Here is a 55491-nt window from a genome sequence, read left to right on the forward strand (position 1 = left end):
TGCTGCCGTTCTTCTCCTTCATGACGTTCCTCATCGCCGTACCCACCGGCGTGAAGTTCTTCAACTGGATCGGCACCATGTGGAAGGGCTCGCTGAGTTTCGAGACCCCGATGCTCTGGGCCGTCGGCTTCCTGATCACCTTCACGTTCGGTGGTCTGACCGGTGTCATCCTGGCCTCGCCCCCGATGGACTTCCACGTCTCCGACTCGTACTTCGTGGTGGCCCACTTCCACTACGTGGTCTTCGGTACGGTCGTCTTCGCCATGTTCTCCGGCTTCCACTTCTGGTGGCCGAAGATGACGGGCAAGATGCTGGACGAGCGCCTGGGCAAGATCACCTTCTGGACGCTGTTCGTCGGCTTCCACGGCACCTTCCTGATCCAGCACTGGCTGGGCGTCGAGGGCATGCCGCGCCGGTACGCCGACTACCTGGCGGCCGACGGCTTCACCGCCCTGAACACCATCTCGACGATCAGCTCCTTCCTGCTCGGCCTGTCGATCCTGCCGTTCCTCTACAACGTCTGGAAGACGGCCAAGTACGGCAAGCCGGTCGGCGTCGACGACCCGTGGGGCTACGGCCGTTCGCTCGAGTGGGCGACTTCCTGCCCGCCGCCGCGGCACAACTTCCTCACCCTGCCGCGGATCCGCAGCGAATCCCCGGCGTTCGACCTGCACCACCCTGAGATCGCCGCGCTCGAGCAGCTCGAGCACGCCGGTCACGGCAGCGCCATCGCGGGCAGCAAGGAGGCCGGCAAGTGAAGATCCAGGGCCGGTTGTTCATCTGGCTGAGCTTCTTCTTCCTGATCATGGCCGCCGTGTACGGCGTGTGGTCGAAGGAGCCGGCCGGTACCACGGCGCTCTTCCTGGCCTTCGGCCTGGCCATCATGGTCGGCTTCTATCTGGGCTTCACCGCCCGGCGGGTCGACGCGGGTGCCCAGGACGACAAGGAGGCCGACGTCGCGGACGACGCGGGCGAGCTGGGCTTCTTCAGCCCGCACAGCTGGCAGCCGCTCGCCCTCGGCATCGGTGGCGCGCTCGCCTTCCTCGGTGTCGCGGTCGGCTGGTGGCTGCTGTACTTCTCCGCACCGATCATCCTGATCGGCCTGTTCGGCTGGGTGTTCGAGTACTACCACGGTGAGAACCGCACCCAGTAGCACGGACGTGCCGTAACACCACCCGGGAGCCCGGACCCTCCGCCAGGAGAGTCCGGGCTCCTGCCGTTGCCACGGTGTCCATCACTCGTACGAGTTACGTGCCGTGCCGGTAAGCTCTCCACCTCATAGCGTGATCGTATGAATCACACTCCGCGGACCCGCACCGTCGTCAGCTGCACCCTGCTGGTGACCGTCCTCGGCGCGGGCATGGCCGCCTGCGGTGCGGACGGCAACCCCCTGTCGGCCCAGCCGTACGACGCAGCGGACCAGATCTCCTTCAGCGGCCCCACCGACGCGGGGAAGCGGGTCGACCCGGACAAGCCCCTGGAGGTCACCCTCAAGGACGACGGGCGCATCACCGACGTCACCGCCCAGGACGCCACAGGACGCTATGTGACGGGTGAACTGGCCGCCGACGGCAGCCGCTGGCACAGCACCTCCCCACTGGCCGCCAACGCCCACTACACGGTCCGCGTCAGCACCGAGGACGGCGACGGCGCACCCGGCCGCAAGATCCTCACGTTCGACACCAGCAAGCCCACGAGCAAGAAGCGGCTGAAGGTCACGCTCGGGCCCAACACGGGCACCTACGGCGTCGGACAGCCGATCACCGCGCAACTCGACCAGCCGGTCAAGGACCGGGCGCAGCGCGCCGTCGTGGAGCGTGCCCTCAGGGTGGACTCGGTACCTGCCGTGCAGGGCTCCTGGTACTGGGTGAGCGACAAGGAGCTGCACTACCGGCCCCGCGAGTACTGGCCCGCGCACGCCACCGTCCAGGTGCGCAGCGACCTGGACGGCGTCCGGATCGGCGACCGTCTCTGGGGCGCGAAGTCCAAGGCCGTGAAGCTGACCATCGGTGACCGGATCGAGGCCGTCACGGACGCCGCCTCACACCAGCTGACCTTCTACCAGAACGGCCGGCAGATCAACCAGATCCCCGTGACCACGGGCAAGCCCGGCTACGAGACGCGCAACGGCGTCAAGGTCGTCCTGGAGAAGCAGTACTTCGTACGCATGCGCAGCACCACCGTCGGCATCGCCGAGGGCAGCTCCGACTCGTACGACCTGCCGGTCTACTACGCCACCCGCGTCACCTGGTCCGGCGAGTACGTCCACGCCGCACCCTGGTCCGTCGGCTCCCAGGGCTATGCCAACGTCAGCCACGGCTGCACCGGCATGAGCACGTCCAACGCCGAGTGGTTCTTCGACCACGTGCACCCCGGCGACATCGTCAAGGTCATCAACTCCAACGGCGACCCGATGGAACCGTTCGGCAACGGCTTCGGCGACTGGAACCTCGACTGGCCCAAGTGGCGCACCGGCACGGCCCTCTCGACAGGCACCCCGGCCCAGTCCCCCCAGGACGCGGCCCGCCTGAGACCGACGGCGCTGTGACCGGCCCAGAGGGGCGCGGGCCGAGCCGGTCCGCGCCCCCCGGGCTCTCATGCGCTCAACAGCTTCTTCCGCCGCAGCAGCGAAGCGAGGGCAGAGGCGAACTCCACCGGCTCCACCGGCAGGGTCACCGCCGCGTCGGCCCGGCTCCACGTCGCCAGCCACGCGTCCTGCGGCCGCCCCATCAGCACCAGCACCGGCGGACAGTCGAACACCTCGTCCTTGATCTGCCGGCACATCCCCATGCCGCCCATCGGCACGGCCTCGCCGTCCAGCACGCAGACGTCGATCCCGCCCTTGTCCAGCTCCCGCAGCACCGCCTCCGGGGTCGCGCACTCCAGGAACTCCACCAGGGGCACGTCCGGGGCCGGCCGACGCCCGGCGGCGAGCCGTACCTGCTCCCGGGTGTTGGAGTCGTCGCTGTAGACCAGCACCGTGGCGGTCGGCTGCATTGTTCCTCCGAGACGTCAGCGTCGTACGGACAGGACGGCCGGGGCCGTCGCGCCGGATGTTACTCCCCTGAACCCCACGTCAACACCGGTTCGACGGGGTCCAACACTCCGAACGGCACCCCCCGGAGTGAGGGCGGGATAAGCGACCGACATAATGTCGGCGTGGCGACAGCAACGACAGTAGAAACCGGGCACGCGCACCCGTCGGTCAACCGGCCGAACCTCACCAGCGTCGGAACCATCATCTGGCTGAGTTCCGAGCTGATGTTCTTCGCGGCCCTCTTCGCGATGTACTTCACCCTCCGGTCGGTGACCGGACCGGCGCACTGGAAGGAGATGGCGCACGCGCTCAATGTGCCCTTCTCCGCGACGAACACCACGGTCCTGGTGCTCTCCTCGCTCACCTGCCAGCTCGGCGTGTTCGCCGCCGAGCGCGGGGACGTGAAGAAGCTCCGCGGCTGGTTCATCCTCACCTTCATCATGGGTGCGATCTTCATCGGCGGTCAGATCTACGAGTACACGGAGCTGGTGAAGAAGGACGGGATCTCCCTGTCCTCCGACCCGTACGGCTCGGTGTTCTACCTGACCACCGGCTTCCACGGCCTGCACGTGACGGGCGGCCTCATCGCCTTCCTGTTCGTCCTCGGCCGCACCTACGCGGCGAAGAGGTTCACCCACGAGCAGGCGACCGCGGCCATCGTCGTGTCCTACTACTGGCACTTCGTCGATGTCGTCTGGATCGGCCTTTTCGCCACGATCTACCTGATCAAGTAGCCGGGACCGCTCCCGCACCTCCAGAAGCATCGACGCAGAAGATCCTGACACCGGGGTAATCCGTGAAAAAGCTCTCCGCACGACGACGCCATCCGCTGGCGGCGGTCGTCGTCCTACTCCTCGCGCTGGCGGGCACTGGGTGGCTGTACGCCGCGTTCGCGCCCACGAGCAAGGCGGCCGATGAAACCTCCCAGTCCCTGACGATCCAGGAGGGCAAGAAGCTCTACGAGGTCGGCTGCGCCAGCTGCCACGGCACCGGTGGCCAGGGCTCCTCCGACGGGCCGAGCCTGGTCGGTGTCGGTGCCGCGGCCGTGGACTTCCAGGTCGGTACCGGCCGCATGCCGGCCGCCACCTCCCAGGGCGCCCAGGTCCCGCGCAAGAAGCCCGTCTACACGCAGGACCAGATCGACAAGCTCGCCGCGTACATCGCCTCGCTGGGCGCCGGCCCGAGCGTGCCGACGTCGCAGCAGTACGGCCCTGAGGGCGCGGACATCGCCAAGGGCGGCGAGCTGTTCCGCACCAACTGCGCGCAGTGCCACAACTTCACCGGCAAGGGTGGTGCCCTCACCAAGGGCAAGTTCGCCCCCAGCCTGGAGAACGTCGACCCCAAGCACATCTACGAGGCCATGCAGACCGGCCCGCAGAACATGCCGTCCTTCCCCGACACCACGCTGACGGAGAAGAACAAGAAGGACATCATCGCCTACCTGAACGCGGTCGACAGCGACAAGACGGTCAACCCCGGTGGTCTGGAGCTGGGCGGCCTCGGACCGGTCACTGAGGGTCTGTTCGCCTGGATCTTCGGCCTCGGCGCGCTGATCGCGGTCGCCGTCTGGGTCGCCGCTCGGACCGCAAAGGCCAAGAAGTCATGAGTAGCCAAGACATTCCAGAAGAGAACCTGCCGGCAGAGCAGGACCACGCGCACGGTGCCGTCGGCGTCGCGGACGAGCAGAACCCGTTCGCCGACCCGGGGCTGCCGCCCCACGAGCACCGCATCCAGGACATCGACGAGCGGGCCGCCAAGCGGTCCGAGCGCGCGGTCGCCCTGCTGTTCACGGTGTCGATGCTGGCCACTCTCGGCTTCATCGCCTCGTACGTGACCATCCCGCGCGACAACTCGATCTTCGTCTTCCCGATCGGTCACGTCAGCGCCCTGAACTTCGCCCTGGGTCTGACCCTCGGTGTGGCGCTGTTCTGCATCGGCGCGGGTGCGGTCCACTGGGCCCGCACCCTGATGTCCGACGTCGAGGTCGCCGACGAGCGGCACCCGATCGAGGCTCCCCCCGAGGTCCGGGCGAAGGTCCACGCGGACTTCCGCCAGGGCGCCAAGGAGTCGGGCATCGGCCGGCGCAAGCTGATCCGCAACACCATGCTCGGCGCGCTCACCCTGGTGCCGCTCTCCGGCGTCATGCTGCTGCGCGACCTCGGCCCGCTGCCCCACAGCAAGCTCCGCCACACGCTGTGGGCCAAGGGCAAGCTGCTGGTCAACATGAACACCAACCAGCCGCTGCGCCCCGAGGACGTCATGGTCGGCTCGCTCACCTTCGCCAAGCCCGAGGGCCTGGAGGAGACCAGCGAGGAGTTCCAGACCGAGATCGCCAAGGCGGCCCTGATGATCGTCCGGCTGCAGCCGGGCAACATCAAGGACAAGCGCGAGCTCGACTGGTCGCACGAGGGCATCGTGGCCTTCTCGAAGATCTGCACCCACGTCGGCTGCCCGATCTCGCTGTACGAGCAGCAGACGCACCACGTGCTGTGCCCGTGCCACCAGTCCACCTTCGACCTCTCCGACGGTGCCCGAGTGATCTTCGGCCCCGCCGGTCACGCCCTGCCGCAGCTGCGCATCGGCGTGAACGACGAGGGTTACCTCCAGGCGCTCGGCGACTTCGAGGAGCCCGTCGGTCCTGCATTCTGGGAGCGCGGATGAGTACTGCACCCAACGACCAGCCCCGCTCGCGCGGGAAGGCACCGGCCGGCGAGCGCGTCGCCGACTGGGCCGACGGACGGCTCGGGATCTACTCCCTGGCCAAGTCGAACATGCGCAAGATCTTCCCCGACCACTGGTCGTTCATGTTGGGCGAAGTGTGCATGTACAGCTTCATCATCATCATCCTGACGGGTGTCTATCTGACGCTGTTCTTCCACCCGTCGATGAACGAGGTGGAGTACCACGGCAGCTACGTCCCGCTCCAGGGACAGCTGATGTCCGAGGCCTTCAGCTCGACCCTGCACATCTCCTTCGACGTGCGCGGTGGTCTGCTCATCCGGCAGATCCACCACTGGGCCGCGCTGATCTTCCTCGCGGGCATGTTCGTGCACATGATGCGCGTGTTCTTCACCGGCGCCTTCCGCAAGCCGCGTGAGGTCAACTGGCTGTTCGGCTTCCTGCTGTTCGTCCTCGGCATGTTCACCGGCTTCACCGGTTACTCGCTCCCGGACGACCTGCTCTCCGGCACCGGTGTCCGCTTCATGGAGGGCGCGATCCTGTCCGTGCCGATCGTCGGCACGTACCTGTCGTTCTTCCTCTTCGGCGGCGAGTTCCCCGGCCACGACTTCGTGGCCCGGTTCTACTCGATCCACATCCTGCTGCTGCCGGGCATCATGCTCGGCCTGATGGTGGGCCACCTGATCCTGGTCTTCTACCACAAGCACACGCAGTTCGCGGGTCCCGGAAAGAGCGAGAAGAACGTCGTCGGCATGCCGCTGCTGCCGGTGTACATGGCCAAGGCCGGAGGCTTCTTCTTCCTGGTCTTCGGTGTCATCGCGGCCATCTCGGCGGTCACCCAGATCAACCCGATCTGGGCCATGGGCCCCTACCGTCCGGACCAGGTGTCCACCGGCGCCCAGCCCGACTGGTACATGGGCTTCTCCGAGGGTCTGATCCGCTTCATGCCGGGCTGGGAGATCAACTTCTGGGGCCACACGCTCGTGCTGGGCGTGTTCATCCCGCTGGTGATCTTCCCGTTGGTCCTGGCGGCCATCGCGGTGTACCCGTTCATCGAGTCCTGGGTCACGGGCGACAAGCGCGAGCACCACATCCTGGACCGCCCGCGCAACGCTCCGACCCGCACCGGTCTCGGTGTCGCCTGGATGACGGTCTACCTGATCCTGCTGGTGGGCGGTGGCAACGACCTGTGGGCCACGCACTTCCACCTGTCGATCAACGCCGTCACCTGGTTCGTCCGGATCTTCGTCTTCGTCGGACCGGTCATCGCGTTCTTCGTCACCAAGCGGATCTGCCTGGGCCTGCAGCGCCGCGACCGCGAGAAGGTGCTGCACGGCCGCGAGACCGGCATCATCAAGCGGCTGCCGCACGGTGAGTTCATCGAGGTGCACGAGCCGCTCAGCCAGGAGCAGCTGCACACGCTCACCGCGCACGAGCAGTACCAGCCGGCCGAGATCGGCCCGACGGTCGACGAGAACGGCGTCGAGCGGAAGGTGAAGTCGTCCGAGAAGCTGCGCGTCAAGCTCAGCAACGCCTACTACGGCGAGGACAACCAGATCCCGAAGCCGACCGTCGATGAGTACAAGGAGATCACGAGCGGCCACGGCCACCACTGATCCCCGCGTCGCCACGCCACACAGAGGGGCCCCGTCCGGCTTGCGGACGGGGCCCTTCGCCGTGCCCGGGGCTGGATAGGGTGGCATCGGACCGTTTTTCTACGACACCAGGAGCGGCTGATGAGCGCTGTGACCCCCGCTGGAGGCGACACCGCGGCGGGCCGTTCCTGGCCCGAGGTACTGAACGCCCTGCTGTACGGCCGCGACCAGAGCGCGGATGCCACGGCCTGGGCGATGGACCGGATCATGCGCGGCGAGGCCACCGACGCCCAGATCGCCGGCTTCGTGGTGGCCCTCAGGGCCAAGGGCGAGACCGTCGAGGAGATCAACGGTCTCGTGCGCGCGATGTACGCGCACGCCAACGTGATCGAGGTGCCCGGGCGGACGGTGGACGTCGTCGGTACCGGCGGCGACGGTGCCAAGACCGTCAACATCTCCACCATGTCGGCGATCGTCGTCGCCGGCACGGGCGCCACGGTCGTCAAGCACGGCAACCGGGCCGCGTCCTCGGCGTCCGGAGCCTCGGACGTTCTGGAGAAGCTGGGCGTCAACCTGGAGCTGACCCCGGCCCGGGTGGCCGAGGTGGCACAGGAGGCCGGGATCACCTTCTGCTTCGCCATCAAGTTCCACCCGGCGCTGCGCCATGCAGGCGCCGCTCGCGGCCAGTTGGGCATCCGCACGGTCTTCAACGTCCTCGGCCCGCTGACCAATCCCGCCCAGGTGCGGGCCCAGGCGGTCGGGGTGGCGGATCCGCGCATGGCGCCGGTCGTCGCCGGTGTCTTCGCCGAACGCGGCAACTCCGCCCTGGTCTTCCGCGGTGACGACGGCCTCGACGAACTGACCACCACCGCCACGTCCCGCGTGTGGGTCGTCCGGGGCGGCAAGGTCACGGAGGAGACCTTCGACCCGCGCGACGTCGGTATCGAGCTGGTGCCCGTCGAGGCCCTGCGCGGCGGCGACCCGTCGCACAACGCGGAGGTCGCCCGCAGGCTCCTGGACGGCGAGACCGGCCCGGTCCGGGACGCCGTACTGCTGAACTCGGCCGCGGCGCTCGTCGCCCTCGACCCGGGCCCCGGGACGCTGGCCGAGCAGCTCCGGGCCGGCATGGACAAGGCGGCGGAGTCGATCGACTCGGGCGCGGCCAAGCGGGCGCTCGAGCGCTGGGTGGCCGCCAGCAACGCCTGACGGCGCGGGTGCGGTCCCGCGATCCGGACACGAGTTGCGGGACCGCGATCACTTCACGTACGTTCCTGTCCAGGTCATGAGTGACAGCCATTCGGCCCCGGCCGGCTGTCCGGCAACCCTCCGTCCGTGGCGGGGTGCCCCGGGTGAGGACCAGGTCGTAGGCAGCGAGGTCTACGGCAAGCGCGGACCCCTCGCACACCAGGGGTCCTGGTCGTTGAGGGAGCCTTCTGTGAGCAAGCGAATGCGATAGGGCGTAGAGCCCCGCCTCCGCACACCCCTTTCTTCTTTCTCCGTGCTCGAGCCGTACCCGCTCGCGCGGCGATTCACCGTGCCTCTCACAGGAGTTCGCCATGTCTGTCCCCACCGCTGCCGCCACCCGGACCATTTGTGCCCCGCTGCCCGTTCTGGGCGCTGATGTCACCGTCCCGCTCGTCACCGGCGGCGAAGTCACCTACGCGGCCCTCGACTACGCGGCCAGCGCCCCCGCCCTGCAGCGCGTCTGGGACGACGTGGCCGCCTACGCGCCCTACTACGGCAGCGTCCACCGCGGCGCCGGCTACCTCTCCCAGCTCTCCACCGACCTGTTCGAGAACGCCCGGAAGACGGTCGCGCGGTTCCTGGACTGCCGCGAGGACGACCAGCTCGTCTTCACCCGGTCCACCACGGACTCCCTGAACCTGCTCGCCCGCGCCCTGCCCGCCGACTGCCGCGTCTTCGTCTTCGAGACCGAGCACCACGCCTCCCTGCTGCCCTGGCCGGAGGACCGCGTCACCTGCCTCGACGCGCCGCGCACCCCGCAGCAGGCCGTCGAGACCCTGGAGCGCGCTCTCGCCGACCGCGCCGTGTCGATCGAGGGGGGTCACGGCCCGGCCCTGGTCTGCGTCACCGGCGCCTCCAACGTTACCGGCGAGCTGTGGCCGGTGCGTGAACTGGCCGCCGCCGCGCACGCCCACGGCGCCCGGATCGTCCTGGACGCCGCCCAGCTCGCCCCGCACCACCCGGTGTCGGTGCGGGAGCTGGACGTCGACTGGATCGCCTTCTCCGGCCACAAGCTGTACGCCCCGTTCGGCTCCGGTGTGCTGGCCGGCCGCGCCGACTGGCTGGTCGCGGCCGAGCCGTACCTGGCGGGCGGCGGCGCCAGCCGCAAGGTCACCCGGCGCGAGGACGGGTCGGTGGCCGTGGAGTGGCACGAGAGCGCCGCCCGGCACGAGGCCGGCTCCCCGAACGTGATCGGCGCCTACTCGATCGCCTCGGCCTGCAAGGCGCTCACCGAGGCCGGCTGGGACGCCCTGGTCGCCCGTGAGCAGTACCTGATCACCAAGGTGCGCGCGGGCCTGGCCGAGGTCCCGCAGGTGAAGGTGCTGTCCCTCTTCGGCGACGACGCCCCCCGGGTCGGCGTGATCTCCTTCGTGGTCGAGGGCTGGAACAGCTCCCACTTCGCCGCCGCCCTCTCCGCCGAGTACGGCATCGGCGTCCGCGACGGCCTCTTCTGCGCCCACCCCCTGGTCCGCACCCTCCTCGGCACCGACCCCCAGACCCAGGGCACCTGCGGCGCCCCCGAGGCGGCCCCCGGCGAGAAGTCCCTGAACGCCATCCGCCTCAGCTTCGGCGCGGGCACCCCCGACGAACACGTGGACCGGTTCATCAACGCGACCAAGCACCTGATCGCCCACGGCGCGAAGTGGACGTACCACACGGAGAACGGCCGCTGCGTCCCGGCGGTGGGCTGACCGACCCCGAGGGGCGCGGGGCACCCGCGGGCGAACCGCGCCCCGCAGACGCTTGGGCCGTCGGGCGCTCAGGCGGTCAGGAATCCAGCCCGATGGAGAACGCAGCCTCGAGATCGTGCTGCGAGTACGTCCGGAACGCCACGTGCGTGTCCGTGCCCTCCACCCCGGGGATCTTGCTGATCCGCCCCGGAATCACCTCGGCGAGGTCCTCGTGCTCCCGCACCCGCACCATCGCGATCAGGTCGTACGTACCGGTGACGGAGAACACCTCGCTCACCGAATCCAGCGAAGCGATCTGCTCCGCGATCTCCGGGATCCGGTCCACGCTGGTCTTGATCAGAACGATCGCGGTGATCACGGCTGCTTCTCTCCCTCGGTGGCCGGAGCTGGGGCGGCTTTCACTCTAGTCGTACGGAATCGCGCCCACGCGTAGCAGAACCCCAGTCCGAACCCCACCAGGTGCGCCAGGTAGGCCACCCCCGGCCCCTGGCCGGAGCGCCCGGCCGCCATCCACTGCAGCCCTGCCCAGAACGGCAGCACGACCCACGCCGGGAACCGCAGCGGCAGGAAGAACAGGAAGGGGAGGAGACTGGTGACACGGGCGCGCGGGAACAGGTACAGGAACGCTCCGAGGACCGCCGAGATCGCCCCGGAGGCGCCGACCAGCGACTGCTCGGAGGCGGCGTTGGCGGCCGCGTAGCCCAGCAGGGCCAGGTATCCGCAGCCGACGTAGAAGAGGGTGAACTCCACCCGGCCCATCCGTTCCTCGGTCATCACCCCGAAGACGAAGAGGAAGAGCATGTTGCCGAGCAGATGCACCCAGCTGCCGTGCACGAACAGGGCCGTGGCCGGGGTGAGCGCCTGCCGGGCGGACCCCTCGAACAGCTCGGCCGGCACCACCCCCCAGCGCCGGAAGTACGCGCGCTGTGCCGCGAGCAGCCCGTCGCCGGAGCCGTACGCCGGGGTGAGCCCCGAGGCCGGACCCAGGACGAAGATCAGGGAGCACAGGGCGATGAGGCCGTACGTCACCGGTGCCGGGCCGCCCCGCACCGCCCTGAGTGCCCTTCCGGCCGCCGTGCTCCACGTACTGATCATGACTACAGAGCATGACGTAACGGGATGCAAGCTGACAGACCGCCTCGCCGCCGTGGACACACGGGCGGCGAAGAGCCCGCAGGCCGTAGGGTTACGAGCCAGACGCGCCGGGTTGCGGCGCGGACCGATGCGAGAAGGAAGCGAACAGGCACGATGACGGTTCCCCTGCCGACCGCCACGACGCGATGGCGCTGCACCCTCTGCGGCAACCTCACCCGTTTCGATGTGACCCGCTCGTCGAAGGTCGTCGAGTACGTCCACCTCGACCTGGCCGGTGAGCCGAGCGTGGAGGAGCGCGAGGTGGTCAGTGAGACCATCGAGTCGGTCCGCTGCCGCTGGTGCAACGCGGTGGATCAGGTGGAACTCGTGGACAGGCCGGGCGCCGGCTCCTGAGCGGAGCGGGCCCGTACAGGTATTGGGGTGTGACGGATGGTGGAGACCACAGGCGGGGGGCCGGGCGACGGCACCGCCGAGGTGCTTGACCGTCCGCTGCCCGACGGCGTGCGCCGGCGCGTCGTACAGATCGTCTCGGACGGCTTCGGCGGCCTGACGGTGCCCGAACTGCCCGCGCAGCTGAGGCAGTACGCCCGGTTCGCCCCGAACCGGCGCGCCAAGTTCGCCGGGAACGCGATGGCGGCCGCGCTGGAGACCGATCCGCTGTTCCGGCAGCGGATCGGGGACCGGTTCAGAGAGGCGCAGCCGGAGCTCTCCGGCGCCCTCGACTCCGGCTCCCCGCCCCCGGCCGCGGACCCGCTCGACGTGGCGGCCGCGGCCTACGTACTGCGCCCGGCGGGCTGGGTGAAGCTCGTCACCGCGGCCGGCGAGGAGGCCCAGCGGGCGGACGCCGAGCGGGCCGACGAGGAGAGCCGTGCCGAACTGGAGCGGCTGCGCGAGGAGCTGGCCCAGGCCCGCGAGCAGACCCGTACCGAGACCGAACGGCTGCGCGCCGAGCTGGAGTCGGTGAAGAAGGAGGCGGAGTCGCTGCACCGCAAGCTGCGCTCCGCCCTCAGTGACGTCAAGCGCGGGGAGGCCGCGCTGCGCAAGGCGCAGGCCGAGGCCGAGGCCGTACGCGCCGAGAGACAGGCGCAGGTGTCGGCCGCCGAGAGCGAGTCCCGGCGGCTCAAGGCCCGCCTGGGTGAGGCCGAGGCCGCGCTGGAGGCCACCCGACGGGCCGCCCGCGAGGGCCGCAGCGTCGAGGACATGCGGGTGCGGCTGCTGCTCGACACCCTGCTGGACGCCACCCAGGGGCTGCGGCGCGAACTGGCCCTGCCTCCGGTGTCGGTGCGCCCCGCCGAGACCGTGGACGCGGTCGAACCAGGACGAATGACCCCGAAGGACATCGCGGCCCGCGCCCTGTCCGAGAACGATCCGGCCATCCTCGACCAGTTGCTGGCGCTGCCGCAGGCGCATCTGGTCGTCGACGGCTACAACGTGACCAAGACCGGCTATCCGCAGATGCCGCTGGAGAAGCAGCGCCTGCGGCTGCTCGGTCAGCTCTCGGCGCTCGCCGCGCAGACCGGCGCCGAGGTGACGTGCGTCTTCGACGGCGCCGAACTGGCCGCGCCGGTGCTGCTCGCGCCGCCGCGCGGGGTGCGGGTGCTGTTCTCCAAGCCCGGGGTCACGGCCGACGAGCTGATCCGCCAGCTGGTGCGCGCGGAGCCGCCGGGCCGTCCGGTCATCGTCGCGTCGACCGACCGCGAGGTGGCCGACGGGGTCGCCAGGGCCGGCGCCCGACCCGTGGCCTCTGCGGTACTTCTGAAGCGACTGTCCTGAAGGTGCAAGGGGCATACTCAATGCCCGAATTGGTCGGATCGTCACGCAACGTAGTGTCAAGCAGGTATCACCGCACGTGAGTTGAGTGCAAAGAATGCATTGCGTGACGGTGTTTTTTGGTGCGAGGATTTGAACTGATCACAAGAGGGTCACTAGGGTCTGGGCTCGAACCTCCGAACGGGTGAACACTCACAAGAAGGAGTTCGTCCTCCGTGGCGTCCCACCGTCGACCCAAGCAGCCGAGTCGCACTCGCGTGACCGTGCTGACCACCGCAGCCGCCGCTGCCGTCGCGCTGAGCGCGAACGCCGCCAACGCCGCCCCCAGCGAGAAGCTGAGCAAGGACGAGGTGAAGGCGAAGGTCGACAAGCTCTACGAGCAGGCCGAGCAGGCCACCGAGAAGTACAACGGCGCCAAGGAGAAGCAGCAGAAGCTGCAGAAGGAAATATCCACCATCCAGGACAACGTCGCCCGCGGTCAGCAGGAGCTGAACAAGCTGCGCGACGGCCTGGGTTCGCTGGCCACCGCCCAGTACCGCTCCGGCGGCATCGACCCCTCCGTCCAGCTCTTCCTGTCCTCCAATCCGGACGACTACCTGGACAAGGCCTCCACGCTCGACCAGTTGAGCAGCCAGCAGGTCGAGGCCCTGAAGAAGATTCAGGACAAACAGCGCGAACTCGCCCAGGAGCGGGCGGAAGCCACCGAGAAGCTCAAGGACCTCGCGTCCACCCGCACCGAGCTGGGCAACAAGAAGCAGGAAGTCCAGAGCAAGCTCGCCGAGGCGCAGAAGCTGCTCAACACCCTGACCGCCAAGGAGAAGGCCGCGCTCGCCGCCCAGCAGGCCCGCGCCAACCGCTCCTCCACCGAGCGCGTCGACCTCGGCGACGACACCTCCGCCTCCAGCCGCGCCGCCGCCGCCTTCTCCGCCGCCCAGAGCAAGCTCGGCTCGCCGTACGTCTACGGCGCCTCCGGCCCCTCCTCCTTCGACTGCTCGGGCCTGACGTCCTGGGCCTACGCCCAGGCCGGCGTCTCCATCCCGCGCACCTCCGAGGCCCAGGCCAACATCGGCACCCGCCTCACCGAGAGCCAGCTCCAGGTCGGCGACCTCGTCTTCTTCTACAGCGACCTGCACCACGTCGGCCTCTACGCGGGCAACGGCCAGGTGCTGCACGCCCCGCACACCGGCGCCGTGGTCCGCTACGAGTCGATCAGCAACATGCCGTTCCAGTTCGGCGTCCGCGTCTGACACCCCGCACGACGCCTTCCGGGAGCGCCCGAACGGGCGAATCCCGGGAACCCCGAACTGACCCCACGCCCCGCCCATGACCTGCGTCAGCGGCGGGGCGTGGCGTTTCACGCACCCCGCCACGGCTTTGGCCGCCGCGCCGCCCCCGGCTACTGTCTGCCGCGTTTCCCCGGTGCAGGGGCCTCCCCGTCCCCCGCGCCGGGGACGCTGTCTGATGTCCGCCAGCAGAAGGACTGCCGTGGGGTCCCATCGCCGTCTCGCACCGTCCGGCTTCAACCGGGGCGCCGGCACCGCCCTGTGCGCCCTGTCCGCCGCGGCCGCCGCGCTCGGCGCCGTACCGGCGCAGGCGAGCCCGCACCGCGACACCCGGGCCGAGGTCGACCGCCTCTACACACAGGCGGAGAAGGCCACCGAGGCCTACGACAAGGCCGACGAGCGCGCCGACGTGCTGCGCCGCGAGATCCGTGAGGCGCAGGACCGCATCGCCCGCGAGCAGCAGCGCATCAACGCCATGCGCGAGCGGCTCGGTTCGCTGGCCGGTGCCCAGTACCGCTCCGGCGGCCTCGACCCGGCCGTCGCCCTGCTGCTGTCCGACGACCCCGGCGACTACCTCGACAGGGCGGCCACCCTCGACCGCATCGGCGTCCAGCAGGCCGGGCAGCTCAGGGAGTTGCGCACCGCCCTGCGGGAACTCGCCCAGGAGCGTGCCGAGGCCGCCGGGAAGCTCGCCGCGCTGGAGCGCAGCCGCGAGGCGGTCGCCGCGCACAAGCGGACGGTGGAGCGCAAGCTCGCCCAGGCCCGCAGGCTGCTCAACTCCCTGCCCGCCGGCGAGCGCGCCGCCTACGACCGGGCCTCCCGCTCCGACCGCACCGACCTGCCCGTGCCCGACCTGTCCGGCGCGGTCCCCCCCGACGCCCGCGCCGCGGCCGCGCTCGCCGCCGCCCGCTCCGCCCTCGGCCGCCCCTACGTGTGGGGCGCCAACGGTCCCTCCGGCTTCGACTGCTCGGGCCTGATGCAGTGGTCGTACGCCCAGGCCGGCCTCCAGCTGCCGCGCACCTCGCAGGAGCAGCGCCACGCCGGCCGGCAGATCCCGCTGTCCGAGGCGCGCCCCGGCGATCTGGTCGTCTACCGCTCGGATGCCAGCCATGTGGCGATGTACGTCGGCCACGGCCAGGTCATCCACGCGCCCTACCCGGGTGCGCCGGTGCGCTACGACCCGGTCGGGGTGCTGCCGGTGTCCTCGGTCACCCGTCCCTGAGGCCCGCCGCACGCCGTACGATCGGGAAATGGCTGATCGTCGAGGGACACGGGGTGTCCGGCGCGCCGCGGTCGCGGGGCTGTGCCTGCTGCTCGTGCCGCCGCTGTCCGGATGCGGCGGGCCGACGGCGGCCGACCCGGCGAAGGCCGAGGTGCAGCGCGTCCTCGACCGGCGCGCGACGGCGCTGCTCGGTCACGACGAGAGGGCCTACGGCGCAACCGGCATCCGGGCCGAGTACGTCCGGCTGCGCGCCCTGCCGCTGGCCTCCTGGGCGTACCGGGTGACCGGCCTGCGCCGCGACGGCTCCGCCGCCACCGCCGACGCCGAACTGCGCTACCGGGTCGCCGGCTACGACCGGGCCCCGGTCAGCGTCCGCCGCACCCTCACCCTCCGCCGCACCTCGGCCCGGACGTGGTACGTCACCGCCGACCGGCCCGCCCCGAAGGCCGGGCAGCAGCTGTGGGACCAGGGCCCGGTGACCGCCGTCGCCGGCACGCACAGCCTGGTCCTGGGCACCAGCCGCAGCACCGGCGACCTGCGTGTCTACGTCCGGCTCGCCGACCGTGCCGTCCCGGCCGTGTCCCGGGTGTGGGGGACCGGGTGGACGCGCCGGGTCGTCGTCCTGGTCCCGCGCTCGCTGAACGGCATGGCGGCCCTGCTGGGCTCACCCGCCTCCAGCTACCGGGGCATCGCCGCGGTCACCACCGGCGAGGTGGGCGGCTCGGGGAAGGCGCCCGCGGACCGGGTGGTGATCAACCCGGACGCGTACGCCGTGCTCGGCGATGTCGGCAAGCAGGTCGTGCTGACCCACGAGACCACCCATGTCGCCACCCGCGCGGCCACCACCGGCGCCACCCCGCTGTGGCTGTCCGAGGGCTTCGCCGACTGGATCGGCTACCTCGGCACCGGCCGCACCGCCCAGGAGGCCGCGCCGGAACTCGCCCGCGCCGTCCAGGACGGCCGGGTGCCCGTGCACCTCCCCGCCGACAAGGACTTCGGCTTCAGCAGCGACCCGACCCGCCTCGCGCAGGCCTACGAGAGCGGCTGGCTGGCCTGCCGGATGATCGCCGGTCGCTGGGGCGAGGCCCGGCTCGGCGCCTTCTACCGGGCCGTCGGTGCCCACGAGAAGCGGTCGGGCGCGGTCGAGGACGCACTGAAGAAGGTGCTCGGGACCACGCCGAAGGCGTTCACCGCCGCGTGGCGGGCGTACGTGCGCGCTCAGCTGGGCTGAGCCCCGGCGAGCGTGTCGAGGGCCTCGCGCAGCCAGGCCCGCTCGGCCCGGCCCGTGGCCCGCGCGACCCGCAGCATGCCCTGCCGGAACAGGTCCCCGGCCTCCTCGGCGGCCACCGGTGCGCCGCCTTCGTAGAAGAAGCTGGTGGGGGCCTGAAGGAAGTCCAGGCGGCGGCGCAGCACCGCCGCCTGCTGCGCCGGGTCGTCCAGGTGTCGCAGGAAGGCCAGCACGGTGTTGAAGCGGACGTGGTCGGTGATCTCCGCCTCCTTCGGCCGGCGCAGCCGCTCCAGCAGTTCCGCGCGCCCCTGCCCGGTCAGCGACAGCACCCGGCGCGGGGCGGCGCTCGCGCCGTCCTCGGTGCGCTGCTCGAGCAGCCCGGCGGCGACGAGCCGGTTGATGGCCGGGTAGAGGGCGCCGTCGCTGACCGGGCGGACGTGGCCGCTCAGCGCCCTGATGCGCTCCTTCAGCTCGTAGCCGTGCAGGGGTTCCTCGGCGAGGAAACCCAGGATCGACAGCTCCAGCACGCGAACTCCTCCTTGCAGCGGACCCGATCACCATGCTACCTCTTATCGAGCTACCTCGATTAGAGGTATCTCAGTGGCTCGTGCGGCCAGGTACAGGGGGTTCACCATGAACGCGCACCGCAGGGAACTCGTCTCGCTCGCCCGCCCCGTCTACTTCTCCCTCCTCGCCTCGGTCGCCTCGGGGATCATCAACACCGTCTGGGTCTCCCGGCTCGGCGGCGCCGCCGTGGCCGCCGTGGCCGTCGCGACCAACACCGAGAACGTGCTGCTCGGTGTCGCCCTGGTCTTCGCCTCCGGGACGACGGTGCTGGTCGCCCACGCCCGAGGGGCGCGTGATCCCGGTGCCGTACGGGCCGCGGTGCGCGGCGGATGGGCGCTGTGCGGGCTGGTCACGCCGGTGGTCGTGGGCGGCGGGCTGGTGCTGCGCGAGCCGCTGGCCCGGCTGGTCCTCGGCGGCGCCGACGCGGCGGCCCTGCGCCTGGCCACCGGCTACTTCGCGATCTCGCTGCCGGGCATGGCCGTCTTCTTCGCCCAGCAGCTCGTCGACGGCATCCTCAAGGGCACCGGCGACACCCGCACCCCGATGCGGCTCGCCCTGCTGGCCAACGGGCTGATCCTCGTCTGCGACCCGGTGCTGATCCATCTCCACGGGGTCCGGGGCGCCGCCGCCTCCACCGTGCTGTGCCGCTGTGTGGCCCTCGCGGTGGGCCTGCGCGCGCTGCGCCGCAGCGCCCTGCTGCGCACGGCCGCCGGGGCGCCGCCGGCCGCGGCGGTCCCGGCCGCGCTGCGCCGGACGCTGACCACCGGTCTGCCCATGTCCGCCGACTTCACCGTGCGGCAGGGCGGGGCGCTGGTGCTGGTGGCGATCGTGGCCCGGCTCGGCGTGACGGCGGTGGCCGCGTACGCGATCGGCTACAAGGTCATGTACGTCGCCACGATGGCCTTCTACTCGGTGCGGCAGGCCGCCGCGATCCACACCGCGCACACCCGGGGGGCGGGCCGGGACGCGCGGCGGGACATCGGCCGGCAGGCGATGCTGGTCTCCGGCGCGCTGGGCCTGACGGCCGCCGCCCTGTTCGCCGCCACCGCCCCCTGGATCCTGGCCGCCTTCGGCGCCGGGCCCGCGGTCGCCCACGAGGGCGTGCTGTTCCTGCGCTGCGTCGGCCCCTATCTGCTGCTGATGGCCGCCTTCATCGCGCTCGGGGGCGTCTTCGAGGGCAGCGGCGGAGCACCCGCCCTGCTCCGGGTCACCCTCCTCGGCACCGCCCTCCAACTGCCCCTGTCCTACACCCTCTCGCCCCTGGGCCTCCCCGGCATCTGCCTGTCCCTCGCCCTCGCGATGGCGGCGCAGTGCGGCGCCGTGGGCCTGCTCCTGCGCCGGGCCACCCACCGGTCCCGCCGGCCATCGCGTCCGGTCCGCCGCTCCCGCTCGTCCCCCCACCGAGTCGGGTGGTCCGGCGGGGAGGAGAAGGGCGCCCGGTAGAGTCCGCGGGGATGGACAAGACGCTGATCGTGACCAACGACTTTCCGCCCCGGCCGGGTGGCATCCAGGCCTTTCTGCACAACATGGCCCTCCGCCTGGACCCCGGCCGGCTGGTCGTCTACGCCTCCACCTGGAAGCGCGGCCGCGAAGGCGTCGACGCCACGGCCGCGTTCGACGCCGAGCAGCCCTTCACCGTCGTACGCGACCGTACGACCATGCTGCTGCCCACCCCCGGCGCCACCCGGCGGGCCGCGGGGCTGCTGCGCGAGCACGGCTGCACCTCGGTGTGGTTCGGAGCCGCGGCCCCGCTCGGCCTCATGGCACCCGCGCTCCGCAAGGCCGGCGCCGAGCGGCTGGTCGCCACCACGCACGGCCACGAGGCCGGCTGGGCCCAGCTGCCCGCCGCCCGGCAGCTCCTGCGCCGCATCGGCGACTCCACGGACACGATCACCTACCTCGGCGAGTACACCCGCTCCCGGATAGCGTCCGCCCTCACCCCGGAGGCCGCCCGGCGCATGGTGCAGCTTCCGCCCGGCGTCGACGAGAAGACCTTCCACCCCGCCTCCGGCGGCGCCGAGGTGCGGGCCCGGCTGGGTCTCACCGAGCGGCCGGTCGTCGTCTGCGTCTCCCGCCTGGTGCCGAGGAAGGGGCAGGACACCCTGATCCGGGCCATGCCCCGGATCCTCGCCGCCGAGCCGGACACCGTGCTGCTCATCGTCGGCGGCGGCCCGTACGAGCGGGACCTGCGGCGGATGGCCAGGGAGACGGGGGTCGAGGCCTCGGTCCGGTTCACCGGCGCCGTGCCCTGGGCCGAGCTGCCGGCCCACTTCGGCGCCGGCGACGTCTTCGCCATGCCGTGCCGCACCCGGCGCGGCGGCCTGGACGTCGAGGGCCTCGGCATCGTCTACCTGGAGGCGTCCGCCACCGGACTGCCCGTCGTCGCCGGCGACTCCGGCGGCGCCCCCGACGCCGTCCTGGACGGCGAGACCGGCTGGGTCGTGCGCGGCGGCGAGCCCGCCGAGGCCGCCGACCGGATCACCGCCCTCCTCGGCGACGCCGAACTGCGCCGCCGCATGGGGGAGCGGGGCCGCCAGTGGGTGGAGGAGAAGTGGCGCTGGGACCTCCTCGCGGAGAAGCTCAAGACGCTGCTCTAGGCGCGGCGCGGTGCCTCACCGCAGGCGAAGCTCAAATCCCTGCCCCGGAAAACGCCGCCCACTCTGGCCGGAACCGGAAAATCCGCACATGCTGCGCGCATGACAGCAAAACTGATGCAGCATCAGCTGAGTAGGCGTCACATCCTGGGCATGATCGCCCTCCAGACCGCCGCCACCGCCGGTCTCACCCGCATCGGCCTGCAGACCGCCCGCGCCGCCGAACCGGCCGCCGTCGACAACGCCCCGGCGATCGTGGTCGGTTCCGGCTACGGCGGCGCTGTGGCCGCCCTCCGCCTCGGCGAGGCCGGCATCCGCACCCTCGTCCTGGAGATGGGGCAGCTGTGGAACACCGCCGGCGGCGACGGCAAGATCTTCTGCTCCACCACCGCCCCCGACGAGCGCTCCATGTGGTTCCGCACCCGCACCGAGGCGCCGGTCGCCACCTTCCTCTGGCTGGACCTGGTCAACCGGGACATCAGCCCCTACCCCGGTGTCCTCGACCGCGTCCACTACGACCACATGTCGGTGTACGTCGGCCGAGGCGTCGGCGGCGGCTCCCTCGTCAACGGCGGCATGGCCGTCACTCCGCTCAAGTCCTACTTCGCCGAGCAGTTCCCGACCGTCGACGCCGACGACATGTACGGCACCTGGTTCCCGCGCGCCCGCGCCATGCTCGGGGTCAACACGATCGACCCGGCGTGGTTCGAGTCCACCGAGTGGTACCGGTTCACCCGCACCTCCCGGAAGGCCGCGGCCAACGCCGGCCTGAGGACCACGTTCGTGCCCAACGTGTACGACTTCGGCTACATGCAGCGCGAGGACGCCGGCACCGCCACGAAGTCCGCCCTCGCCGGCGAGGTCATCTACGGCAACAACCACGGCAAGCGGAGCCTCGACAAGACCTACCTCGCCGCCGCCCTCGGCACCGGCAACGTCACCCTCCACACCCTGGAGCGGGTGCGGTCCGTCAGCCGCGCGAGCGACGGGTCGTACCTCCTGACCGCAGACCGGATCGACGGCACCGGCGCCGTCGTCGAGACCCGGCAGTACTCCTGCACGTACCTCTTCCTCGGCGGCGGCAGCCTCGGCACCACCGAACTCCTCGTCCGCGCCCGGGACACCGGCACCCTGCCGGACCTCGGTTCAGAGGTCGGCGCGGGCTGGGGCCCCAACGGCAACACCATGCTCGGCCGCGCCAACCACGTCTGGGACACCGTCGGCGCCCGCCAGGCCACCATGCCCGTCATGGGCATCGACGACTGGGCCAACTCCGACAATCCGGTCTTCGCGGAGATCGCCCCGCTGCCCATGGGGATCGAGCACTGGATCAGCCTGTACCTGGCGATCACCAAGAACCCGGAGCGGGCGCGGTTCACCTACGACTCCGCCTCCGGCACGGTCCGACTCGGCTGGACCGCCGCCCAGAGCGCGGTGTCCTCCCACATGGCTCGCACGCTCTTCGACCGCGTCAACGCGGCCAACGCGACCATCTACCGCTACGACCTCTTCGGCTCGCCGAGCAAGGTCTTCGCCGACGACTTCACCTACCACCCGCTCGGCGGCTGCGTCCTGGGCCGGGCCACCGACGACTACGGCCGGGTGAAGGGCTACTCACGGCTGTACGTCACCGACGGCTCGCTCGTGCCCGGCTCCATCGGCGTGAACCCCTTCGTCACCATCACCGCGCTCGCCGAACGCACCATGGCGCGGGTCCTCGCCGAGGACACCGCGCCATGACACACCGTCGGCGCAGGCTCTACTTCGCGTAGATCGCCTCGATCTCGTCCGCGTAGTCCTTCGCCACCACGTTCCGCTTGAGCTTCAGCGACGGGGTGAGGTGGCCCGATTCCTCCGTGAACTGGGAGGACAGAATGCGGAACTTCCGCACCGATTCCGCCTTCGACACCGCGGCGTTGCCGTCGTCGACCGCCGACTGGATCGCGGCCAGCAGGTCCGGGTCCTCGCGCAGCGACGCCGCGGTGGAGCCCGCCGGCTTGCCGTGCTCGGCGGCCCACCGGGGGAGGAACTCCTCGTCGACGGTGACCAGCGCGCCCACGAACGGCCGCCCGTCGCCCACCACCATGCACTCCGCGACCAGCGCGTGCGCCCGGATCCGGTCCTCGATCACGGCCGGGGCCACGTTCTTGCCGCCCGCGGTGACGATGATCTCCTTCTTGCGGCCGGTGATCCTCAGGTAGCCGTCCTCGTCGAGGGTGCCGATGTCACCGGTGTGGAACCAGCCGTCGGCCAGCGCCTCCGCGGTCGCGCCCGGGTTGTTCCAGTACTCCTTGAACAGGTGCTCACCGTGCAGCAGCACCTCGCCGTCGTCCGCTATCCGGATCACCGAGCCGGGCAGCGGCTGGCCGACCGTGCCGATCTTCTGCCGGTCCCAGGGGTTGAACGCCGTGGCCGCGCAGGACTCGGTCAGGCCGTAGCCCTCCAGTACGGTGAAGCCGATGCCCCGGAAGAAGTGGCCGAGCCGCTCGCCCAGCGGGGCGCCGCCGGAGATGGCGTACTCGCCCCGGCCGCCGAGGACCGCGCGCAGCTTGCTGTAGACCAGCTTGTCGAAGACCTTGTGCTTGATCTTCAGGCCCAGCGGCGGGCCCGACGGGGTGTCCAGCGCCTTGCTGTAGGCGATCGCGGTGTCGGCGGCCTTGTCGAAGATCGCGCCCTTGCCGTCCGCCTGCGCCTTGGCGCGCGCCGAGTTGTACACCTTCTCGAAGACGCGCGGCACGCCCAGGATCAGCGTCGGCCGGAACGCGGCCAGCTCGTCGGTGAGGTTCTTGATGTCCGGGACACAGCCCAGCTTGATCGGCGCGATCATCGGCGCGACCTGCACCAGCCGCCCGAAGACATGCGCGAGCGGCAGGAAGAGCAGCACCGAGCACTCACCGGTGCGGAACAGCGGGCGCAGCCGCTCCACCACGTTGCCGCACTCCGCGAAGAAGCTGCGGTGGGTGAGCACACAGCCCTTGGGGCGGCCGGTCGTACCGCTCGTGTAGACGATGGTCGCCGGGTCGTCGGCCCTGGCGAGCGAGCTGCGCTCCTGCACGGTCGCGTCCGCGACGTCCTGCCCGAGCCGCGCCAGCTCCTCGATGCCGCCGGCCTCGATCTGCCACACGTGCTTCAGCGCGGGCAGCGTCTCGCGCACCGAGTCCACGGCGGCCGCGTGGCCCTCCAGCTCCACGATGCAGGCGGTCGCGCCCGAGTCGGACAGGATCCACTGGACCTGCTCCGGCGAGCTGGTCTCGTACACCGGCACGGTCACCCCGCCCGCGCTCCAGATCGCGAAGTCCAGCAGCGTCCACTCGTAGCGGGTGCGCGACATCAGGCCGACCCGGTCGCCCGGCTGCACCCCGGCGGCGATGAGGCCCTTGGCGGCGGCGTGCACCTCGGACAGGAACTCCCTGGCTGTCACGTCCTGCCAGACGCCGCCCACCTTGCGGGCGATGACGGCGACGTCGGGATGCTGCGCGGCGTTTCTGCGGACGATGTCGGTCAGGTTGCCGTCCGCAGGGACCTCGTACAAAGCCGGAAGGCTGAACTCGCGCAAGACTGCTGCTCCTCATAGGGCGCCGGCGCCACGACACTGTGTGATGCGACGGTGCGGTCCAAGGCTCGGGCAAGTGCTCCGGGATTCACATGTCGATTCACATGTTGAAAACCAGAGCACGACTGGACTGCCCGGACGTTACCCGTCGGTATGCCTTCTACGACAGGGGGGTCGGGTGAGATGTTCGCTGCGTCACACAGGCTGGCGTTCCTTTGCGCACAGTAGTCCACGGCCGAAGCGACCGGCGAGTAACCGGGGGGTGGTCCGCACGTGTTCACGGCATACCCTTCCTTTCCATGGCGCCCACACGTACCGGAACCAGCAGAACGCGCGTCCACGTGGTCAGCGACGTGCACGGCAACGCCCGGGACCTGGCCCGGGCCGGTGAGGGTGCCGACGCCCTGATCTGTCTCGGCGACCTCGTCCTCTTCCTCGACTACGCCGACCACTCGCGCGGGATCTTCCCCGACCTGTTCGGCAAGGAGAACGCCGACCGCATCGTGGAGCTGCGCACCGCCCGCCGCTTCGAGGAGGCGCGCGCGTTCGGCGCCCGGCTGTGGGCGGGCATCGGCGCGGACCGGGCCACCGCCATCGAGCGGGCGGTGCGCCGGCAGTACGCCGAGATGTTCGCCGCGTTCCCCACCCCGACGTACGCCACCTACGGCAATGTCGACATGCCGCCCCTGTGGCGCGAGTACGCCCGGCCGGGCACCACGGTGCTGGACGGCGAGCGGGTGGAGATCGGCGGCCGGACCTTCGGCTTCGTGGGCGGCGGCCTGCGCACGCCGATGCGGACGCCGTACGAGATCGGCGACGAGGAGTACGCGGCGAAGATCGAGGCGGTCGGCGAGGTCGACGTGCTGTGCACGCACATCCCGCCGGAGGTGCCCGAGCTGGTGTACGACACCGTCGCGCGCCGCTTCGAGCGGGGCAGCCGGGCCCTGCTGGACGCCATCCGCCGCACCCGGCCGCGCTACGCCCTGTTCGGGCACGTCCACCAGCCGCTGGTGCGGCGGATGAGGATCGGCGCGACCGAGTGCGTGAACGTGGGGCACTTCGCGGGGACGGGCCGGCCCTGGGCGCTGGAGTGGTGAGCGGGTGACGGAACGCCGATGCGGACGGGGTGAAGGCGGCAGGTCGGCGGCGCGGTAGCCTTCACGCTGCACACACGTGCGCACCCTGCGCGCGGCAGACCTCTCTTCGGTCCGTATCTGGAGGAGCCACGGCGATGGCGGAACACACCAGTTCGAGCATCACGATCGAGGCGGCTCCGGCCGACGTCATGGCGGTGATCGCCGACTTCGCGCGCTACCCGGACTGGACCGGTGAGGTCAAGGAGGCGGAGGTGCTCGCGACCGACGAGCAGGGGCGCGCCGAGCAGGTGCGGCTCGTCATGGACGCCGGCGCCATCAAGGACGACCAGACGCTGGCGTACACCTGGAGCAGCGAGCACGAGGTCTCCTGGACCCTGGTGAAGTCCCAGATGCTGCGCTCCCTCGACGGCTCCTACCTCCTCAAGCCGGCCGGCGGCTCCGCGACCGAGGTGACCTACCAGCTCACCGTCGACGTCAAGATCCCGATGCTCGGCATGATCAAGCGCAAGGCGGAGAAGGTCATCATCGACCGGGCGCTGGCGGGCCTGAAGAAGCGGGTCGAATCCGGGGAGTAGGAGCGGCCCCCGCCGCGGGCCCTCCGGCACTGCGGTCTCCGTTACCGTTCACCCTCATGCGCACCATCCTGATCACCGGCCCGGGCGGCAGCGGGCGTACGACCGTGGCTGCCGCGACCGCGGTGAACGCCGCCCGCGAGGGCACCCGCACCCTGCTGCTGAGTGCCGACCGCACGGACACCCCGGGCGCGGCACTGGGCGCCGGGACCGGACCGGTCCCCACCGAGGTCGCGGAGAACCTCACCGCCTGGCGCCCCGACGCGGCCGACCGGTTCCGGCAGGATCTCACCGCCTTCCAGACCCGCGCCGCGAACGTCCTGAACCTCCTCGGCGCCGCCCGGCTGGACGCCGAGGAGGTCACCCCGCTGCCCGGGGCCGAGGAACTGTCCTTCCTGCGCGCCCTCAGGGACGCCGCCCTCTCGGAGCGCTACGACCTCCTCGTCGTCGACCTCCCACCGCTGCCGCAGGCCCTCGCGCTGCTCGCCCTGCCCGAGGAACTGCGCCGCTACCTGCGCCGCCTGCTCCCGCCCGAGCGGCAGGCGGCCCGCGCCCTCAGGCCCGTCCTCGGCCGCTTGGCCGGCGTGCCCATGCCGGCCGAGTGGCTGTACGACACGGCCGCCCGCTGGGACCTCGAACTGGCCGCCGTCGAGACCGTCGTCGCCGACCGCCGCACCGCCGTACGCCTGGTCGCCGAACCCGGCCCGGCCGGTGCCGACGCCGTGCGCACCGCCACCCTCGGCCTCGCCCTGCGCGGCCTGGCCACCGAGGCCCTCGTCGCCAACCGCGTCCTGCCGGACGGCCCGCCGCACACCTGGCTCGCCGGCCTCCTCGCCCAGCAGCACAAAACCCTCAGCGAGTGGCAGGACAGCGAGCGCCCCTACGCCCTGCACACCGTGCCCCACCTCGGCAGGGACCCGCACGGCGGCGACGACCTCGACGCCCTCGCCGTCCCCGGCGTCAACCCCGAGCCCGCCCCGGTCGAGTGGGCCGTCAGCGACGCGCTCGCCACGGACGGCGTCCTTCTCTGGCACATCCCGCTGCCCGGCGCGATACGGGACGACCTCGACCTGATCCGGCGCGGCGACGAACTCCTGATCACCGCCGGCCCCTTCCGCCGGATCGTCGCGCTCCCCTCCGCCCTGCGCCGCTGCACCGTCGCCGGCGCCGCCCTGCGCGAGGGCGAGCTGCGCATCCGCTTCGCCCCGGACCCCGCCCTGTGGCCCGCCCCGGGACGGTGAACCGGCCGGAGCCGTTCGGGTAACGTCGTAAGGGCGAACCGTAGTCAGGAGTCCGCCATGAGCGAAGAGCGCCCCGCACCCGAACCCCCCGAGGCGGAACAGCGGGCGACCGACGCCGACGCCTGGGCCACGGCCTGCGCCGAGGACCTCGCGGCCGAGAAGGCCCGCCGCCGCGCCGAGCAGGGCCCGCCCCCCGGCTCCGCCGCCGAGGAGCTGCGCAGGTTCATGGACACCGTGGCCGACAAGCTGTCCGGCCTGCAGTCCCCCCTCCTCGGCACCCTGGCCGGCCCCGCGGCCCAGCAGGTGGTGCGCCAGGTCGTCCAGCAGGCCAAGGCCGCCGTGGAGCCCGTCGTGGAACGCAACCCGGAGGTCTTCGACCACCTCGCCGCGGCCGGCACCGAACTACTGGCCGCCTACCGCTCCGCCGTCCAGGCCCAGGAGCACCGCTGGACCACCCGGGCGGCCGACCTGGACGACGACCGGCCCGACCGTCCCGACGGGGGCGAGGGCACCGGTCCGGGGCAACGCATCGACCTGGACTGAAACCCTCCCCCGGCAGGGCCTCGGGTACGGTTGGCCGTAGCGGGGCTCGACCGAAACTGAGGGATTCATGGGACTCACCATCGGCGTCGACATCGGCGGCACGAAGATCGCGGCCGGCGTGGTCGACGAGGAAGGCAACATCCTCTCGACCTTCAAGGTGCCGACCCCCACCACGCCCGAGGCCATCATCGACGCCATCGCCTCGGCGGTGGAGGGCGCACGCGCGGGGCACGAGATCGTGGGCGTGGGCATCGGCGCCGCCGGCTACGTCAACCGGCAGCGCTCCACCGTCTACTTCGCGCCCAACATCGACTGGCGCAACGAGCCGCTGAAGGAGAAGGTCGAGGCCCGCACCGGCCTGCCGGTCGTCGTGGAGAACGACGCCAACGCGGCCGCCTGGGGCGAGTACAGGTTCGGCGCGGGCAAGGGCCACCGCAACGTCATCTGCATCACCCTCGGCACCGGCCTCGGCGGCGGCATCATCATCGGCAACAAGCTGCGCCGCGGCCACTTCGGCGTGGCCGCCGAGTTCGGCCACATCCGCATGGTCCCGGACGGCCTGCTGTGCGGCTGCGGCTCCCAGGGCTGCTGGGAGCAGTACGCCTCCGGCCGCGCCCTCGTCCGCTACGCCAAGCAGCGCGCCAACGCCACCCCCGAGCGTGCCGAGATCCTGCTGGCCCTCGGCGACGGCACCCCCGAGGGCATCGAGGGCAAGCACATCTCCATGGCCGCCCGCCAGGGCTGCCCGGTCGCCGTCGACTCCTACCGCGAGCTGGCCCGCTGGGCCGGCGCGGGCCTCGCCGACCTCGCGTCCCTCTTCGACCCCTCCGCCTTCATCGTCGGAGGCGGCCTCTCCGACGAGGGCGACCTGGTCCTCGACCCCATCCGCAAGTCCTACAAGCGCTGGCTGGTCGGCGGCAACTGGCGCCCGGTGGCCGACGTGATCGCCGCCCAGCTCGGCAACAAGGCAGGCCTGGTGGGAGCAGCCGACCTGGCCCGGGAGCCCGACCCGATCATGTAGTGAGCCCCTACGGCAGTGCCCGCCGAGTCCGCTCCCGGGACGGCGGGCATCGTCGTATGTTGATCGTATGGCGACCACCACGCTGCTCCCCAACTCGCGTACCGAACCGGATGGTTCCGCCCTCGTCCGCGTCCTGAGCTACAACATCCGCTCGATGCGCGACGACACCGACGCCCTCGCCCGAGTGATCACCGCCTGCGCCCCCGACCTGGTCCTCGTCCAGGAAGCCCCCCGCTTCTTCCGCTGGCGCAAGAAGCTCGCCCGGCTCGCCGCCGACTCCGGCCAGGTGATCCTCACGGGCGGTGCCACGGCGGCCGGCCCCGCGATCCTCTGCTCGCTCCGGGCCACCGTCGAACGCACCGAGGACGTACTGCTGCCGCTCACCCCGGGCGAGCACCGGCGCGGCCTCGCCACCGCCGTCGTGCGGTTCGGCGGCGCCCGCCTGGGAGTGATCAGCTGTCACCTCGGTCTGCGGAGCGACGAGCGGTACGAGCAGGGCGGAATGCTTCTCGACCGCCTGGCCGGACTCGGCGTCGAGCACGCCGTCGCGGGCGGCGACCTCAACGACCCTCCGGACGGCCGCACCTTCCGCAGGCTCGCCGCGAGTCTCCAGGACTGCCGGGCCACCGCGCCGTGGGGCGGCGAGCACACCTGGACCCGCACCGGACCCCACCGCCGCATCGACGCGATCTTCGCCACCAAGGGCGTCGACGTACTGGGCTGCGGCGTGCCCCTGGACCAGCCCGGCATCACCGAGACAGACCTGAGGGCGGCCACGGACCACCTCCCGGTCCTGGCCGCCCTCAAAGTCCCGGCGTCCTAGCGGATCACACGACCGCCCCGCGCCCGGGGTCGTCGTCCTCGTCCTCGTCCGTCCGCATCCGCATCACCAGCGTCGCGAAGCCGCCCAGGAAGCCGCCGATGCCCAGCGTGGTCAGCCACCAGGTCATCTGCCAGCCCAGCACCACCGCGAGCAGCAGCAGGACCGGCCCTCCGACGACCCCGAGCCAGGCGAACCTGGCGGTCGTGTCGGAGTCCGGCAGCGGCGGCGGCTCGGGCGGCACGAAGTGGCCCTCGTCGTCCTCGTCGAAGTCGTCCTCGGACGGCTCAGGCGCCCGGTGGTCGCGCGGGCCGACACCGGGCGCGAACGAGACCGAGCTGCCCAGCGGCCGGACGGGCGGGCGCGGCTCACCGGGGTCGTCGGCGCCCTCCTCCCGGACGTCCTTCTCGGGCAGCGCGAGATCCTCCACCGGCCTGAACGGCTTGTAGGGCTTGGCGCCCGGAGGGTCCGGCGGTTCCTCGCCGTACGCCGCGACGATCGCCTGCCAGGCGGCCTCCTCGTCGAAGGGCACCTTCGTCTCGTCCGGCTCGCGGTCCTCGCGGTCGGAGTCGTGCTCAGCCAACTGCGGCCGTCCCTTCCTTGCCGACACTGGGTGCGAGCCGGCCGATGAAGGCGAGGCTCTCCTCGAAGATCCGGTCCGCATCGTGGTCCAACGTCGCCACGTGGTAGCTCTGTTCCAGCACGACCTCCGTTACGTCGACGGAGGACACCCGGCTCAGGACCCGCGCCGAGTCGCCCGCCGGAACCACATGGTCCCGCGCACTGCGCAGCAGCAGCAACGGCTGGGTCACCTGGGGCAGCTCGCCGTCCAGCCGGCGCAGGAACGCCCTCAGGGAATGCGCCGCGTGCAGCGGCACCCGGTCGTACCCCAGCTCCGCCGCCCCGCCCTTGGCGATGTCGCTGGCGATGCCCTTCGTCGTGCGCACCAGGTGCCGGGCGACCGGGAGGGCGTGGGCGGACAGGCCGTGCACCCGGTTCGCCGGGTTCACGGTCATCACGCCGGTGACCCGCTCCCCGTGCTTGGCCGCGAGCCTCAGCGCCAGCGCCCCGCCCATCGACAGGCCCCCGACGAACAGCCGGGAGCAGCGGTCGGAGAGCAGCCGCAGCTCTCGGTCCACCTGCGCGTACCAGTCCGGCCAGCCGGTGACCTGCATGTCCTCCCAGCGGGTGCCGTGCCCGGGCAGCAGCGGCAGCGACACGGTCAGGCCGTGCGCCGCGTGGTGCTCCGCCCAGGGGCGCAGCGACTGGGGCGAGCCGGTGAAGCCGTGACAGAGGAGGACACCCACCTCCCCGCCCTCATGGCGGTACGGCTCGGCGCCGGGGAGAACTGGCATGTGCCTCACCGTACGCGACCGCACCGACACCGACCAGGGTCGTCGGGTCCATCGGCGGAACTCCGGGATAAGGTCTGATCGACGGAAACAGGAGGCACGCGGGTGTTGTACGGCACGATGAAGGTCGCCATCGGAGGGCCACTGAAGGTCGCCTTCAGACCCTGGGTGGAGGGCCTGGAGAACATTCCGCCCGAGGGCGCCGCCATCCTGGCGAGCAATCACCTCTCCTTCTCGGACTCCTTCTTCCTGCCGGCGGTCCTGGACCGCAAGGTCACCTTCATCGCCAAGGCCGAGTACTTCACCACCCCCGGCGTGAAGGGCCGCCTCACCGCGGCCTTCTTCAAGGGCGTCGGACAGCTCCCGGTGGACCGCTCCGGGGCGCGCGGCGCGGGCGAGGCGGCGATCAAGAGCGGCATAGACGTGCTCGAGCGCGGTGAGCTGTTCGGCATCTACCCGGAGGGCACGCGGTCGCCCGACGGCCGGCTGTACCGGGGCAAGCCCGGCGGCCTCGCGCGCGTGGCGCTCGCCACCGGCGCGCCGGTCATCCCGGTCGCGATGATCGACACCGAGAAGATCCAGCCGCCCGGCAAGGTGATGCCCAAGCTGATGCGGCCCGGCATCCGCATCGGCAAGCCGCTGGACTTCAGCCGGTACCAGGGCATGGAGCACGACCGGTTCGTCCTGCGCGCCCTGACCGACGAGGTCATGTACGAGATCATGAAGCTCTCCGGCCAGGAGTACGTCGACATGTACGCCACCGCCGCCAAGCGCCAGATCGCGGAGGCGGCGAAGGCGGCCAAGGAGGCCGAGAAGAAGAAGGCCGACTCCTAGCGGCAGCGGAAGTTCCGGGGGAGAGCGGGGAGAGCGGGGGGAGCGGGGGCATGGCCGAGCGGGAGCGGGTTCTGCGGATGTCGGTGGAGCTGCCGCTGTGGCGTGCGCTCACCGGGTATCGCGTCCTGACGATGCTGTACGCCATCGGCCTGTGCGCCACGGCCTACGAGCATTTCGTACGGCCCTGGATCGCCGTCGGCTACTACGCCGTCCTCGTCGTCTGGACGGTGGCCACCCTGCCCCGGGTCGCGAACGCGGCCGCCTGCACCAAGCGCTTCCTGGCCGCCGACCTGACCGTCGCCCTCACCGGCATCCTGCTCACCCCCCTCGCCGACAGCCACGAGCGGATCGCCGGCGGCGGCCCCACGTTGCCGTCGATATGGACCGCCGGCTCGGTGCTGGCCTTCGCCCTCAAGGGCGGCTGGCGCTGGGCCGCCGTCGCCTCCACGGCCGTCGCCGCCGTCAACCTGGTCGAGCGCGGCAGCCCCGCCCGGGACACCGTGCACAACGTGATCCTGGTCTGGGTCGCCTCCATCGCCATCGGCTACGTCGTCGAGGTCGCCCGCGCCTCCGAGCGCACCCTCGCCCGCGCCCTGGAGATCGAGGCCGCGACCCGGGAGCGGGAGCGGCTGGCCCGGGACATCCACGACAGCGTGCTCCAGGTGCTGGCGATGGTGCAGCGGCGCGGCGCGGTCATCGGCGGGGAGGCGGCCGAACTGGGGCGGCTGGCCGGAGAACAGGAGGTGGCCCTGCGCACGCTGGTCTCCGGCGGGCTGCTGCCGGTCTCCCGGGTCTCGGAGGACGCGGCCGCCGGAGCCGTCGTACGCGCCGTGGACGTCCCGGACGACGACGGTCCCGTCGACCTGCGGACCCTGCTCGCCCCGTATGCCGGAGCACGGGTCAGCCTCGCCGAGCCCGGCGCCCCGGTCCCGCTGCCGCCGGCGGCCGCCCGGGAAATGGCCGCGGCGGTCGGCGCCGCGCTGGACAATGTGCGCCGGCACGCGGGTGAACGGGCCCGCGCCTGGATCCTGGTCGAGGACGAGCCAGAAGAGATCATCGTGACCGTGCGGGACGACGGCCCCGGTGTCCCCGAGGGCCGGCTCGCCCAGGCCGAGGGCGAGGGCCGGCTGGGCGTGGCCCAGTCGATCCGCGGCCGGCTGCGCGACCTCGGCGGCAGCGCCGAGCTGATCTCCGTCCCCGGACAGGGCACGGAAGTCGAACTGAAGGTACCGAAGGGCGCCGGCGCGGCGCGGGGGAAGGCGGAGAAGCGATGACGCAGCAGGACCCGATCAAGGTCATGGTGGTCGACGACCACCCCATGTGGCGCGACGCGGTCGCCCGGGACCTGGCCGAGTCCGGCTTCGAGGTGGTCGCCACCGCCGGCGACGGCGAGCAGGCGGTGCGCCGCGCCAAGGCCGCCGCCCCGGACGTCCTCGTGCTGGACCTCAACCTGCCCGCCAAGCCCGGCGTGCAGGTGTGCAAGGAGCTGGTGGCCCACAACCCGGCCCTGCGCGTCCTGGTGCTGTCCGCGAGCGGTGAGCACGCCGACGTGCTGGAGGCCGTGAAGTCCGGCGCCACCGGCTACCTGCTGAAGTCCGCCTCGACCGAGGAGCTGCTGGACGCGGTGCGCCGTACCGCCGTCGGCGACCCGGTGTTCACCCCGGGCCTGGCCGGACTGGTCCTCGGCGAGTACCGGCGCCTGGCCTCCGAACCCGCGCCCGCCCCCGACACCGACGAGCCAGGCGCCCCGCGGCTGACGGACCGCGAGACGGAGGTGCTGCGCCTGGTCGCCAAGGGCCTGAGCTACAAGCAGATCGCCGAACGCCTCGTCATCTCCCACCGCACGGTCCAGAACCACGTCCAGAACACCCTCGGCAAGCTGCAGCTGCACAACAGGGTCGAGCTGGTCCGCTACGCGATAGAGCGCGGCCTCGACGACGAGTGAACCGGCGCCGGCGGTAAACCGGCGTCCGCGCGGTTCACCGGAATCACCGTCCCCGCCTCTCGCTGCGTGACGCACATCACCCTTACCGTGAGTGAGCGTCAGGTAACCGCAGCGAAGGGACAAGTGGCATGCGGGTCGGAGTACTGACCGGAGGCGGCGACTGCCCCGGGCTCAACGCCGTCATCCGGGGCGTCGTCCGCAAGGGCGTGCAGGAGTACGGCTACGACTTCGTCGGCTTCCGGGACGGCTGGCGGGGGCCCCTGGAGAACGACACCGTCCGTCTCGACATCCCCGCGGTGCGCGGCATCCTGCCCCGCGGCGGCACCATTCTCGGCTCCTCGCGCACCAACCCCCTCAAGGTGGAGGGCGGCATCCGCCGGATCAAGGAGAACCTGGCCAAGCAGGAGGTGGAGGCGCTCGTCGCGATCGGCGGCGAGGACACCCTGGGCGTGGCGGCACGCCTGTCCGACGAGTACGGCGTGCCCTGCGTGGGCGTGCCCAAGACCATCGACAACGACCTGTCGGCCACCGACTACACCTTCGGCTTCGACACGGCCGTGAACATCGCCACCGAGGCCATCGACCGCCTGCACACCACCGCCGAGTCCCACATGCGGGTCCTGGTCTGCGAGGTGATGGGCCGTCACGCCGGCTGGATCGCCCTGCACTCGGGCCTGGCCGGCGGCGCCAACGTCATCCTCATCCCCGAGCAGCGCTTCGACCTCGACCAGGTGTGCGCCTGGATCACCTCCCGCTTCAAGGCCTCGTACGCGCCGATCGTCGTCATCGCCGAGGGCGCCATGCCCAAGGACGGCCAGGTGGTCCTCAAGGACGACTCGCTGGACTCCTTCGGGCACGTGCGCCTGTCCGGGGTCGGCGAGTGGCTCGCCAAGGAGATCGAGAAGCGCACCGGCAAGGAGGCCCGCACCACGGTCCTCGGGCACATCCAGCGCGGCGGCACCCCCAGCGCCTTCGACCGCTGGCTCGCCACCCGCTTCGGCCTGCACGCCGTCGACTGCGTCCGCGAGGGCGACTTCGGCAAGATGGTCGCCCTGCGCGGCACCGACATCGTCCGCGTGCCCCTCGCCGAGGCCACGGCGAAGCTGAAGACGGTCGACCCGAAGCTGTACGAGGAGGTCGGGGTCTTCTTCGGCTGACGGCTCGTCCGGCTCGTCCGGCTCGTTCTGGCGGACCCGGGGACCGCGGCAGTCCCCGGGTCCGCCCCCTCACGTGGCCCTGCTCGCCCCGCGCAACCGGCCGACCAGCTCCCGCACGACCGCCGCGCCGTTCAGGGTCAGCACCGACTCCGGGTGGAACTGCACCCCCGCGAAGCCCGGCCCGCGCAGCGCGTGCACCTCGCCGTTCTCCGCCCGGCTCACCTCCACCCCGTGCGCGGCCAGCTCGCGGGCGGCCCGGTCGTCGCAGCGGGCGACGAAGCTGTTGTAGAAGCCGACGGTCTCCGGCCGCCCGAACAGGTCGATCGTGGTCTGCGCCCCCTGGTACGGCACCTCCTTGCGGACGATCTCCAGGCCCAGCTCCGCCGCGATCAGCTCGTGGCCCAGGCAGACCCCGAGCACGCCGTACCGGTGCTCCCGGATCACCTCGGCGGTCAGCCCCCGCAGGACGCGCATCTTCGGGTCGGCGAGGTCCGCGGGGTCGCCGGGGCCCGGCCCGAGCACGACCGGCCCCTCGTGCGCGAGCACGGTCTCCCGCAGTCCGGGCTCGTCGTACCGCCGGACCGTCAACTCCAGCCCGCCGGAGCGCAGCACGTGCGCCAGCATCGCGGTGAAGGTGTCCTCGCCGTCGACGACGAGCGCGTGGCCGTCGAGCGACGCGGACCGCTCCTGCATCCGCAGCCAGAACGGCGCGAGCGAGGCCCGGCGCCCGTCCAGCGCCGCGCGCACCCGGGGGTCGTCGGCCAGCCCGGGCCGCTCCCGCTCCGCGCGCGGCCGGGAGGGCCGTACGCCGAGCGCGGCCAGCACACCCGCCGCCTTCGCGTGCGTCTCCGCCACCTCGCCCGCCGGGTCGGAGCCCCGCACGAGCGTCGCGCCGACCGGGACGCGCAGCCGGCCGTCGGCCAGGATGTCGGCGGTGCGGATCAGGATGGGGGAGTCCAGGGTCTGGGCGCCCCCGGAGTCCTTGCCGAGCAGCGCCAGCGCCCCCGCGTAGTACCCCCGGCCGCCGGACTCGTGCCGCTCGATCACCCGGCAGGCGTTCTGCACCGGCGACCCGGTCACCGTCGCCGCGAACATGGTCTCCTTCAGCACCTCGCGCACGTCCAGCGAGGACTTCCCGCGCAGCTCGTACTCGGTGTGCGCGAGGTGTGCCATCTCCTTCAGCCGGGGGCCGACGACCACGCCGCCCATGTCGCCGACGGTGCACATCATCTTCAGCTCCTCGTCGACGACCATGGAGAGCTCCTCGATCTCCTTGCCGTCCGCGAGGAAGTCCAGCAGATGCTCCGGTGTCGGCCCCTCGGCGGGATAGCGGTACGTGCCGCTGATCGGGTTCATGACGACCGTGCCGCCGGACATCCTGACGTGCACCTCGGGACTCGCCCCGACCAGCGTCCGGTCCCCGGTGTGCACGACGAAGGTCCAGTACGCGCCCCGCTCGCCCTCCAGAAGCCGCCGGAACAGCGCGAGCGCGTCCGCCCGTCCGAAGCCGGGGATCTCGCCCTCGTACGTCCGCCGGATGACGAAGTTCGCGCCCTCGCCGCGGCCGATCTCCTCGTGCAGCACCCGCCCGACGATCTCGCCGTACTCCTCGTCGCCGACGTCGAAGCGGCCGCCCTCGACCCGCACGTCGTGCGCGGGCAGCGCCCGCAGGGCCTCCTCCAGCGGGACCTCGTACGACTCCTCGGGGGTCAGCACCAGCAGCGGGGTGCCGTCGTCGCGGACGTCGAAGCCGCGCTCGCGGATCTGCCGGAACGGGACGAGCGCCAGGCCTTCGTCGGGCAGGTCGGCCAGCCGGTCGCGGGGGGTCACCGGGCCGACCAGCACCTCCACCGTCTGCTCGTCCCGGCCGGGCGTGCGGCGGCGGAGCAGGGCGAAGGGGCGGGGGTCGTGCAGCAGCTGTGCCGGGTCCATGGTTCCTCTTCCGTCGGTGAGGAGGAACGACCCCGGACACGCCGAAGGCCGCCCCTCGGGCGGCCTTCGCGAAGTCGAGCGTACGCGCAGTCAGTGGGCCGCCGGATGAGCGGTCCACCACCAGTTCTGGATCGACGGCGCGAACATGGGGGGAACCCTACCGCACGTCCGTCGGTCCACGGGGTAATCAGTCCGTCTCACTCTTCGAGCCGGGCAAAAACCACTCGACACGACCCCGTAATGTTTGAGGGGTGACCGTGAACGCTAAGACCGGCCCGAGCGCCGGCAACACCTGGCGAGACCTGCCCGCGGCGCAGCAGCCCGAGTACCCCGACGCCGAGGCTCTGCGCGCAGTGATCGCGGACCTCGAGTCGTATCCGCCGCTCGTCTTCGCGGGCGAGTGTGACCAGCTGCGCGCCCGGATGGCGGCCGTCGCCAAGGGAGAGGCGTTCCTTCTCCAGGGCGGCGACTGCGCCGAGGCCTTCGACGCGGTGTCCGCCGACCACATCCGCAACAAGCTCAAGACGCTGCTCCAGATGGGTGCCGTCCTGACCTACGCGGCCTCCGTGCCCGTGGTGAAGGTGGGCCGGATCGCCGGCCAGTACTCCAAGCCGCGCTCCAAGCCGACCGAGACCCGCGACGGCGTGACCCTGCCGACCTACCGCGGCGACTCCGTCAACGGCTTCGACTTCACCGAGGCCGCGCGCGTGCCGGACCCGGAGCGGCTGAAGCGGATGTACCACGCGTCCGCCTCCACGCTGAACCTGGTGCGCGCCTTCACCACCGGCGGCTACGCCGACCTGCGCCAGGTGCACGCCTGGAACCAGGACTTCGTGAAGTCGTCCCCGTCCGGCCAGCGCTACGAGCAGCTCGCGCGGGAGATCGACAACGCGCTGAACTTCATGCGGGCCTGCGGCACCGACCCGGAGGAGTTCAAGACCGTCGAGTTCTACTCCTCGCACGAGGCGCTGCTGCTGGACTACGAGTCCGCCCTGACCCGGGTCGACTCCCGCACCGGCAAGCTGTACGACGTCTCGGCGCACATGGTGTGGATCGGTGAGCGCACCCGGCAGCTCGACCACGCGCACATCGAGTTCGCCTCCCGGATCCGCAACCCGATCGGCATCAAGCTCGGCCCGACGACGACGGCCGAGGAGGCGCTGCAGTACATCGACCGCCTCGACCCCGACCGGGAGCCCGGCCGGCTGACCTTCATCGTCCGCATGGGCGCCGACAAGGTCCGCGACCGGCTGCCCGAGCTGGTCGAGAAGGTCACCGCCTCCGGTGCCACCGTGGCCTGGGTGACCGACCCGATGCACGGCAACACCTTCGAGGCCGCCTCGGGGCACAAGACCCGCCGCTTCGACGACGTGCTCGACGAGGTCAAGGGCTTCTTCGAGGTCCACAAGGCGCTCGGCACCCACCCGGGCGGCATCCACGTGGAGCTGACCGGCGACGACGTCACCGAGTGCGTGGGCGGCGGCGACGAGATCTTCGTCGACGACCTGCACCAGCGCTACGAGACGGCCTGCGACCCGCGGCTGAACCGCAGCCAGTCCCTCGACCTGGCGTTCCTCGTCGCGGAGATGTACCGGGACCAGTAGCCCGGCCCGGCGATCTGGGGCGCGGATCACACCGGTCCGCGCCCCTTCGCACTGTTGCGGTCCTCCGAGGGGCAGGTAAGGTTAGGTTTGCCTCACCGGGAACCGGAATGCGGGAACGGGGCGGCAGTCGACGAGCGATCCCGTCCGGGAGGTGGAATCCGCGTGTACGTGTGCAGTTGCTTCGGCATCACCGAGGCCCAGGTCAAGCAGCACGCGGAGGACGGCGCCTGCACCCCGCGCCAGATCGCGTCCGCCTGCAAGGCGGGCACCGACTGCGGCTCGTGCGTCCGCCGCATCCAGGCCCTCCTCGGCCGGGGCGCCTGTCCGCGCCGCGAGTCGGCCGACCAGGGCAGGCCGGTGCTCACCGAGCTCCCGGACGCCGCCTAGCCCTCGCGTCAGTCCGAGCTTTTCGGCTGCTCGATGATCTGGGCGATGTAGAGCGCCTCGCCGAGTTTGTCCACCAGCTCCAGCTGGGTGTCGAGGTAGTCGATGTGGTGCTCCTCGTCGGCGAGGATGTCCTCGAAGATGTTCGCCGACGTGATGTCGCCCTTCTCGCGCATCACCTTGATGCCCCGCCGCAGCCGGTCGATGGCCTCCACCTCGATCTGCCGGTCGGCCTCGAACATCTCCCGGACCGTCTGGCCCACCCGCACATGGAACAGCCGCTGGTAGTTGGGCAGACCCTCCAGGAACAGGATCCGGTCGGTGAGCACCTCGGCGTGCTTCATCTCGTCGAACGACTCGCGCCGCGTGTACGCCGCGAGCTTGTACCAGCCGAAGTTCTCCTGCATCTTCGCGTGCAGGAAGTACTGGTTGATCGCGGTCAGCTCGCCGGTGAGCTGCTCGTTGAGGAATTCGATGACCTCGGGGTCGCCCTGCATCGCAGCGGCTCCTTCCACAAGGGGGACGGGGGAGGGGTGCGGCCCGCATGATTGCACCGGCGGCGAAGATCGTCCAGTAAGTGCGTACTTAGTAAGTTCGTGCTGAGTTGATGCTGATTGTCCGATTCAAAGAGGGGTGGTCAAGGGCACTGCCCCAGGTCTGTCAGGATGGAGACATGGGTCATCCGGTGGAGCGCGCGTCTGGGGCAGCGGCAGGGTCCGAGCTTCCGCCGGGGCAGCGACTCCAGCGTGGCTGGCCGGTCACGCACTACGGACCCGTGCCGAAGTTCCGCCCCGAACGCTGGGAGTTCCGGGTCTTCGGCGCCACCGCCGACGGTGACAAGCGCACCTGGAACCACGAGGAGTTCACGGCCCTGCCGTACACCACCGTGGTGGCCGATCTGCACTGCGTGACCAAGTTCAGCATGCTCGGCGCGGAGTGGGGCGGCATCCCCGCCCGCGTGATCCTGGACGAGGCCCCGCCGGCGCCGGACGTCACCCATGTGATGGTCTGGGCGGAGTACGGCTTCAGCGCCAATCTGCGCCTCGCGGACTTCGCCTCCGACCGCACGATCTTCGCCACCCACAAGGACGGCGAACTGCTCACCGCCGAGCACGGCTTCCCGGTCCGGCTGATCGTCCCCCACCTGTATGCCTGGAAGGGCCCGAAGTGGGTGCGGGGCGTGGAGTACATGACCGCCGACCGCCGCGGCTTCTGGGAGGAGCGCGGCTACCACAACGTCGGCGATCCCTGGAAGGAGCAGCGCTACTCCTACCAGGAGGAGCCGGGGGAGGGACCGGAACTCTGACCGCCCCGGGCCTCAGCCGTCCCTGAGCTTCTTCAGGCGCTCCACGTCCGCCGCGTGTCCCTCCTTGCCGCCCGGCGTCTCGATGACGAGCGGGACGCCCGCGGTCGCCGGGTGGGTCATCAGGGCGCGGAAGGGGTCCTCGCCGATGTGCCCGGCGCCGATGTTCTCGTGCCGGTCCTTGTGCGCGCCGGCCACGTCCTTGGAGTCGTTGGCGTGGATCAGCTTCAGCCGGCCCGCGCCGACCGTCTCGACCAGCAGGTCCAGGGTCTGGTGCATGCCGTGCGGGCCGGTCAGGTCGTGCCCGGCGGCGAAGACGTGACAGGTGTCCAGACAGACGCCGAGCTTCGGATGGGCGTCCAGTGCCTCGAAGTACGGCGCGAAGTCCCAGGTGCGCGAGCACAGCGAGGCGCCCTGCCCGGCGGTCGACTCCAGCAGCAGGAACGGGTCGTCGTCGTGGGTCAGCTCGTCCAGCAGCGGCAGCATGTGCTCCCGCACCTGCTTCAGCGCCACCTCCCGGGCCCGCCCGCCGGTGGCGCTGCCCGTGTGCACGACCACGCCCAGCGCGCCGATCTCCCGCCCGCGCCGCAGCGAGTGCCTGAGCGAGTCCACCGACCGCTCCACGGTCGCCTCGGTGTGCGAGCCGAAGTTGATCAGATAGGGGGCGTGCACGTACGCCGGCACCGACTCCTCGGCGCACGCCTGCCGGAACGCCTCGTCCTGCCGGGGGTTCCCGGCCGGGGTCGCCCATCCGCGCGGGTTGGCCACGAAGACCTGCACGGTCTCCGCCTTCAGGTCGCGCGCGTACGACAGCCCCACCGTGTGCAGGCCCCCGGCCACGGGGACATGACTGCCGACGGGGTTGCGCAGGGGGGTGTTTCGCCGAGGTGTCACCCGTTCAGGGTGTCATGCCGCCCCGGCCCGCCGGACCGCGGTCCGGCGACGCCCCCGGTCACCGGATGGTGATCGTGATCGTCGACCCCTTCGGCGCCCGCTCGCCGCCCGCCACCGACTGCCGCTTCACCGTGTCGCCGAAGAGCCCGAGCAGCCCCCGGTCCACGTTCACCTGGAAGCCCGCGTCCTCGAGCGCCTTCTTCGCGTCGTCGACGCTGTCGCCCGTCACGTCCGGCACCTTCAGCATCTCCGGGCCCTTGGACAGCGTCAGCGTCACGGTGTCGCCCTCGGCGGCCCGGCTGTCGCCCACCGGGGTCTGCCGGGCGACCTGCCCCGCGTCGTACTCGGAGTTGACCCGCTGGGCGGAGACGGTCACCTTCAGACCGGCCTCCTGGAGATCCTGCCGGGCGCTGTCCAGGTCCTCCCCGGTGACGTCCGGCACGTCGACCGGGCTGCCCTTGCTGACCACCAGGGCGATCGCCGAGCCGGCGTGCCGCCCGGTGCCTGCGTCGGGACTGGTGCCGATCACCGCGCCCCGGGCGATGGCGTCGCTGAACTCCCGGGTGACCATGCCCGGCTCGAGCCCGGCCGCCTTCAGCTGTGCCTGCGCCTTGCCCAGCGGGACGCCGTGCAGGTCCGGCACCTTCACGATCTCGGGGCCCCGGGAGATCACCAGCGTCACCGAGTCGTTGCTCCGGATCCGCGCCCCGGCCGCCGGGTCGGTGCTGATCACCGTGCCGCGCCGCACCGTGTCGCTGTACTCCTGCTTGACCTGCTTGACCTTCAGCCCGGCCGCGTCGAGCCGCGCCCGCGCCTGCTTCTCGGTCTTGGCCAGCAGGAGCGGGACCTTGGTGAACTGCCCCGAGTTGATGTACCAGACCCCGGCGCCCACGCCGAACACCACCAGGACGGCGGCGATCAGGGTCAGGAGCCCGCGCCGGGGCCGCGCACGCCGCCCGGCGACCGGCGGGGCCTCCAGCCGGCTGGTGTGCTGGACCGCCGCCCGGCCCTCGTCCTCCTCGTTGACCGGCAGCGGCCGGGGCACCGTCAGCGAGCGCGGGATCACGCTCGTCCGGTCCTCGGCGCTGTCGTGCTCGGCGGCCAGCGCCTGCGGCGGCAGGGCGTCGAGCTGCGCGGCACCGAGCCCGGCCCGCGCCTGCAGCACCTGCCCGAGCAGCGCCGCCGCGTCCTGCGGCCGCACGTCCGGGACGCGCGCGGTGGCCGCGGCGACCAGCTCGTCCAGCTCGTACGGCAGCCCCGGCACCAGCGCCGAGGGCGGCGGAACGTCCGCGTGGATGTGCTGGTAGAGGACCTGCGCCGGGGAGTCCCCGGAATGCGGCTTGGAGCCGGTCAGCATCTCGTACAGCACCACCCCGCACGCGTAGACGTCGACGCGCGGGTTCGCGGTGCCGTGCTCTATCTGCTCCGGCGCCAGGTACGACACCGTGCCGAGCACGGCGCCCGTGGTGCTGGTCACCGTGTCCACGGACCGCACCAGCCCGAAGTCGGCCACCTTGACCCGGCCGTCGTCCCCTATCAGGACGTTCTCCGGCTTCATGTCCCGGTGCACGAACCCGGCCCGGTGCGCGGCACCGAGCGCGGCGAGCACCGGCTCCAGGATGTCCAGCGCCGCGCGCGGCTGCAGCGCACCCCGGTCCCGCAGCACGTCGCGCAGGGTGCACCCGGCGACGTACTCCATCGCCAGGTACACGTACGACCCGTCGGTGCCCTGGTCGAAGACCTGCACCACGTTCGGGTGGGCCAGCCGGGCGACCGACTTGGCCTCCCGGATGAACCGCTCCACGAACGACCCGTCGGCCGCCAGGGTCGGGTGCATCACCTTGAGCGCGAGAACCCGGTCCAGGCGGGTGTCCAGGGCCCGGTAGACCGTGGCCATCCCGCCGGCCGCGATCCGCGCGTCCACGCGGTACCGGCCGTCGAGCACCTGCCCGACGAGGGGGTCCTGAAGGGTCGTATCCACGCAGGGGAGTCTACGAGGACCCGCCGACAGTGCCCCACGCTGCGCCGCTGCCGGTGACGGACTGCAGCACAGCTGTGACGGGTCCGCGATCAGAAGGCGGGGCGCTCGGGGTCCAGCCGCGCCCGGCCCTCGGCCGGCGAGGAGGCCTCCGCGAAGTGCCGGCGCGGGATCCGCCCGGCCAGCCGGGCCAGACGGCCGGCCTCCACCGCGTGCCGCATGGCGGCCGCCATCAGCTCCGGCTCCTGTGCGCGCGTGACCGCCGAGGCGAGCATCACACCGGCGCACCCCAGCTCCATCGCCAGCGCCGCGTCCGACGCCGTCCCGGCGCCCGCGTCCAGGATCACCGGCACGCGCGCGTGCTCCACGATCAGCTGGAAGTTGTGCGGGTTGCGGATGCCGAGCCCCGACCCGATCGGCGACCCCAGCGGCATCACCGCCGCACAGCCCACGTCCTGCAGCCTGCGCGCGAGCACCGGGTCGTCGTTCGTGTACGGCAGCACCGTGAACCCGTCGTCGACCAGCGTCTCCGCCGCCTCCAGCAGCTCCACAGGGTCCGGCAGCAGCGTCCGCTCGTCGGCGATGACCTCCAGCTTGACCAGCTCCGTGCCCAGCGCCTCCCGGGCCAGCCGCGCGGTCAGCACGGCCTCGCCGGCGGTGAAGCAGCCCGCCGTGTTCGGCAGCACCCGGATGCCCAGCCGCTGCAGCACCGACAGCACCGAGCCGTGCACGGACGGGTCCACCCGCCGCATCGCGACCGTCGTCAGCTCGGTGCCGGAGGCGACCAGCGCCCGCTCCAGCAACTCCAGGCTGGGCGCGCCGCCCGTGCCCATGATCAGCCGTGAGCCGAAGGACACGCCACCGATCACCAGGGGATCGTCGGCCATGGCTCAGCCTCCCTGCACGGCGGTGAGAACCTCGACGCGGTCGCCCTCCGCGAGCGCGGTGGCCGCCCACTGCGCGCGCGGGACGACCGTCTCGTTGACGGCGGCGGCCACCCCGGAGGGTGCCGCGGTGAGGGTCCGCACCAGCGTGTCGAGAGCGGTGCCCGGGGCGATGTCCCGGCGCTGCCCGTTGACGGAGATCGAGATGCTCATGCGGGCTGCTCCTCGAGAACGGCGCCGAAGCGCTCCGGCGCGAACGGACGGGCCTCGGCCGGCAGCTCGCCGCCGACCAGCACCTCGGCCATCACGTCCCCGGTGACCGGTGTGAGCAGTACGCCGTTGCGGTAGTGCCCGGTGGCCAGCAGCAGCCCGTCCAGCCCGGACGGGCCGAGCAGCGGCGCGTTGTCCGGGGAACCGGGCCGCAGCCCGGCCCGGGTCTCGGTGAGCGGCAGCTCGGTGATGCCCGGCACCAGCTCGTGGGCGTCGCGCAGCAGCTCGTACACGCCCCCCGCGGTCACCGTCGTGTCCCAGCCCAGCTCCTCGCTGGTGGCGCCGACGACCAGCTCTCCGTTCTCCCGGGGCACCAGATAGACGTGGCTGCCGCGCACCACGGCCCGCACGGTGCGGCTCAGGAACGGCGCGTACCGCCGGGGCACGGTCAGCCGCAGCACCTGCCCCTTGACCGGCCGCACCGGAGGCAGGAGGGCGTCCGGCACGCCCGCGAGGCGCCCGCTCATGCTGCCGGCCGCGAGCACCACCTGGCCGGCGTGCAGCGCGGTGCCGTCCGCCGTGGTGACACCGGTCGCCCGGCCCGCCGCGACCTCCAGCCGCTCGGCCCAGGCCCGGTGGAACACCACTCCGGCCCGCTCGCACGCGGTCACCAGGGCCGCCGCCAGCCGCCGGGGATCGACCTGGTGGTCGCCGTCGACCCGCAGCCCCCCGCGCACCCCCGGCGCGAGCATCGGCTCCAGACGCCGGCAGTCCCGGCCCGAGAGCCACACCGACTCCAGCCCGCAGCGCTGCTGCAGGGCGTGCAGCTCGCGCAGGTGGGCGCGGTCGTCGGCGTCCAGCGCGACGGCGAGGGTGCCGCAGCGGCGGTAGCCGAGGTCGTGACCGGTCAGCTCGGTCAGCTCGGCCGCGAACTCCGGGTAACGCCGGGCCGATTCGAGGTTCAGGGCGAGCAGTGTCTCCTCGCCGTAGTGCAGTTCGGTGACCGCGGCCAGCATTCCGGCCGCCACCCGCGCGGCCCCGCCGCCGGGCTCGGGGTCCACCACGGCCGTGGCGAGCCCGCGCTGCGCGGCGCGCCAGGCCGTGACCAGGCCGATGATGCCGCCCCCGATGACGAGGACGTCGGACGTACGTGACGACATGGGCGTCCAGCCCCTCCCTTCGCCGGCATGACCCGGATCAGGTTCGTACGGTCGGAGGCCGCCAGCCTCCCTCTCAGCCCGGTGCGTCCGGGCTCCCGCGAGTGCTTGTACGGTGGCCACCCTAGCCCGCAGGGCGCCGCACTCGTAAGGGAGCCTCGTTCATGGCCCGGTCGCTCGACGGCCTGATCCTCGCCCCGGTGGCCGATCAGGCCCCGGGTCAGGTGGGGACCCGCACCCGCTTCGCCTACCACGAGCAGGACGGCGAGATCTGGGCCGACTACGCGGGCGGCGACGTCGTGCGCGGCCATCTGGTGGGCACCCGGCGGGGCGACCGGCTGGACTTCCGGTACGTGCAGCTGAAGCGCGACGGCACCACCTCCTCGGGGCACTGCGTCTCGACCGTCGTGGAGCTGCCGGACGGGCGGGTGCGGCTGGAGGAGACCTGGCAGTGGGAGTCGCAGGACGGCGCCGGGACCAGCGTGGTGGAGCAGGTCACCGAGGACGTCCGCTGACTGACGCCCTGTCAGTCGACCTGCCGGTTGACTATGGTGATCGGGTGAGCGAGCAGACAGCGCGACAGAGCACGTCACCGGGGCGGCGGGTGGTTGTCGTCGGCGCGGGCATGGCCGGGGTGCAGACCGCGGTCGCCCTCAGGGAACAGGGCTTCACCGGCACCGTGACCCTCATCGGTGCCGAACCCCATCAGCCGTACGACCGGCCGCCGCTGTCCAAGGCCGTCCTGCTCGGCAAGGCCGAGGGCTCCGCCTTCGACGTCGACTTCGACGCGCTCGGCGTCGAACTGAGGCTCGGCTGCGAGGTGCTGGGCGTGCGCCCCGCCGAGCACGAGCTGGACACCGAGGCCGGGCCGGTGCCCTACGACGTGCTGGTCCTCGCCACCGGAGCCGAACCCGTCCGGCTGCCGGGCACCGAGGGCGTGCCCGGCGTGCATCTGCTGCGCACCCTGGACGACGCCGAACGGCTGCGGCCCGTCCTCGCCCGGCAGCACGACATCGTCGTCGTCGGCGCCGGCTGGATCGGCGCCGAGTTCGCCACGGCCGCCCGCGAGGCCGGGTGCGCCGTCACCGTCGTCGAGGCCGCCGGCCGGCCGCTCGCGGGCGCCCTGCCCGCCGAGGTCGCCGCGCCGATGGCCGGCTGGTACGCGGACGCGGGCGCCGAACTGCGCACCCACGCGCGCGTGGAGCGCGTCGAGCCCGGCGCGGTGGTGCTCGCCGACGGCACCCGGCTGCCCGCGGGCGCCGTCGTCGTCGGCATCGGGGCCCGGCCCGCCACGGCCTGGCTGACCGGCTCCGGCATCGCACTGGGCGCGCACGGCGAGGTCGTCGCCGACGCCCGACTGCGCACCTCCCTGCCCGACGTGTACGCCGTCGGCGACTGCGCCTCCTTCCCCTCCGCCCGGTACGGCGAGCGGCTGATGGTCCACCACTGGGACAACGCCCTGCAGGGCCCGCGCACGGTCGCCGCCAACATCCTCGGCGAGACGCCGGTGGTCTACGACCCGGTGCCGTACTTCTGGTCCGAGCAGTTCGGCCGGTTCGTCCAGTACGCCGGCCACCACGCGGGCGCCGACCGGCTGGTGTGGCGCGGCGACCCGGCGGGCCCGGCCTGGACGGTGTGCTGGCTGCGCGGGGACCGGCTGGTCGCCCTGCTGGCCGTGGGCCGGCCGCGCGACCTGGCCCAGGGGCGGCGGCTGATCGAGGCGGGCCGGCACATGGATCCCGGGGCGCTGGCCGACCCCTCCCGGCCGCTGAAGGACGCCACCGCTCCGTAGGCGCGTCCTCCCAGGTGGACCGGTCTGACTTCCGACTGTCAGTGGTGGATGGCAGGCTAGATCCCGTGACCGAGATTGACGCAAAGATCGATGCTCTCGTCCCCGCCTGGCTCACCCTCCCCGACATCGCCGAACAGCTCGGTGTCGAGGTGACGCGTGTGCGGCAGCTGGTCAAGGAGGGCCAGCTCATCGCCGTGCGCCGCGGGGAGAACCGGGCGCTGCACGTCCCCGCCGCCTTCATCGACGGGGACAAGGTCGTCAAGGGCCTCACCGGCACCCTGACGCTCCTGAGGGACGACGGCTTCACGGTCGAAGAGATGATCGAGTGGCTCTTCACCCCCGACCCGACCCTGCCCGGCACCCCCGCGCAGGCCCTGAACGAGAACCGCGGCACGGAGGTGAAGCGCCGCGCCCAGGCGCTCGCCGTCTGACAGCCCCGCCCGACGAACGCCGCCCGCGCCGCGCACAGCACGGGGCGCGTGCGGCGCGGGTGCCGTCCACGCCGCCGCTGCCCGCGGCATGGGCGTCGCGCGTCCCGGGCAGGTGCGTCCGTGCCGTGGGGCGGGGCATGCGATGGTGTGCGTCGTCCGTACGCTCAGGGACACACCGATCACCCGGGGGGACCCACGCATGTCCGACACCGCTCGCAGCAGGCTCGCCGCCGCCCGTCTCTATCTCTGCACGGACGCCCGCAAGCGGCAGGGCGACCTCGCCGAGTTCCTGGACGCGGCCCTCGCCGGCGGCGTCGACATCGTCCAGCTGCGCGACAAGGGCATGGAGGCCGCCGAGGAGCTGGAGCACCTGGAGGTCTTCGCCGACGCCTGCGCCCGCCACGGCAAGCTGCTCGCGGTCAACGACCGGGCCGACGTCGCCCACGCGGCCCGCGCCGACGTGCTGCACCTCGGCCAGGGCGACCTCCCGGTGCCCGCGGCCCGCGCGATCCTCGGCGACGACGTCCTGGTGGGCCGCTCCACCCACGCCGAGTCCGAGGCCGCTGCGGCCGCCGTCCAGGACGGCGTGGACTACTTCTGCACCGGCCCCTGCTGGCCCACCCCGACCAAGCCCGGCCGGTCCGCCCCCGGCCTCGGCCTGGTCCGGTACACCGCCGGCCTGGCCACCGACCGCCCCTGGTTCGCCATCGGCGGCATCGACCTCGGCAATCTGGACCAGGTACTGGACGCGGGCGCCCGCAGAGTGGTCGTGGTCCGCGCGATCACCGAGGCGGACGACCCCGGAGACGCGGCGGCCGCACTCGCGAAGCGGCTCCGGCAGGTCTAGCGCCCGCCCCGACAGGGCCGCTGTCCAGGTTTTTGTCCAAGGGGTGGACAAGGAAGCGGCAATTCGGGCAAATTTCCGCCATACGGTTGGGGGCCCGCCCACCCCTGGCTAACCTGCCGGTATGGCCCTCGGAACCGCATCCACCAGGACTGATCGCGCCCGCACCGTGCGCGACATCCTCGCCACCGGCAAGACGACGTACTCGTTCGAGTTCTACGCGCCGAAGACGCCCAAGGGCGAGCGGAACCTGTGGAACGCGCTGCGCAGGGTCGAGGCCGTGGCGCCGGACTTCGTGTCCGTCACCTACGGTGCCGGCGGCACCACGCGCACGACCACCGTCCGGGAGACCCAGCAGATCGTCGTCGACACGACGCTCACCCCGGTCGCCCACCTCACCGCGGTCGACCACTCCCTCGCCGAACTGCGCAACATCATCGGTCAGTACGCGGACGCCGGCATCCGCAACATGCTCGCCGTGCGCGGCGACCCGCCCGGCGACCCGATGGGCGAGTGGGTGCCGCATCCCCGGGGCGTGACCTATGCGGCCGAACTCGTGCGGCTCATCAAGGAGTCGGGCGACTTCTGCGTCGGTGTCGCCGCCTTCCCGGAGATGCATCCGCGCTCCACCGACTGGGACACCGACGTCCGGCACTTCGTCGACAAGTGCCGGGCGGGCGCCGACTACGCCATCACACAGATGTTCTTCCAGCCGGAGTCGTATCTGCGGCTGCGCGACCGGGTGGCGGCCGCGGGCTGCGAGACCCCGGTCATCCCGGAGGTCCTGCCGGTCACCAGCGTGAAGATGCTGGAGCGCGTGCCCAAGCTGAGCACCGCCCTGTTCCCGGACGCCCTGAAAGAGCGGATCCTCACAGCGAAGGACGATCCGGCGGCGGTACGCTCCATCGGTATCGAGTTCGCCACGGAGTTCTGCGCACGGCTGCTGGCCGAGGGAGTGCCCGGACTGCACTTCATCACGCTCAACAACTCCACGGCGACCCTGGAAATCTACGAGAACCTGGGCCTGCACCATCCCCCGCAGGCCTAGACCGGCCGCACCGCGATACGACACACTGCGTAGCGGCCACTGGGAGAGGGGCGTACATGGGCTGGACGGTCCTCTACATCGCGTTCGGCGTCGTCGCACTGTGGCTGCTCGGCGAGGTGCTGCTGCAGTACAAGGCGCGGCTGCGCTGGCGGCTGCTCGCGTTCACCGGTTTCCTCGGCGTCGTCCTCGGCGTGCTGATGCCGTCCGTCGTCGTGATCGGTCTGGGTGCGATCGCCTTCGCGATCGGCCAGACCTACGTCACGCTGTCCTTCCGCCGCGGCTTCTCGGCCGGCTGGGCGGTCAAGCGGCCGGAGGCCGGGTCCGGCGGCAGCAGCAAGCGCCGCCGCGGCCGGGCGGAGCGCCAGGACCCGACGCTGGAGGTCTCCGACCTCGAGGCCGCGCACGGGGCGGACGGCCAGGACGCCGGCCCGGCCGGCGAGGCCTTCGCCTACGGCGACGACGACTACGACCGCGACGACGTCTTCACCCCCATCCGCACCCCCGATCCCGCCGCCGAGACCACCACCGTCTACGAGCCCCAGCCTCTGGAGGAGGACTCCGGCTCCTACGGCGTCTACGGCGACACCGCCGGCTACGCGACCGCCGCCCAGCCCCAGGGCGCCGAGCAGGCCTACGCCTACGACTACTCGGGCTACGGCCAGCAGCAGGGCTACGCCCAGGACGCCTACGGCACCGGCGGCCAGCAGAGCTACGCCAACTACTCCGACCCGTACATCGGCGCCCAGGCCTACGGCGCCTCCTACTCCACGGGCTACGACCAGCAGTACGGCCAGCAGCAGAGCTACGGCCAGGACGCCTACGGCACCGGCGGCTACGGCGGGACCCCGCCCGGCGGCGTCTGGGTCCCGCAGCAGCGCACCGACGACACCTACGGCGGCGAACTCCCGCAGGAACAGCCGTATCCCTACCAGCAGGACGGGCAGCAGCAGCCCGGCACCGGCTACGACGAGCAGTACCGTTTCTGAGGCCGGTGGCGGACCCGGGCCCAGTACCGTTCCCGAGCCGTCGGGACCGCCTCGGTGAACGCGGGCCGCGCTCCCGGCGTTCGGCTCACTGCGAGCCCCGGAAGTCCGGCCCCTCCACGATCAGGCCCGCCACCAGGGTGCCCGACATGCCCGCGTGCGGGAGCCCGCCACCGGGGTGGGACCAGCCGCCGACGGCGAACAGGCCCGGCAGCGCCGTGCTGTTGGCGGGGTGCAGGATCTCCCCGTCCGCGGCCAGCGCGGGCGGCGGCACCGCACCGCCCCGGGCCCCCGTCTCCCGCTCGGTGTGCACCGGGGTGCGCACCTCGCGCCACAGCAGCCGCTCGCGCAGCCCCGGCACCGCCCGCTCGGCGGCGGTGACCATCCGGTCCGCGACGGCGTCGGCGGCCCCCGGCGCGGCCCAGTCGTGAGCGGTCGCGGACGGCACGGTCGCCGTCAGCACCACGGACTCGTGGTCCCCGTCGGGCCGCAACGCCGGGTCGTCCGGCCGATCGACGCGGACCGCCGGGCGGCCGGACGCCACACCCTGCCCGAACAGGTCCACTCCGCCCTCCACGACGGCGGAGTGCACCACCGTGCGGTGCACCGCGCCGGGCTCCCGCGCGCCGCGCAGCGCCAGGCACACCACGACCCGGCCGGGGAACCGGTCCTCGGCCCCGGGCGCCACGTCGTGCGCGCCGTACAGCGTCCGGCCCCCGGCCGTCCCGGCCAGCCGCCAGGGGCCCGGCGCCACCACGAAGTCCGCCTCGGCCACCGCCCCGTCGGCCAGCTCGACCCCCGCCGCCCGGCCGTCCTTCTCCACGACCCCGGTGACCTCGGCGCCGAAGACGAACTCCACCTTCCGCTGCACGCACCGCTCGTACACCGCGCGCGCCAGCTCCCGGATGCCGCCGCGCACGTACCAGGTGCCGAAGGCGTGCTCCATGTACGGCAGCACGGCCGCGCTCGCCGGAGCGGTCCGCGGGTCGAGGCCGTGGGCGAGGGCATGGCTGTCCAGGAGGGCCGCCAGCCGCTCGTCACGCAGCTCCCACGCGCCGATCTCCGCCAGGGTGCCCGCCCGCCGGGTGCGCAGCAGCCGCTTGTGCGGGACCGCCGGATAGGGCTCCCGCTCGGCCAGCACCTGCCAGTTGGGCCACAGCGGCTCCTCCAGCAGCGGCCGGCGGGTGCGGTCCCAGGCCTCGCGGGCCCGGACCAGGAAGTCCCCCCAGCGCTGCCCGGCCCCCGCTCCCAGTGCCTCGTCCAGGGCCGCGACGACACCCGCGCGCGAGGCGTTCGGCAGGGACACCTCGGTGCCGTCCGCGAAGACGTGCCGGGCGGCCGGGTCGACCTGGACCAGCTCGACCACGTCCTCCAGGGGCTGCTTGCCGGTCTTGACGAACAGATCCCGGTAGACCGCGGGCAGCGTCAGCAGGCCGGGGCCGGTGTCGAAGGCGAAGCCGTCCCGCTCGAAGCGGCGCACCGCACCGCCGTAGGTCTCGCCCCGCTCGTACACCGCCACCCGGTGGCCCGCGACGGCCAGCCGGGCAGCGGCCGCCATCGCGCCCATCCCGGCGCCGATCACCGCAATCCGTGCCATGCCTGCGACTGTATCGACCGCCACCGACACTCCGCCCCGCGGGCGGTGCGGGGCGGGTCAGCCCGGCGGCCCGGAGACCCGGGAGGCCTCCCGCCGCTCCTCCCGCCGCCGGGCCCGGCGCCGCAGGAAGCGCCGGATACGGGAGACGAGGAACACCAGCACCACCAGGCCGGTGACGAGCAGGACGCCCGCGACGACCGCCGCCGCCAGTGGATGGAACATCGCGAACGAGACGATCGCGCCCACCCCGAGATCCTCGGCGAGGCTCAGGACGATGTTGCTGAACGGCTCCGGCGAGGTGTTGACCGCCATCCGCGTCCCGGCCTTCACGGTGTGACTGGCCAGCGCCGCCGACCCGCCGATCAGCCCGGCCGCCACATCGGTGAGCGAACCGCTGTGCCCGGCGAGCAGCGCCCCGACCCAGGCGCCCGCGAGCGGCCGGACCACCGTGTGCACGGAGTCCCACACCGAGTCGACGTACGGGATCTTGTCGGCGACCGCCTCGCACAGGAACAGCACGCCGGCCACGATCAGCACCTCGGGCCGCTGCAGCGTCTGCGGGACGTCGTCGCTGATCCCCGTCGCGCCGAAGAGGCCGAGCAGCAGCACCACCGCGTAGGCGTTGACGCCGCTGGCCCAGCCGCTCGTGAAGACCAGGGGGAGTACGGACACGCCCGCGATCGTAGCCAGAGAACCGCCCGGCGGGGTGGGCCCGTGCGCGCAGACATGAGTATCCGTACCTAGGCACCGAGATGAGTACGCGCGCGGATGGGGCGCGACCTGCGCGGACGGGAGAGTGGAGGCACGGCAAGGGGCGCGGCCCGGCACCGCCGGCACGGGGCGGCGGAACGGCGCACGCGCCCTGGCCGCTCCTTCCGCCGGTCCGCCGGCGGAAGCGAGGCACGGGGGGCCCGGGGCAGACCACCACGGGGGAACAACCGGGGGAAACCGTACGGGGGAGTACGGGAAGTACGGGGGAGTGGGAAGGCGCCGGTCCGGCATCGGGCCGGCGCCTTCCGACGTGCCGACGTGTCCCCGCCCGCTCAGTCCTTGCCGCTCACCCGCCCCTGGAGCAGCCGGGACAGCGCCGCGTGGACGTCGTCCAGGGACCGCTGCGGCTGGAAGGACTTCCAGTCCAGCGCGGCCACCAGGACCATGCCCACCAGCGCCGCCGCCGTGAGCTGCACATCGATCTCCTCGCTGAACTCGCCGGCCGCCACGCCCTCGCGCAGCACCCCCTCCACGACGGCGACGGCCTCCTGCCGGACCACCATCAGCGTGGACTGCCAGGCGCGGTTGGTGCGCCACAGCTCGGCCACGTACAGCTGCGTGAAGGCCGGGTAGCGGTCGATGAAGACCAGGCCCGCGCGGACCATCGCGTCCAGCGCGTCCACCCTGCTGCCGCCCTCGGCCGCCGTCCGCTCCGCCGCCTCCCGCAGCGAGGCGGTCAGCAGACCCACACCGTGCCGCAGCAACTCCTCGAAGAGCACCGACTTGCTCGCGAAGTTGTAGTAGACCGTGCCCTTCGCGACCCCGGCCCGCTCGGCGATCTCGTCCACCGTGGTGGCGGAGAAGCCCTGCTCGGCGATGAGCGTGACGGCCGCCTCGTAGAGCTTCTGCCGGGTGGCCTCGCGGCGCGTGCTGCCGCCGGACGTGGCGCTGCTGCGTTCCATGGCCCTGATTCTCACAGGTACGCGCGCGTGCGGGGACGCGCGGGGATCACAGGCTCAGCTCCGGGTGCAGCCGGTCCAGCGTCCACACCTGGCGGCGCCGGGCCGCGAGCGCGGTCAGCGCCAGGGCGCCCGCCGTGAAGGCGGTCAGCACCGCGCACGCCTGCCACACCGGGCCCAGCCCGCCGCCCGTGATCAGCCGGCGCAGGGCCTCCACGACGTAACTCATCGGCAGGAACGGGTGGATGGCGGAGAAGAAGCCCGGGCTGGTCTGCACCGGATACGTGCCGCCCGCCGAGGTCAGCTGCAGCATCAGCAGCGCCAGCACCAGGATCCGTCCGGCCGCGCCGAAGCGGGCGTTCAGCCATTGCACGATCGCCGCGAAGCACGCCGTGACCAGGCACAGGAAGCCGATCGTGCCGGCCGCCCGCAGCATCTGCAGGCCGATCGCCCAGTGCAGGACGGCCATCAGCGCGACCACCTGCAGCGCGCCCACCGCGACCACCGGCAGCCAGCCGGCCAACGCGATCCGCGAGGCCGGCGAACCGGCCGCGAGCGCACGCCGGTTGAGCGGCGGGATCAGCATGTACGCCACCATCGCGCCCACCCACAGGGACAGCGGGATGAAGTACGGGGCGAAACCGGTGCCGTAGTTGGGCGCCCTGTGCAGGTCGTGCGAGGCGAGCTGGACCGGGTCGGCCATCACACCGGTGCGCCGGTCGCGGTCCTGCTTGCCGTAGTCCGGGATCTTCCGCGCACCGTCGTGCAGACCGCCGGCGAGCTTCCCGGAGCCGCCCACCAGCTTGTACATGCCGCCGCTGAGAGTCTGGGCGCCCGATTCGGCCGTGCCCACGCCCTGGTCCAGCCGGGACGCGCCCGTGCTCGCGGTGCCCAGTCCCGCGTGGAGCTTCTTCGCGCCCGCGGCGACCTGGGCGGCGCCGTCGTTCAGCTTGTTGATCTTCGTGACCGCGTCGTCGACGTCCTCGTACAGATGCGGCGCGCGGTCGGCGAGGGCCTGCGCCTGCCGCTGCAGGGTGCCGAGGTTGTCCTTGAGCGTCTTCAGGTCGCCGTTCTGGTCGGCGATCAGGGTGTTGAGGTCGTCCGCGACGGTGGCCACGTCGGCGGCCGCCTGCCGGGCCTTCTTCAGGTCCGGGCAGACCGGGTCGGGGAGCGTCGCGGTCTCGCAGCGCCGCTGGTAGATCTCGTCCAGGGTGTCGGAGGCCGCGTGGGCCGTCTTCGCGGCGCCCGGCGCGAGCTTGACCAGGACGTCGAGGTTGTGACGGACGGCTCCCGCCGAGTCGGCGACCAGTCGCGCGGTGTCCCCGATGGTCTTCTCGTTGTCCTTCAGGAACGGACCGGCCTTCTCGTAGACGCCGTTGACGCGGTCGGCGAGGGTCCGGGTGCCGTCCGCGACCTGCCGCGAGCCGTCCTCGAGCCGGCTCGCGCCCGAGTCGAGCTTCTTGAGTCCCTTGGCGAGCCTGCCACTGCCGCTCTTGGCGTCCTTCAGGCCGTCGGCGAGGTCCTTGGAGCCCTTCTCCGCCTTCCCGATGCCGCCCTTGAGCCGGTCGGCGCCCTGGGCCGCCGTCACCGTCTTGTCGTGGATGGTGGAGAAGGAGACGAAGATCCGGTCCAGGAAGGTCCGGGACGCCTTGGTGGAAGCGGCCGAGCGGATCTCGTTGAAGACCGACCGGGAGATCTGGCCGACGATGTAGTTGTTCGCGTCGTTCGTGCGCACCCGCAGCGCGCCCGTCTCCGGGGAGTCGCCCGAACTGGAGGCGATCCGCCTGCTGAAGTCGGCCGGCATGGTCAGGGACAGGTAGTAGGTGCCGTCCTCGACGCCCCGGCGGGCCTCGGCGTCGCTCACCTCGTGCCACTCGAACGTCCGGCTGTCGCGCAGCCCGTCCACGATGTCGTCGCCGGCCGTGACCTTCTTCCCGCCGGCCGTGGCGCCCTTGTCGTCGTTCACCAGGGCCACCGGGATGCGGTCCAGGTGGCCGTAGGGGTCCCAGAAGGACCACAGGTACAGGGCTCCGTACAGCAGGGGCAGCACCAGCAGCGCGACCAGGGCGGCGCGCGGCAGCTTCCCCCGCCCGAAGCGCCTCAGCTCAAGCGCGGCGAGCCTCGGCGAGCGCATCGGCGTCCTCCTTCCGGTCGCTCTCGTCGTTGCCGCGGGCGGCGGTCGAGGTCTCGTTCGCGGTGTCGTTCGCGGTGCCGTTCCGGGCGTCGTTCCCGTCGTCGCCGCGGACCGTCGAGACGGTCACGCAATCCTCGGGAGCGGTGCGGCACACGGCGAGGACAGTCGTCCCCGCGCGCGTGAGGGAGCGCAGCAGCTTCCAGACGTCGGCGCGCTCGGTCTCCGAGAGCTTCGTGTCGACGTCGTCGACCCCGAGCAGCCGGGGGCCGCCGAGCAGGGCCAACGCGAGGGACAGGCGCAGCTCCTGGACCCGCTCCAGATCCCGTACGGGCGTCCGGGAGCCCTTGGGCAGCGTCTCCAGGTCGAGCCCGGCGGCGGCCAGCGCCGCGTCGACGCGCAGCCGTGCCTCCAGGGCGCGCTGCGGGCGGGGCCGCAGCGCCTCGCGCAGGGAGTCGCCGAACCGGCGCCGCAGCAGGGCCGCTTCGCGCAGGTGCTCCCCGACGGT

General features: G+C 72.1%; 56 protein-coding genes and 2 riboswitches (1 of these 58 only partly in view). Of the genes, 36 read left to right on the plus strand and 20 right to left on the minus strand.

Annotated elements, in window-relative coordinates; genetic code table 11:
* From ACZ404_RS17280 to ACZ404_RS17290, 3 genes are all read left to right on the plus strand, one after another.
* The coding region (locus ACZ404_RS17280; RefSeq protein WP_468440626.1) for a cytochrome c oxidase subunit I at window positions 1-758 on the plus strand (758 nt) is incomplete at its 5' end.
* Window positions 755-1153: a cytochrome c oxidase subunit 4 gene (locus ACZ404_RS17285; RefSeq protein WP_468440628.1), complete on the plus strand. Its 399-nt coding sequence runs from the start codon at window positions 755-757 to the stop codon at window positions 1151-1153. The genes ACZ404_RS17280 and ACZ404_RS17285, both read left to right, overlap by 4 nt.
* Window positions 1154-1291: 138 nt before the next feature.
* On the plus strand, window positions 1292-2548 hold the full coding sequence (locus ACZ404_RS17290) for a L,D-transpeptidase (RefSeq protein ID WP_468440630.1): 1257 nt from the start codon (window positions 1292-1294) through the stop codon (window positions 2546-2548).
* Between the two features lie 47 nt (window positions 2549-2595).
* On the opposite strand, the gene ACZ404_RS17295 is transcribed toward ACZ404_RS17290, so the two are convergent.
* Window positions 2596-2997, minus strand: a complete 402-nt coding sequence (locus tag ACZ404_RS17295) for a response regulator (protein ID WP_468440632.1) — start codon at window positions 2995-2997, stop codon at window positions 2596-2598.
* 162 nt (window positions 2998-3159) lie between these two features.
* Here ACZ404_RS17295 and ctaE point away from each other — a divergent pair, with 162 nt between their 5' ends.
* The 6 genes from ctaE (at window position 3160) to ACZ404_RS17325 (ending at window position 10247) form a co-directional block, all read left to right on the plus strand.
* On the plus strand, window positions 3160-3771 hold the full coding sequence (gene ctaE, locus ACZ404_RS17300; RefSeq protein ID WP_468440634.1) for an aa3-type cytochrome oxidase subunit III: 612 nt from the start codon (window positions 3160-3162) through the stop codon (window positions 3769-3771).
* Between the two features lie 62 nt (window positions 3772-3833).
* Complete coding sequence (gene qcrC, locus ACZ404_RS17305) at window positions 3834-4643, plus strand: cytochrome bc1 complex diheme cytochrome c subunit (protein ID WP_468440637.1); 810 nt, start codon at window positions 3834-3836, stop codon at window positions 4641-4643.
* A complete protein-coding gene (qcrA, locus tag ACZ404_RS17310) occupies window positions 4640-5698 on the plus strand; it encodes a cytochrome bc1 complex Rieske iron-sulfur subunit (RefSeq protein WP_468440639.1) in 1059 nt (352 codons plus the stop codon). The genes qcrC and qcrA overlap by 4 nt, the downstream gene beginning before the upstream one ends.
* Window positions 5695-7332, plus strand: coding sequence for a cytochrome bc1 complex cytochrome b subunit (gene qcrB, locus ACZ404_RS17315; protein ID WP_468440641.1), 1638 nt, complete (start codon window positions 5695-5697; stop codon window positions 7330-7332). Before qcrA ends, qcrB begins: the two co-directional genes overlap by 4 nt.
* A 120-nt stretch (window positions 7333-7452) precedes the next feature.
* The gene (trpD, locus tag ACZ404_RS17320) at window positions 7453-8517 is read left to right on the plus strand and encodes an anthranilate phosphoribosyltransferase (RefSeq protein ID WP_468440643.1); all 1065 of its coding nucleotides are present in this window, start codon (window positions 7453-7455) and stop codon (window positions 8515-8517) included.
* A 72-nt stretch (window positions 8518-8589) separates the two neighbouring features.
* Window positions 8590-8706: riboswitch (SAM riboswitch) on the plus strand.
* A 161-nt stretch (window positions 8707-8867) separates the two neighbouring features.
* Window positions 8868-10247: an aminotransferase class V-fold PLP-dependent enzyme gene (locus tag ACZ404_RS17325; protein WP_468440645.1), complete on the plus strand. Its 1380-nt coding sequence runs from the start codon at window positions 8868-8870 to the stop codon at window positions 10245-10247.
* 76 nt (window positions 10248-10323) lie between these two features.
* On the opposite strand, the gene ACZ404_RS17330 is transcribed toward ACZ404_RS17325, so the two are convergent.
* Window positions 10324-10605, minus strand: a complete 282-nt coding sequence (locus tag ACZ404_RS17330; protein ID WP_468440647.1) for an Lrp/AsnC family transcriptional regulator — start codon at window positions 10603-10605, stop codon at window positions 10324-10326.
* The gene (locus tag ACZ404_RS17335; protein WP_468440649.1) at window positions 10602-11342 is read right to left on the minus strand and encodes a rhomboid family intramembrane serine protease; all 741 of its coding nucleotides are present in this window, start codon (window positions 11340-11342) and stop codon (window positions 10602-10604) included. The genes ACZ404_RS17330 and ACZ404_RS17335 overlap by 4 nt, the downstream gene beginning before the upstream one ends.
* A gap of 153 nt (window positions 11343-11495) precedes the next feature.
* Between ACZ404_RS17335 and ACZ404_RS17340 the strand changes: the two genes are divergently transcribed.
* The 5 genes from ACZ404_RS17340 to ACZ404_RS17360 all read left to right on the plus strand — a co-directional run bounded on the left by ACZ404_RS17340 (window position 11496) and on the right by ACZ404_RS17360 (window position 16848).
* The gene (locus tag ACZ404_RS17340; RefSeq protein WP_352348351.1) at window positions 11496-11735 is read left to right on the plus strand and encodes a hypothetical protein; all 240 of its coding nucleotides are present in this window, start codon (window positions 11496-11498) and stop codon (window positions 11733-11735) included.
* Window positions 11736-11771: 36 nt separating this feature from the next.
* Window positions 11772-13115, plus strand: coding sequence for an NYN domain-containing protein (locus ACZ404_RS17345; RefSeq protein ID WP_468440651.1), 1344 nt, complete (start codon window positions 11772-11774; stop codon window positions 13113-13115).
* 212 nt (window positions 13116-13327) lie between these two features.
* Window positions 13328-14359: a C40 family peptidase gene (locus ACZ404_RS17350; RefSeq protein ID WP_468440653.1), complete on the plus strand. Its 1032-nt coding sequence runs from the start codon at window positions 13328-13330 to the stop codon at window positions 14357-14359.
* A 238-nt stretch (window positions 14360-14597) separates the two neighbouring features.
* Window positions 14598-15617: a C40 family peptidase gene (locus ACZ404_RS17355; protein ID WP_468440655.1), complete on the plus strand. Its 1020-nt coding sequence runs from the start codon at window positions 14598-14600 to the stop codon at window positions 15615-15617.
* Between the two features lie 28 nt (window positions 15618-15645).
* Complete coding sequence (locus ACZ404_RS17360; protein WP_468440657.1) at window positions 15646-16848, plus strand: hypothetical protein; 1203 nt, start codon at window positions 15646-15648, stop codon at window positions 16846-16848.
* Here the strand turns inward: ACZ404_RS17360 and ACZ404_RS17365 are convergent.
* Window positions 16836-17372, minus strand: coding sequence for a PadR family transcriptional regulator (locus ACZ404_RS17365; RefSeq protein ID WP_468440659.1), 537 nt, complete (start codon window positions 17370-17372; stop codon window positions 16836-16838). The genes ACZ404_RS17360 and ACZ404_RS17365 overlap by 13 nt on opposite strands.
* A 106-nt stretch (window positions 17373-17478) precedes the next feature.
* On the opposite strand from ACZ404_RS17365, the gene ACZ404_RS17370 reads away from it, so the two are divergent.
* From ACZ404_RS17370 to ACZ404_RS17380, 3 genes are all read left to right on the plus strand, one after another.
* Complete coding sequence (locus tag ACZ404_RS17370; RefSeq protein WP_468440661.1) at window positions 17479-18855, plus strand: MATE family efflux transporter; 1377 nt, start codon at window positions 17479-17481, stop codon at window positions 18853-18855.
* An 11-nt stretch (window positions 18856-18866) separates the two neighbouring features.
* Window positions 18867-20009 carry a glycosyltransferase family 4 protein gene (locus ACZ404_RS17375; RefSeq protein ID WP_468440663.1) on the plus strand — a complete coding sequence of 381 codons (1143 nt, stop codon included), beginning with the start codon at window positions 18867-18869 and terminating at the stop codon, window positions 20007-20009.
* 114 nt (window positions 20010-20123) lie between these two features.
* Window positions 20124-21746: a GMC oxidoreductase gene (locus ACZ404_RS17380; RefSeq protein WP_468441365.1), complete on the plus strand. Its 1623-nt coding sequence runs from the start codon at window positions 20124-20126 to the stop codon at window positions 21744-21746.
* A gap of 19 nt (window positions 21747-21765) precedes the next feature.
* Here the strand turns inward: ACZ404_RS17380 and ACZ404_RS17385 are convergent, their stop codons facing one another.
* Window positions 21766-23562: an AMP-dependent synthetase/ligase gene (locus ACZ404_RS17385; RefSeq protein WP_468440664.1), complete on the minus strand. Its 1797-nt coding sequence runs from the start codon at window positions 23560-23562 to the stop codon at window positions 21766-21768.
* 296 nt (window positions 23563-23858) lie between these two features.
* On the opposite strand from ACZ404_RS17385, the gene ACZ404_RS17390 reads away from it, so the two are divergent.
* The 6 genes from ACZ404_RS17390 to ACZ404_RS17415 all read left to right on the plus strand — a co-directional run bounded on the left by ACZ404_RS17390 (window position 23859) and on the right by ACZ404_RS17415 (window position 28856).
* Window positions 23859-24656, plus strand: a complete 798-nt coding sequence (locus ACZ404_RS17390) for a metallophosphoesterase family protein (RefSeq protein WP_468440666.1) — start codon at window positions 23859-23861, stop codon at window positions 24654-24656.
* Between the two features lie 134 nt (window positions 24657-24790).
* Window positions 24791-25231: an SRPBCC family protein gene (locus tag ACZ404_RS17395; RefSeq protein ID WP_468440668.1), complete on the plus strand. Its 441-nt coding sequence runs from the start codon at window positions 24791-24793 to the stop codon at window positions 25229-25231.
* Between the two features lie 56 nt (window positions 25232-25287).
* Window positions 25288-26469: an ArsA family ATPase gene (locus ACZ404_RS17400; protein WP_468440670.1), complete on the plus strand. Its 1182-nt coding sequence runs from the start codon at window positions 25288-25290 to the stop codon at window positions 26467-26469.
* A gap of 57 nt (window positions 26470-26526) precedes the next feature.
* A complete protein-coding gene (locus ACZ404_RS17405; RefSeq protein ID WP_468440672.1) occupies window positions 26527-27012 on the plus strand; it encodes a DUF5304 domain-containing protein in 486 nt (161 codons plus the stop codon).
* A 67-nt stretch (window positions 27013-27079) separates the two neighbouring features.
* Window positions 27080-28033, plus strand: coding sequence for an ROK family glucokinase (locus ACZ404_RS17410; protein WP_468440674.1), 954 nt, complete (start codon window positions 27080-27082; stop codon window positions 28031-28033).
* A gap of 67 nt (window positions 28034-28100) precedes the next feature.
* Window positions 28101-28856 (plus strand): endonuclease/exonuclease/phosphatase family protein, encoded by a 756-nt coding sequence (locus ACZ404_RS17415; protein WP_468440676.1) that lies wholly within the window; start codon window positions 28101-28103, stop codon window positions 28854-28856.
* Window positions 28857-28860: 4 nt separating this feature from the next.
* Here ACZ404_RS17415 and ACZ404_RS17420 read toward each other — a convergent pair whose 3' ends face one another.
* Window positions 28861-29436: a hypothetical protein gene (locus tag ACZ404_RS17420; RefSeq protein WP_468440678.1), complete on the minus strand. Its 576-nt coding sequence runs from the start codon at window positions 29434-29436 to the stop codon at window positions 28861-28863.
* A complete protein-coding gene (locus ACZ404_RS17425) occupies window positions 29429-30208 on the minus strand; it encodes an alpha/beta hydrolase (RefSeq protein ID WP_468440680.1) in 780 nt (259 codons plus the stop codon). The genes ACZ404_RS17420 and ACZ404_RS17425 overlap by 8 nt, the downstream gene beginning before the upstream one ends.
* A 102-nt stretch (window positions 30209-30310) precedes the next feature.
* Between ACZ404_RS17425 and ACZ404_RS17430 the strand changes: the two genes are divergently transcribed.
* From ACZ404_RS17430 to ACZ404_RS17445, 4 genes are all read left to right on the plus strand, one after another.
* On the plus strand, window positions 30311-31039 hold the full coding sequence (locus ACZ404_RS17430) for a lysophospholipid acyltransferase family protein (protein ID WP_468440682.1): 729 nt from the start codon (window positions 30311-30313) through the stop codon (window positions 31037-31039).
* Between the two features lie 50 nt (window positions 31040-31089).
* Window positions 31090-32313: a MacS family sensor histidine kinase gene (gene macS / locus ACZ404_RS17435; protein WP_468440684.1), complete on the plus strand. Its 1224-nt coding sequence runs from the start codon at window positions 31090-31092 to the stop codon at window positions 32311-32313.
* On the plus strand, window positions 32310-32984 hold the full coding sequence (locus ACZ404_RS17440) for a response regulator (protein WP_468440686.1): 675 nt from the start codon (window positions 32310-32312) through the stop codon (window positions 32982-32984). Before macS ends, ACZ404_RS17440 begins: the two co-directional genes overlap by 4 nt.
* 128 nt (window positions 32985-33112) lie before the next feature.
* Window positions 33113-34141: a 6-phosphofructokinase gene (locus tag ACZ404_RS17445; protein ID WP_468440687.1), complete on the plus strand. Its 1029-nt coding sequence runs from the start codon at window positions 33113-33115 to the stop codon at window positions 34139-34141.
* 69 nt (window positions 34142-34210) lie between these two features.
* Here the strand turns inward: ACZ404_RS17445 and ACZ404_RS17450 are convergent, their stop codons facing one another.
* Window positions 34211-36073: an anthranilate synthase family protein gene (locus tag ACZ404_RS17450; RefSeq protein WP_468440688.1), complete on the minus strand. Its 1863-nt coding sequence runs from the start codon at window positions 36071-36073 to the stop codon at window positions 34211-34213.
* Window positions 36074-36163: 90 nt separating this feature from the next.
* A complete protein-coding gene (locus ACZ404_RS17455) occupies window positions 36164-36220 on the minus strand; it encodes a trp operon leader peptide (RefSeq protein WP_073491895.1) in 57 nt (18 codons plus the stop codon).
* A 104-nt stretch (window positions 36221-36324) separates the two neighbouring features.
* Between ACZ404_RS17455 and ACZ404_RS17460 the strand changes: the two genes are divergently transcribed.
* Both ACZ404_RS17460 and ACZ404_RS17465 read left to right on the plus strand, forming a co-directional pair.
* Window positions 36325-37677, plus strand: coding sequence for a class II 3-deoxy-7-phosphoheptulonate synthase (locus ACZ404_RS17460; RefSeq protein WP_468440689.1), 1353 nt, complete (start codon window positions 36325-36327; stop codon window positions 37675-37677).
* Window positions 37678-37839: 162 nt separating this feature from the next.
* Complete coding sequence (locus ACZ404_RS17465; protein ID WP_468440691.1) at window positions 37840-38064, plus strand: (2Fe-2S)-binding protein; 225 nt, start codon at window positions 37840-37842, stop codon at window positions 38062-38064.
* Between the two features lie 8 nt (window positions 38065-38072).
* On the opposite strand, the gene bfr is transcribed toward ACZ404_RS17465, so the two are convergent.
* The gene (bfr, locus tag ACZ404_RS17470) at window positions 38073-38558 is read right to left on the minus strand and encodes a bacterioferritin (protein ID WP_468440693.1); all 486 of its coding nucleotides are present in this window, start codon (window positions 38556-38558) and stop codon (window positions 38073-38075) included.
* A gap of 176 nt (window positions 38559-38734) precedes the next feature.
* Between bfr and ACZ404_RS17475 the strand changes: the two genes are divergently transcribed.
* The gene (locus tag ACZ404_RS17475) at window positions 38735-39367 is read left to right on the plus strand and encodes a sulfite oxidase-like oxidoreductase (RefSeq protein ID WP_468440695.1); all 633 of its coding nucleotides are present in this window, start codon (window positions 38735-38737) and stop codon (window positions 39365-39367) included.
* Between the two features lie 12 nt (window positions 39368-39379).
* On the opposite strand, the gene ACZ404_RS17480 is transcribed toward ACZ404_RS17475, so the two are convergent.
* From ACZ404_RS17480 to thiO, 5 genes are all read right to left on the minus strand, one after another.
* A complete protein-coding gene (locus ACZ404_RS17480; protein ID WP_468440698.1) occupies window positions 39380-40258 on the minus strand; it encodes a deoxyribonuclease IV in 879 nt (292 codons plus the stop codon).
* Between the two features lie 58 nt (window positions 40259-40316).
* Window positions 40317-42239, minus strand: a complete 1923-nt coding sequence (pknB, locus tag ACZ404_RS17485) for a Stk1 family PASTA domain-containing Ser/Thr kinase (protein ID WP_468440699.1) — start codon at window positions 42237-42239, stop codon at window positions 40317-40319.
* An 89-nt stretch (window positions 42240-42328) separates the two neighbouring features.
* Window positions 42329-43123, minus strand: coding sequence for a thiazole synthase (locus ACZ404_RS17490; protein WP_468440702.1), 795 nt, complete (start codon window positions 43121-43123; stop codon window positions 42329-42331).
* A 3-nt stretch (window positions 43124-43126) separates the two neighbouring features.
* The gene (thiS, locus tag ACZ404_RS17495; RefSeq protein ID WP_468441367.1) at window positions 43127-43327 is read right to left on the minus strand and encodes a sulfur carrier protein ThiS; all 201 of its coding nucleotides are present in this window, start codon (window positions 43325-43327) and stop codon (window positions 43127-43129) included.
* A gap of 2 nt (window positions 43328-43329) precedes the next feature.
* Entirely contained in the window at window positions 43330-44490 is a 1161-nt protein-coding gene (thiO, locus tag ACZ404_RS17500) for a glycine oxidase ThiO (RefSeq protein WP_468440704.1), read from the minus strand.
* Window positions 44488-44599: riboswitch (TPP riboswitch) on the minus strand. (Overlaps the previous gene by 3 nt.)
* A 52-nt stretch (window positions 44600-44651) precedes the next feature.
* Between thiO and ACZ404_RS17505 the strand changes: the two genes are divergently transcribed.
* From ACZ404_RS17505 to ACZ404_RS17530, 6 genes are all read left to right on the plus strand, one after another.
* Entirely contained in the window at window positions 44652-45002 is a 351-nt protein-coding gene (locus ACZ404_RS17505) for an avidin-fold protein (protein ID WP_468440706.1), read from the plus strand.
* 44 nt (window positions 45003-45046) lie between these two features.
* Window positions 45047-46279: an NAD(P)/FAD-dependent oxidoreductase gene (locus ACZ404_RS17510; RefSeq protein ID WP_468440708.1), complete on the plus strand. Its 1233-nt coding sequence runs from the start codon at window positions 45047-45049 to the stop codon at window positions 46277-46279.
* Window positions 46280-46344: 65 nt separating this feature from the next.
* Window positions 46345-46710, plus strand: a complete 366-nt coding sequence (locus tag ACZ404_RS17515; RefSeq protein WP_468440710.1) for an Rv2175c family DNA-binding protein — start codon at window positions 46345-46347, stop codon at window positions 46708-46710.
* Between the two features lie 199 nt (window positions 46711-46909).
* Window positions 46910-47557: a thiamine phosphate synthase gene (gene thiE, locus ACZ404_RS17520; RefSeq protein WP_468440712.1), complete on the plus strand. Its 648-nt coding sequence runs from the start codon at window positions 46910-46912 to the stop codon at window positions 47555-47557.
* A 121-nt stretch (window positions 47558-47678) separates the two neighbouring features.
* Window positions 47679-48602: a methylenetetrahydrofolate reductase [NAD(P)H] gene (gene metF / locus ACZ404_RS17525; RefSeq protein ID WP_468440714.1), complete on the plus strand. Its 924-nt coding sequence runs from the start codon at window positions 47679-47681 to the stop codon at window positions 48600-48602.
* A gap of 56 nt (window positions 48603-48658) precedes the next feature.
* A complete protein-coding gene (locus ACZ404_RS17530) occupies window positions 48659-49588 on the plus strand; it encodes an SCO2102 family sporulation regulator (protein WP_468440716.1) in 930 nt (309 codons plus the stop codon).
* An 85-nt stretch (window positions 49589-49673) separates the two neighbouring features.
* Here ACZ404_RS17530 and ACZ404_RS17535 read toward each other — a convergent pair whose 3' ends face one another.
* From ACZ404_RS17535 to ACZ404_RS17555, 5 genes are all read right to left on the minus strand, one after another.
* On the minus strand, window positions 49674-51182 hold the full coding sequence (locus ACZ404_RS17535; protein WP_468440718.1) for a phytoene desaturase family protein: 1509 nt from the start codon (window positions 51180-51182) through the stop codon (window positions 49674-49676).
* A gap of 57 nt (window positions 51183-51239) precedes the next feature.
* Window positions 51240-51854, minus strand: a complete 615-nt coding sequence (locus ACZ404_RS17540) for a DUF4126 domain-containing protein (protein ID WP_468440720.1) — start codon at window positions 51852-51854, stop codon at window positions 51240-51242.
* 371 nt (window positions 51855-52225) lie between these two features.
* Window positions 52226-52855, minus strand: coding sequence for a TetR/AcrR family transcriptional regulator (locus tag ACZ404_RS17545; protein ID WP_468440722.1), 630 nt, complete (start codon window positions 52853-52855; stop codon window positions 52226-52228).
* Between the two features lie 46 nt (window positions 52856-52901).
* The gene (locus ACZ404_RS17550; protein ID WP_468440724.1) at window positions 52902-54986 is read right to left on the minus strand and encodes a YhgE/Pip family protein; all 2085 of its coding nucleotides are present in this window, start codon (window positions 54984-54986) and stop codon (window positions 52902-52904) included.
* Window positions 54958-55491, minus strand: the 3' portion of a protein-coding gene (locus tag ACZ404_RS17555) for an ATP-binding cassette domain-containing protein (protein ID WP_468440726.1). It continues 285 nt past the right edge of the window; only the last 534 of its 819 coding nucleotides appear in the window; its start codon lies off the right edge, out of view — the gene reads right to left on this strand; its stop codon occupies window positions 54958-54960. The genes ACZ404_RS17550 and ACZ404_RS17555 overlap by 29 nt, the downstream gene beginning before the upstream one ends.

It is taken from the genome of Streptomyces sp. NPDC030798, from assembly GCF_055572275.1.

What these genes read in the sequence shown, in the direction of transcription:
- thiE (WP_468440712.1), top strand. Translation starts at nt 46,910, where the DNA reads ATGTCCGACACCGCTCGCAGCAGGCTCGCCGCCGCCCGTCTCTATCTC.
- ACZ404_RS17410 (WP_468440674.1), top strand. Translation starts at nt 27,080, where the DNA reads ATGGGACTCACCATCGGCGTCGACATCGGCGGCACGAAGATCGCGGCC.
- ACZ404_RS17550 (WP_468440724.1), bottom strand. Translation starts at nt 54,986, where the DNA reads ATGCGCTCGCCGAGGCTCGCCGCGCTTGAGCTGAGGCGCTTCGGGCGG.
- ACZ404_RS17375 (WP_468440663.1), top strand. Translation starts at nt 18,867, where the DNA reads ATGGACAAGACGCTGATCGTGACCAACGACTTTCCGCCCCGGCCGGGT.
- ACZ404_RS17290 (WP_468440630.1), top strand. Translation starts at nt 1,292, where the DNA reads ATGAATCACACTCCGCGGACCCGCACCGTCGTCAGCTGCACCCTGCTG.
- ACZ404_RS17490 (WP_468440702.1), bottom strand. Translation starts at nt 43,123, where the DNA reads ATGGCCGACGATCCCCTGGTGATCGGTGGCGTGTCCTTCGGCTCACGG.
- ACZ404_RS17405 (WP_468440672.1), top strand. Translation starts at nt 26,527, where the DNA reads ATGAGCGAAGAGCGCCCCGCACCCGAACCCCCCGAGGCGGAACAGCGG.
- ACZ404_RS17335 (WP_468440649.1), bottom strand. Translation starts at nt 11,342, where the DNA reads ATGATCAGTACGTGGAGCACGGCGGCCGGAAGGGCACTCAGGGCGGTG.
- ACZ404_RS17450 (WP_468440688.1), bottom strand. Translation starts at nt 36,073, where the DNA reads ATGGACCCGGCACAGCTGCTGCACGACCCCCGCCCCTTCGCCCTGCTC.
- ACZ404_RS17400 (WP_468440670.1), top strand. Translation starts at nt 25,288, where the DNA reads ATGCGCACCATCCTGATCACCGGCCCGGGCGGCAGCGGGCGTACGACC.
- ACZ404_RS17325 (WP_468440645.1), top strand. Translation starts at nt 8,868, where the DNA reads ATGTCTGTCCCCACCGCTGCCGCCACCCGGACCATTTGTGCCCCGCTG.
- qcrB (WP_468440641.1), top strand. Translation starts at nt 5,695, where the DNA reads ATGAGTACTGCACCCAACGACCAGCCCCGCTCGCGCGGGAAGGCACCG.
- qcrA (WP_468440639.1), top strand. Translation starts at nt 4,640, where the DNA reads ATGAGTAGCCAAGACATTCCAGAAGAGAACCTGCCGGCAGAGCAGGAC.
- ACZ404_RS17445 (WP_468440687.1), top strand. Translation starts at nt 33,113, where the DNA reads ATGCGGGTCGGAGTACTGACCGGAGGCGGCGACTGCCCCGGGCTCAAC.
- ACZ404_RS17390 (WP_468440666.1), top strand. Translation starts at nt 23,859, where the DNA reads ATGGCGCCCACACGTACCGGAACCAGCAGAACGCGCGTCCACGTGGTC.
- bfr (WP_468440693.1), bottom strand. Translation starts at nt 38,558, where the DNA reads ATGCAGGGCGACCCCGAGGTCATCGAATTCCTCAACGAGCAGCTCACC.
- trpD (WP_468440643.1), top strand. Translation starts at nt 7,453, where the DNA reads ATGAGCGCTGTGACCCCCGCTGGAGGCGACACCGCGGCGGGCCGTTCC.
- macS (WP_468440684.1), top strand. Translation starts at nt 31,090, where the DNA reads ATGGCCGAGCGGGAGCGGGTTCTGCGGATGTCGGTGGAGCTGCCGCTG.
- ACZ404_RS17360 (WP_468440657.1), top strand. Translation starts at nt 15,646, where the DNA reads ATGGCTGATCGTCGAGGGACACGGGGTGTCCGGCGCGCCGCGGTCGCG.
- ACZ404_RS17535 (WP_468440718.1), bottom strand. Translation starts at nt 51,182, where the DNA reads ATGGCACGGATTGCGGTGATCGGCGCCGGGATGGGCGCGATGGCGGCC.
- ACZ404_RS17545 (WP_468440722.1), bottom strand. Translation starts at nt 52,855, where the DNA reads ATGGAACGCAGCAGCGCCACGTCCGGCGGCAGCACGCGCCGCGAGGCC.
- ACZ404_RS17440 (WP_468440686.1), top strand. Translation starts at nt 32,310, where the DNA reads ATGACGCAGCAGGACCCGATCAAGGTCATGGTGGTCGACGACCACCCC.
- thiO (WP_468440704.1), bottom strand. Translation starts at nt 44,490, where the DNA reads ATGTCGTCACGTACGTCCGACGTCCTCGTCATCGGGGGCGGCATCATC.
- ACZ404_RS17505 (WP_468440706.1), top strand. Translation starts at nt 44,652, where the DNA reads ATGGCCCGGTCGCTCGACGGCCTGATCCTCGCCCCGGTGGCCGATCAG.
- ACZ404_RS17370 (WP_468440661.1), top strand. Translation starts at nt 17,479, where the DNA reads ATGAACGCGCACCGCAGGGAACTCGTCTCGCTCGCCCGCCCCGTCTAC.
- ACZ404_RS17475 (WP_468440695.1), top strand. Translation starts at nt 38,735, where the DNA reads ATGGGTCATCCGGTGGAGCGCGCGTCTGGGGCAGCGGCAGGGTCCGAG.
- ACZ404_RS17345 (WP_468440651.1), top strand. Translation starts at nt 11,772, where the DNA reads ATGGTGGAGACCACAGGCGGGGGGCCGGGCGACGGCACCGCCGAGGTG.
- ACZ404_RS17380 (WP_468441365.1), top strand. Translation starts at nt 20,124, where the DNA reads ATGCAGCATCAGCTGAGTAGGCGTCACATCCTGGGCATGATCGCCCTC.
- ACZ404_RS17530 (WP_468440716.1), top strand. Translation starts at nt 48,659, where the DNA reads ATGGGCTGGACGGTCCTCTACATCGCGTTCGGCGTCGTCGCACTGTGG.
- metF (WP_468440714.1), top strand. Translation starts at nt 47,679, where the DNA reads ATGGCCCTCGGAACCGCATCCACCAGGACTGATCGCGCCCGCACCGTG.
- ACZ404_RS17425 (WP_468440680.1), bottom strand. Translation starts at nt 30,208, where the DNA reads ATGCCAGTTCTCCCCGGCGCCGAGCCGTACCGCCATGAGGGCGGGGAG.
- ACZ404_RS17295 (WP_468440632.1), bottom strand. Translation starts at nt 2,997, where the DNA reads ATGCAGCCGACCGCCACGGTGCTGGTCTACAGCGACGACTCCAACACC.
- ACZ404_RS17415 (WP_468440676.1), top strand. Translation starts at nt 28,101, where the DNA reads ATGGCGACCACCACGCTGCTCCCCAACTCGCGTACCGAACCGGATGGT.
- ACZ404_RS17340 (WP_352348351.1), top strand. Translation starts at nt 11,496, where the DNA reads ATGACGGTTCCCCTGCCGACCGCCACGACGCGATGGCGCTGCACCCTC.
- ACZ404_RS17395 (WP_468440668.1), top strand. Translation starts at nt 24,791, where the DNA reads ATGGCGGAACACACCAGTTCGAGCATCACGATCGAGGCGGCTCCGGCC.